Here is a 41,770-nt window from a genome sequence, read left to right on the forward strand (position 1 = left end):
GGCATTTCAGCCCGTCATGGGGGTCCCCCCTGGCCCTTGAGGCCTTGGGGGAGTTTGAGGACGAGCGCCCTTAAGGCGCGAACGGGGGTCTGGGGCGCAGCCCCAGGGAGCTGGACCCTTCGCCCCCCGTCACGGGCGGGTGGGTGGGCAAACCCCCCGGGCTCGGGGCGGAGCCCCAGGGGCTAGCCCACCCGGGCCGGTTCCTTCGGGGTGGCGGGTTCGGGGGTGTCGGGGGTGCCGAACCACGCCACCGCCACCGCGCCGCCCACCGCCAGGACGAACCCGAGCACCGCCATCCACGCGAGGCCCGCCCGCGACGCGTCGCCCAGCCACAGGACGCCGATCGCGCCCGGGAGCACCGTCTCGCCCACCACCAGCGCCGCCGTCGCCCCGTTCACCGAGCCGATCTGCAGGGCCACCGTGTGCAGGTACATGCCGCCGATGCCGGCGACCAGGATCGCGTACAGGGCCGGGTCGGTGAGCAGGGCCCCGGCGTCGAAGGGGTCCACGCCGTTCAGGACCCGTACGCCCACCCCGAGCGCACCGAAGCCGAGCCCGGAGAGCAGCCCCGCCAGGATCGCGGCGCGCGAGCCCAGGAGGCGTACGGCCACCGTGCCGCCGGCCATCAGGAGGAGCGCGATCGCGAGCAGCCACCAGTGCGTGGCCACATCCGTGTGCCCGCTGCCCTCGTGGCCCGCCGCCGAGGCGAGCAGCACCAGGGCCGAACACACCACCCCGATCGACGTCCACTCAGCGCGGCTCAGCCGGATGCCGAGCAGCTTGACGCTTAGTACGGCCGTGATGACGAGGTTCGCGCTGATCACCGTCTGCGACAGGAAGAGCGGAAGCAGCCGGGCCGCCAGCGCGCCGAGCCCGAACCCGACGAAGTCGAGGATCGTGCCGACGATGAACTCCCAGGTCATCGCGGCCTTCGCGGTCGAGGAGAGGCTCGGCCCGCCGTGCTGGGTGCGGTCACCGGCGGCCGCGTCGAGGCGGGCGGCCTTGCGGGACCCGACGGCTTGCAGGACCGAGCCCGTGCCGTAGCAGACCGAGGCGGCGATGGCGGTCAGCAGACCGAGCAGCACAGAAGACTCCGTTCATGGCGGGGGCAACCCGTTCACCCCACTCCGCTTTACCAGACGTTTACCGCCCTTTGGGAGTTGCCTGGGGTCGGTCCTTTTCTGGACCACCCCGAACGGGCCGCGCTAACGCGCCATGCGGGCCAGCGCGTCGGGTGCCTCCGAGACCGAGTCGACCAGGGCGATCCGGGCCGCCATCGGCCGGTCCTCGGCCAGCGCCTGGAGCAGGGGCCAGGTCGGCAGCCGCTCGGTCCAGTGCCGCCGGTCGACCAGGACCATCGGCGTCGGCGTCCCCCGCGACTCGTAGTAGTTCGGCGTCGCGTTGTCGAAGATCTCCTGCACGGTCCCGGCCGCACCCGGCAGGAAGACGACGCCCGCGTTGGAACGGGCGAGCAGCCCGTCCTCGCGGGTGGCGTTCGCGAAGTACTTGGCGATGGCGCCCGCGAAGGCGTTCGGCGGCTCGTGGCCGTAGAACCAGGTGGGGATGCCCACCGACGTGCCGCCGCGCGGCCACTTCGTCCGTACCTCGAAGGCGGCGCGCGCCCAGGCGGACACCGACGGCCTGAACGAGGGCTCCCCGGCCAGGAGTTGGAGGGCCGAGGTCAGCATCGCGTCGTCGAAGGGCGCCGCGTACGCCCCCAGGTTCGCGGCCTCCATCGCGCCCGGCCCGCCCCCGGTGGCGACGGTGAACCCGGCCCGGGCGAGGGTGCGGCCGAGCACGGCCGCACCCTCGTACTCGGCCGTGCCACGGGCCATCGCATGGCCGCCCATCACACCCACCACCCGCGCCCCGACGAGCAGTTCGTCCAGGGCGTCGGAGATCGCGTCGTCGTGGATGGAGCGCAGCATCGAGGAAAATATGTCGCCGTCGGCCCTGGTCCGCTGGAACCAGTCGTACGACAGCGCGTCCGGGGTCCGCTCATAGCCCTCCGCGAGCCCTTCGAAGAGCTCGGCGGGGGAGTAGAGCGCGCCCCGGTAGGGGTCGAACGGAACATCGGGCACGGGCGGGAAGACCAGCGCGCCGTCCGCCCGCACCTTGGCGGCCGCGTCCGGCTCCATCGCGCAGCCGAGGAACACCGCGCCCGCGGTGTCGACGCCGAGCAGGGCGGAGGTACGGCCCGTCAGGTCGACCGACTGGACGCGGTAACCGGCGAGTTCGCCCCGCTCGGTGGCCGCGTCGAACTCGGCCAGTGATTCGATCTCGGTGTCGCTGCCCGCGGGGAACTTCGCTTCGTCTTCCGGCACGCCCACATGCTAGGCGCTGCCCCTTTCGGTCCCCGCTCGCGGGTCCCCGGGGCCGGATCCACACCCGGATCCGGCCGCCGCGACGCCTACCGCAGGGGGAGCGCCGCCACTTCCGCGACGAGCACCGTCAGCGGGGTGAAGACCGCGAGCAGGGCCGCCGCCCGCAGCAGCGCGGCGGTCCGCAGCACGGCCGCGGGCGTGCCGAGGGACACCAGGGCCGCCGTGGTGTGGGCACGCGCATGGCGTGATTCCAGGGCCGCGGTCAGCAGCGTCGCCACCGTGCAGCTCATCACCAGGGCCGCGCCGAGCCCGGTCAGCGGGCCGAAGGGGTGCGGGCCCGCCCGGTCGCCGTACAGGGTGGCCGCCGCGATCGCCCCGGAGGCCACCGCCGACACCACCCCGAGCGGGCGTCCGATGCGCCGGGCCTCCGCCATCAGGACCCGGCCCGCGAGCAGCCGGGCCGCGCCCGGCCGGGCCAGCTGGAGCAGCCGCCCGCTGAAATGGGCGAGGGCCGGACCCGCGAAGGCGAGGCCCAGCACGGTGATCACCCAACCGCCGAGCACCCCCGCCGGAGTGCCCTCGGGGTGGCCCGGCATCGGGAACGCGGCGCCCTGCGCGCCCCGGCTCGCGTACGTCTCGACCGCGAGGCCCGCCGCGACGAGCGCGAAGCCCCACGGCAGTCCGGCCGGCGCGGCCGCCGGCTCCTCGGGGTGCACCGGGTCGCTGGTGCGGCCGGGGCGCGGCGGGTGCGGGCGCAGGGCGAACCCGGCGGCGGCGGAGGCCACCACCGGCAGCACCGCGAGCAGGGTCAGGGCGCCCGCCAGCGGCATCGGCTCGTCGGCGGCGAGCAGACCGGCCGCGGCGCCGTCGAAGGGCAGCCCGTCGATGTCGCCGCGCAGGTGCAGATAGACCAGGAGCGCCACCGCCGAGCCCAGGGTGCAGGTCACCGCCGTGGACGCGGCGGCGATAGCGGCGAGACGGGCCGGGCCGAGCCCCACCGCGGAGAGCCCCGGGCGCGGACGGGTGCTCGGGTCGGTGCGGGCCACCGCGACCGCGAAGTACACCGTGGCCGCCAGCGGGACCGCGCACCACAGCAGCCTCAGCACCGAACTGCCGGGATGGCCGACCGCGTAGCCGAGCGTGCACAGGAGCAGGAAGCCGACCCCGGCGGACGCGGCGGCCACCAGCAGGCGGCGCAGCAGGACCAGGGGATGGGTGCCACGGGCTAGACGGAGAGCGAGCACGCGGCGATACCCTCCGCTTCCGAAGTACCGTTGTCCGTACGGGAGTTGACCCGTCGCCCGTCGATGAGGACCACCGTGCGGTCGGCGAGGGCAGCCACGTCCGTGTCGTGGGTGGCGATGAACGTGGTGATGTGGTGCGAGCGGGCCGCGGTGAGCAGGGTGCGCAGCACCTGGGCGCGGTCGGCGCTGTGCAGGGTCGCGGTGGGCTCGTCCGCGAACAGCACGGCGGGCTCGGTGATCAGGGCGCGGGCGATCGCCACCCGCTGGCGCTGCGCCTGGAGCAGGGCGTGCGGGCGCTTCTTGGCGCAGGTGTCGACGTCGAGCCGCTCCAGCCACTCCAGAGCGGTCTTCTTCGCGGTCCGGTGCGCCACGCCGCGAAGGAGCAGCGGCAGAGCCGCGTTCTCCCACGCGCTCAGCTCGGGAACCAGGGCGGGCTCGGGGTCGATCCAGGCGAACCGGTCGCGCCGCAGCCGCTCGCGGGCCACCGCGCCCAGGGTGTGCACGGCCCCGCTGTTGAACCACACCTCGCCCTCGTCCGGCACGACCGCGCCCGACAGACAGCGCAGCAGGGTCGTCTTGCCGGAGCCGCGCGGGCCGCCGACGGCGAGGATCTCGCCCTCGCGGGCCCCCACGCTGACCTCGGTCAGAGCGGGCGAGCCGCTGTGGGAGTGGTGCAGGGAACGTGCCCACAGCACGTCGTTGTCCGGCGGAGCCACCATGGTGCACACCTCGGTTCAGATCAGATTTCCTGCTCCCCGTACGGGGGAACGAAGGCAGGGCCGATCGGTCACTGGGCACGCTAGGCACTGGGGTGTGGCTGCCTTGACAGCACGCGGCCCGGCCGCCCCCATCTCACTCGGATGGGCGCGGCCGGGCCGTGGCGGGGACGGTCAGAGCTTCGTCCAGGCCTCCGTCAGGACCTGCCGCAGGACGCCCTCGATCTCGTCGAAGGTCCCCTGGTCGGAGATCAGCGGCGGGGCGAGCTGGACGACCGGGTCGCCGCGGTCGTCGGCCCGGCAGTACAGGCCGTTGTCGTAGAGCGCCTTGGAGAGGAAGCCGTACAGGACGCGCTCGGTCTCCTCGTCGTTGAACGTCTCCTTGGTGGCCTTGTCCTTCACCAGCTCGATGCCGTAGAAGAAGCCGTTGCCGCGGACGTCACCGACGATCGGCAGGTCGTGCAGCTTCTTGAGGGTGTCGAAGAAGGCGCCCTCGTTGTCCAGCACGTGCTGGTTGAGGCCCTCCTTCTCGAAGATGTCGAGGTTGGCCAGGCCCACCGCCGCGGAGACCGGGTGGCCGCCGAAGGTGTAGCCGTGCAGGAAGGTGTTGTCACCCTTGTAGAACGGCTCGGCGAGCCTGTCCGAGATGATGCAGGCGCCGATCGGGGAGTAGCCCGAGGTCATGCCCTTGGCGCAGGTGATCATGTCCGGCACGTAGTCGAACTTGTCACAGGCGAACATCGTGCCCAGGCGGCCGAAGGCGCAGATGACCTCGTCGGAGACGAGCAGCACGTCGTACTTGTCGCAGATCTCGCGGACCCGCTGGAAGTAGCCGGGCGGCGGCGGGAAGCAGCCGCCCGCGTTCTGCACCGGCTCCAGGAAGACGGCGGCGACGGTCTCGGGGCCCTCGAAGAGGATCTCCTGCTCGATCTGGTCGGCGGCCCAGCGGCCGAAGGCCACCGGGTCCTCGCCGTGGATCGGGGCGCGGTAGATGTTGGTGTTGGGCACCTTGTGCGCGCCGGGGACCAGCGGCTCGAAGGGGGCCTTCAGGGCGGGCAGACCGGTGATGGACAGGGCGCCCTGCGGGGTGCCGTGGTAGGCGACCGCGCGCGAGATGACCTTGTACTTCGTGTGGTTGCCGGTGAGCTTGTGGTACTGCTTGGCCAGCTTCCACGCGGTCTCGACGGCCTCGCCGCCACCGGTGGTGAAGAAGACCTTGTTGAGGTCGCCCGGCGCGTAGTTCGCGAGGCGCTCGGCGAGCTCGACGGCCTTGGGGTGGGCGTAGGACCACACCGGGAAGAAGGCCAGCTCCTGCGCCTGCTTGTAGGCGGTCTCGGCGAGCTCGTGACGGCCGTGGCCGGCGTTGACGACGAACAGGCCCGACAGGCCGTCCAGGTACTTCTTGCCCTTGTCGTCGTAGATGTAGGTGCCCTCGCCACGGACGATGGTGGGAACGGGGGCGTTCTCGTACGACGACATGCGGGTGAAGTGCATCCACAGGTGGTCGTAGGCGGTCTGGCTGAGGTCCTTGCTCACGGCTATCGGGTTCCCCACATATAGGTCTGCTTCTTCAGCTTGAGATAGACGAAGCTCTCGGTGGAACGCACGCCGGGGAGGGCGCGGATCCTCTTGTTGATCACTTCGAGAAGGTGGTCGTCGTCCTCGCAGACGACCTCCACCATCAGGTCGAAGGAGCCCGCGGTCATCACCACGTACTCGCACTCGGCCATGGCCGTCAAGGCCTCCGCCACGGGGTCGAGGTCGCCCTCGACGCGGATGCCGACCATCGCCTGCCGCCGGAACCCCACGGTGAGCGGGTCCGTGACGGCGACGATCTGCATCACGCCCTGGTCGAGCAGCTTCTGCACGCGCTGGCGCACGGCCGCTTCCGACAGGCCAACGGCCTTGCCGATCGCGGCGTAAGGACGGCGTCCGTCCTCCTGGAGCTGTTCGATGATCGCCAGGGAGACGGCATCGATCGACGTCCCATTGCTGCGACGCGCAGCGTCTCCCTGGGGGGCGGTGGTCGGGAGACGGGAGGGAGATCCGTTCCCGATCCTGGGGTCTGTGCTTCGGCTGGCCACGAAGCCACTGTGCACGCGACTCGTCCGTCCCGCAACCCCAAAGCGATGAAATTCGTTGTTCCGTGACCTCCAGAGCACTGAATCCGAAGTTCACGGGCGGTAGGTCTGTCGAAAGCGTCACCTCAGCGACTAGGGTGGGTCGTCTCACCCATCGGACATCGGACCGGGAGGCCAGCGAAGTGACCACCGAACTGCGTCGTTTGCGCAACTACATCGACGGAGAGTTCCGCGATGCTGCCGACGGGCGGACCATCGAGGTGGTCAACCCGGCCACGGGACTGCCCTACGCGACCTCGCCGCTCTCCGGCCAGGAGGACGTGGATGCCGCCATGGCGGCCGCGGCCAAGGCGTTCCCCGCCTGGCGCGACACGACCCCCGCCGAGCGCCAGCGGGTCCTGCTCAAGATCGCGGACGCCTTCGAGGAGCGGGCCGAGGAGCTGATCGCGGCCGAGTCGGAGAACACCGGCAAGCCCCTTGAGCTCACCCGCACCGAAGAAGTGCCGCCGATGGTGGACCAGATCCGCTTCTTCGCCGGCGCCGCCCGGCTGCTCGAAGGCCGCAGCGCCGGCGAGTACATGGAGGGTCTGACCTCGATCGTCCGCCGCGAGCCGGTCGGCGTCTGCGCGCAGGTCGCGCCGTGGAACTACCCCATGATGATGGCGGTCTGGAAGTTCGCCCCGGCGCTGGCCGCGGGCAACACCGTCGTCCTCAAGCCGTCGGACACCACCCCCGCCTCGACCGTCCTGATCGCCGAGATCATCGGCGCGATCGTCCCCAAGGGCGTCTTCAACGTCATCTGCGGCGACCGCGACACCGGCCGCGCGATGGTCGAGCACAAGACCCCGGCCATGGCCTCCATCACCGGTTCGGTACGCGCCGGCATGCAGGTCGCCGAGTCCGCCGCCAAGGACGTCAAGCGCGTCCACCTGGAGCTCGGCGGCAAGGCCCCGGTCGTCGTCTTCGAGGACTGCGACCTCGCCAAGGCCGTCGAGGACATCGCGGTCGCGGGCTACTTCAACGCGGGCCAGGACTGTACGGCCGCGACCCGCGTCCTGGTCCACGAGTCGATCCACGACGACTTCGTGACCGCGCTCGCCAAGGCGGCCTCCGAGACCAAGACCGGGCAGCCGGACGACGAGGACGTGCTGTACGGCCCGCTCAACAACGCCAACCAGCTGAAGCAGGTCGCCGGCTTCATCGACCGCCTCCCCGCCCACGCCAAGGTCGAGGCGGGCGGCCACCAGGTCGGCGAGCAGGGCTACTTCTACGCCCCGACCGTCGTCTCCGGCCTGAAGCAGGACGACGAGATCATCCAGAACGAGGTGTTCGGGCCGGTCATCACCGTCCAGTCCTTCACCGACGAGGCCCAGGCCCTTCAGTACGCGAACGACGTCGAGTACGCCCTCGCCTCCTCGGTGTGGACCAAGGACCACGCCCGCGCCATGCGGATGTCCAAGAACCTCGACTTCGGCTGCGTGTGGATCAACACCCACATCCCGCTGGTCGCCGAGATGCCGCACGGCGGCTTCAAGAAGTCCGGCTACGGCAAGGACCTCTCCGCTTACGGCTTCGAGGACTACACCCGCATCAAGCACGTGATGACGTCCATCGAGGGCTGAGCGCGCTGAGCGGAGCCTGAACAGGGTCTAGGGGCGGGGGAGTTGTCCCCCGCCCCTTTCCGTTGCCGCCGTGCCCCCGACAGGGTGTCTGGCCTGGGGCGCCGGGCTGTACGCAGCGTCCATTGAACGCGGTGGGCGCGGGGGGCATCCTGCCGGAATGCGACCGACCGCGTTCCCCGCAGCCCGTGCCCTGTCCCGCCGCAGCCTGCTGCGCGCCCTCGGCGGCGGCGCCGCGCTCGGCGCGCTGGCCGGCTGCGGGGTCCCCGCGGCGTACGTCGAACCGGGCGACCGGGCCGGGCGCGACCGCTCGGCGGCCGACAAGTCCCTCACCTTCGCCAACTGGCCGCTGTACATAGACGTCGACGACAACGACGCCTCCCGGCGGCCCACCCTGGACGCGTTCACCAAGAGCACCGGGATCTCCGTCACGTACACCGAGGAGATCAACGACAACGACGAGTTCTTCGGGAAGATCAGCCCGGCCCTGATGAACCACCAGGAGACCGGCCGGGACCTGATGGTCATCAGCGACTGGATGGCGGCCCGGTTCGTCCGGCTCGGCTGGGTGCAGCGGATGGACCGCGCCAAGCAGCCCAACGTCACCCGCTACCTCGACCCCCAGCTGCGCACCCCCGCCTTCGACGACGGGCGGCTGCACAGCGTCCCGTGGCAGTCCGGGATCACCGGCATCGCGTACAACAAGAAGAAGCTCGGCCGCGAGATCCAGCACGTCGGCGACCTGTGGGACGCGCGGCTCGCGGGCAAGGTGACGCTGTTCTCCGGGCTCGACGAGTCGTTCGCGCTCCTGATGCAGGGCAACGGCGTCGACATCACCCGGTGGACGGCCGACGACTTCCACCGGATGTGCGACCAGGTCGAGAAGCAGGTCGCGAAGAAGCAGATCCGCCGCTTCACCGGCAACGACTACACCAGCGACCTCAACAAGGGCGATGTGCTGGCCTGTCAGGCCTACAGCGGTGATGTCTTCCAGCTCCAGGCCGACAACCCCGACATCGAGTTCGTGGTGCCCCAGGAGGGCGGCGAGCTGTGGGCGGAGTCGATGATGATCCCCAACCTGGCCCGCCACAAGGCGAACGCCGAGGCGCTGGTCGACTACTACTACGACCCCCAGGTCGCGGCCGAACTCGCCGCCTCGGTCAACTACGTGTGCCCGGTGCCGGCCGCCCGCGAGGTCCTCGCCTCCTCCAAGGACAAGGACGAGGCCCAACTCGCCGAGGACCCGCTGATCTTCCCCGACGACGCGATGCGCGGGCGCCTCGCCATCGCCCGGGACATCACCTCCGATGAGCGGGTCGAGTTCGCCAAGCGCTGGAACGAGATCGTGGGTCTTTGACCGTGGTTCTTCGGGCGGGCGCCGGGCCGGCCCGACCGAGGGCGACCCAGTTTTTTGAACATGTTCAAGCGGGGCGTACGCTGCGGTCATGAGCGAGCGAAACGCCCTGCTGAGGCGTACCCGCGTGTGGCTGGCCGTGTTTGTCGTGTGCCTGGTGCTGAGCGGGCTCACGGCCTTCCCGCTGGTGCACGAACTGCGCTGGACGCAGTCCCTGCTGCACGGCACCCCGCTCGGCGACGCGCTGCCGGGCCTGACCGGCTGGATCGACCGGGTGCGGGCCGGCCTCGACACCGCCGACGCCGACTACCCCTTCCTGCTCTACGGAACGGACTGGCTCGCCTTCGCCCATCTCGTCATCGCGGTCGCCTTCTACGGGGTCCTGCGCGACCCCGTACGCAACATCTGGGTCGTCGAGTTCGCGATGATCGCCTGCGCGGGGATCATCCCGGTGGCCCTGATCTGCGGGCCCCTGAGGGGAATCCCCTTCTGGTGGTCGCTGATCGACATGTCGTTCGGGGTGTTCGGCGTGATCCCGCTGTACGTGGTGCGCCGCAAGATCAAGGTGCTCGAGGAGATGGGGGAGCGGGTGGCCGTGCCGGCCTGAGGAGGCCGGGGCAGTGCCCCGCGGTCGCCTACCGCCCCGACAGCACGGCCGACAGCGTGTCCACGCGGTTGGTGGTGATCGCGTCCACGCCGTGGCCGATGAGCCGGCGCTGGGTGCGTGCGGTGTCCGCTGTCCAGGCCGAGACGAGCAGCCCTTCGCGGTGGACGCGCGCCACCAGGTCCGAACTCACCAGGCCGAAGCGGTAGTTGAGCCAGCGCGGCCTGACGGCGTCGACCAGGGCCGGGCGCGGCGGGGCGGGCGTGGTCCAGGTCAGGGCGATCTCGGCGTGCGGGTCGGCGCGACGCACCCCCAGCATGGCGACCGGGCCCGCGCAGTAGTAGACCCGCTCGCCCGCCCCGCACTCGCGGACCGTGTTCACCACCTTGCGCACCGACTCCTCGGTGGCGCCCGGCAGGTCGATCATCACCCGGTGCGCCCCGGCCGCCATCAAGGCCTGGCGCAGGGTGGGGACCCCGCCGCCGGTGACCTCGATGACCTCCGCGTGCGGGAGCTCGGCCAGCGGGCGGTCGAAGTCCCACAGCCGCTTCAGCGTCTCGTCGTGCAGCAGCACGGGCACGCCGTCCCGGGTGGTGCGGACGTCGATCTCGACCGCGTCGGCGCCCCGCTCCAGGGCCGAGGCGATGGAGGGGAGCGTGTTCTCGCGGACGTGGTACGGGTCGCCGCGGTGGGCCACGGCTGTCACGGTGCGCATGGGGTCATTGTGCTGAGCGGTGGCGGGGGCGGCCAGCCGGAGCCCCCGCCGGCGGGGGTCAGCGGGCGAGCCACTTCGCGGTGTAGTCGTCGATCTCCCCGGCGAGCTTCGTCTTGCCCGCAGGGTCGAGGAACGACGCCTCGACGGCGTTCTTGGCCAGGTCCGCGAGTCCCCGCTCGTCCAGGCCGAGGAGGCGGGCGGCGACCGCGTACTCGTTGTTGAGGTCGCTGCCGAACATCGGCGGGTCGTCGCTGTTGACGGTGACCAGGACGCCTGCGGCCACCATCTCCTTGATCGGGTGCTGGTCCAGGTCGGGCACCACGCGCGTCGCCAGGTTGGACGTCGGGCAGACCTCCAGGGCGATCCGGTGCTCGGCGAGGTGCTTGAGGAGCGCCGGGTCCTGGGTGGCGCTGGTGCCGTGGCCGATGCGCTCGGCGCGCAGCTCGGTCAGCGCGTCCCAGATGGACTGCGGGCCCGTGGACTCGCCCGAGTGCGGTACGGAGTGCAGCCCGGCGGCGATGGCCCGGTCGAAGTACGGCTTGAACTGCGGGCGGGGCACGCCGATCTCCGGACCGCCCAGGCCGAAGGAGACCAGGCCCTCGGGGCGCAGCCCGTCCTCGGTGGCGAGGCGGGCCGTCTCGGCGGCGGCGTCGAGACCTGCCTCGCCCGGGATGTCGAAGCACCAGCGAAGCACGGTGCCGAACTCGGCCTCGGCGGCCCTTCGGGCGTCCTCGATCGCGTCCATGAAGGCGCGCTCGTCGATGCCCCGGCGGGTGGACGAAAACGGCGTGATGGTCAGCTCGGCGTAGCGGACGTTCTGCCGGGCCATGTCACGGGCCACCTCGTAGGTGAGCAGGCGCACGTCCTCCGGGGTGCGGATCAGGTCGACGACCGAGAGGTAGACCTCGATGAAGTGCGCGAAGTCCGTGAACGTGAAGTAGTCGGCGAGCGCCTCGGGGTCGGTGGGGACCTTCGAGTCCGCGTGCCGGGCGGCGAGTTCGGCCACGATGCGCGGTGAGGCGGAGCCCACGTGGTGCACGTGCAACTCGGCCTTGGGCAGCCCCGCGATGAAGGGGTGCAGGTCGGTCATGGGGTCCTCCATGGGTCTGCCGCGAGGGTCCTCGCGCGATGGGCGTCGTCGGCCTTCGCCGGTCGGGGATCATGGTAGGCCGGGCACGCGCGCCCGGAACCGTTGGCCGTAGCATGACGGAACCACGATGGGGGAGGCCCATGTCAGACAACACCCAGCAGCCGTCGGGAGGCCAGGAGCCCCGCGACCCCTGGGCTCCGCCGGAGCACAAGGTCCCGCTGGACAAGCCGCCGGTGCACGACCAGCAGACGGTCATATCCATGCCCGGCACACCGACCGAGGGCCAGTACCCCGCACCGCCGCAGGGAGCCCCCGGCGCCCCGGCCCAGGGCCCCTTCCCGGGCGCACCCGGCCAGCAGGCTCCCGGCCCCGGCTTCGGCGCCCCGACCCCGCCGCCCGCACCCGGCCAGGCGGCCCCCGGCAGCTACGGCTACCCCGCCTACCCGCAGCAGCCCGGACAGGGCTACCCGGGATACCCGGGCCAGCCCGCGTACGGCTACCCCGGCTTCACCGGGATCACCCCGCCGCAGAACGGCTTCGGCACCGCCGCGATGGTGCTCGGCATCGTCGCCTGTGCGTCCATGATCTGCACCTGGGGCGTGAGCGGCATCGTGCTCGGCACGCTGGCGCTGATCTTCGGCCTGCTCGCGAAGGGCCGGGTCCGCCGAGGTGAGGCCAACAACCGGGGCCAGGCCCTGGCGGGCGTCATCATGGGTATCGTCGGCATCGTGGTCGGCATCGCGATCCTGGTGCTGATGATCGTGGTCGTGGCCAACGCGCCCTCGCACGTCGACGACTACGACAGCGACTACTCGAACTTCCTGTCGCTGGCCGCGCCGGCCCGCTGAGGCACGCTCGCCGGGCTCGCCCCACCAGCTGGGCCGAGCTCCTGGGCTCGGCTCGGCTGCGCTGAGCCGGCCCGGCTGCCCGGGCCTGCTCAGCGCAGCCGCTCCCGCGCCTCCGTCAGGGCGAAGCCCAGCAGGTTCAGGCCACGCCACCGCGCCGGGTCCGCCGCCTCGGGGGCGTCCGCCGCGAGGCCTATGCCCCACACGCGGTCCAGCGGGCTCGCCTCGACCAGGACCCGGCTCCCGGTGCCGAGCAGATACTCCCGCAGCGCCTCGTCCTGACCGAACTTGTGCAGGCTGCCGGCCAGCACGATGCCGTACCGCTCCCGGCGCCACACCGCCTCGTCGAAGCCCCGCACCAGGCGGCCGGCCTTCTTCGCGAGCGCCGGATTCGCGGCCCCGACCGCCGCCCGCTCCGCCGCGAGGTCGCCGAACAGGCGCGCCTTCGACGCCATCATCCAGTGCTCGGCCGTCGCGTACCGCACGCCGTCCACCGTGAAGGGCGAGGGCCACCACTGGCTGAAACAGCTCGGGCCTAGCGACCCGTCCCGCTGCGGGCGGTGGCCCCAGAAGTGCAGAAACTTGATCCGTTCACCCTCATTGACCTGCGCGATCAGCTCGTCGAGCGGCGCGCGGTCCCCCGTGACCTCTTTCATGCACGCGAGTCTGGCACGCGCCACTGACACTCCGTCGGGCCATGACGGCCCCGACGCGACACATGGTCGACAGATTCCGTCGCGTAACCAAAAGGCAACAACGGAATCACTTGTTGGCCAGATGTGCCTCTGTCAGGATCGGCACTCAAATCGAGCTGAAGCTACGAAGAACGTGGGCGACATGGACACCGACACCGGCAGCGGCAACAGCACCCCCGCCAAGGACCGCTTCCCCGCGCAGGACCGCTTCGCGGCCGGCGCCCAGTACATCGGCGGGCGGCTGCGCCCCGGCACCTCCGGGCGCCGGCACGCGGTCGTCGATCCGGCCACGGGGAACACGGTCTACACGTACGAGCTCGCGGGCACCGCCGATGTCGACGCCGCGGTCGCCGCGGCCAAGGAGGCCTTCCCCGGCTGGTCCGGCGCCACCCCCGGCGAGCGCTCCGCCGCCCTGCACCGGTTCGCGGAGGTGCTCGCCGAGCGCGCCGAGGAGTTCGCGCGGGCCGAGTCCCTCCAGTGCGGCAAGCCGATCAAGCTGAGCCGCGAGTTCGACGTGCCCGGCACGATCGACAACACCGCGTTCTTCGCGGGCGCGGCCCGGCACCTGGAGGGCAGGTCGGCCGGGGAGTACGAGGGCGACCACACCTCCTACGTACGCCGCGAGCCCATCGGTGTCGTCGGCTCCATCGCGCCCTGGAACTACCCGCTCCAGATGGCCGCCTGGAAGATCCTTCCGGCGGTCGCGGCCGGCAACACCATCGTGCTCAAGCCCGCCGAGAACACCCCGCTGACCTCGCTCCTGTTCGCCGAGGCCGCCCGGGAGGCCGGCATCCCGGACGGTGTGATCAACATCGTCTCCGGGGCGGGCCAGGACGCGGGCGAGCACCTCGTCGGACACCCGGACGTCGTGATGACCTCCTTCACCGGGTCCACCGGGGTCGGCAAGCGCGTCGCCGAGATCGCCACCCGCACGGTCAAGCGCCTCCACCTGGAGCTCGGCGGCAAGGCCCCCTTCGTGGTCTTCGACGACGCCGACCTGGAGGCCGCCGTACACGGCGCGGTCGCCGCCTCGCTCATCAACTCGGGCCAGGACTGCACCGCCGCCACCCGCGCCTACGTCCAGCGTCCGCTGTACGAGGCCTTCGTCGAGCAGGTCGCCGCACTCATGGAGACCGTCCGGCTCGGCGACCCCTTCCGCGAGGACACCGACCTCGGCCCGCTGATCTCACACGTCCACCGCGACCGTGTCGCCGCCTTCGTCGAGCGGGCCAGGAGCTACGCCCGGATCGTCACCGGCGGCGAGGCCCCCGAGGGCGACGGCGCCTACTACCGGCCCACCCTCATCGTGGACGCGCCCCAGGACAGCGAGGTCGTCCAGGACGAGATCTTCGGCCCGGTCCTGGTGGTGCTGCCCTTCGACACCGACGACGAGGGCATCGAGCTCGCCAACGACACCCCCTACGGCCTCGCAGCCTCCGCCTGGAGCCGCGACGTCTACCGCACCGGGCGGGCCACCCGCGAGATCAAGGCGGGCTGTGTCTGGATCAACGACCACATCCCGATCCTCAGCGAGATGCCGCACGGCGGCTACAAGGCCAGCGGTTACGGAAAGGACATGTCGGCGTATTCCTTCGAGGAGTACACGCAGGTCAAGCACGTGATGTACGACAACACAGCGGTAGCCAGGAAGGACTGGCACCGCACGATCTTCGGGGACCGATAGAAGAGGCGGCCCGACCAGGCCACCGAACCCACCCGAAAGGGCATTCAGCGCATGGAGCAGTACGAGCCCGACCTCCCCCAAGCTCTCAACTCCCCCCGAGCGGGGAGGGACCCCCACCTCCCGGCCCAACTGGCCGCCGTTCGGCGCAGCCTGACCAACGGCCGGGGCGCCCTGACCCGCCGTTCCCTGCTGCGCGCCTCGGGCGTCGGCGCGCTCACCGTCGGAGGCCTCGCCACGCTGAGCGCCTGCGGCATCCCGGCGGCCAAGAAGGAGAACGGCGCCGGACCGTCCAACGCGGACCACTCCGCCCAGGAGAAGGAGGTCAACTTCTCCAACTGGACGCAGTACATGGACATCAGCGACGACAAGAAGCACCACCCGACGCTGGACGAGTTCACCCGGCGCACCGGGATCCAGGTCAAGTACACCGAGGACATCAACGACAACGTCGAGTTCTTCGGGAAGATCAAGCCGCAGCTCGCGGCGGGCCAGGACACCGGCCGGGACCTCGTGGTGCTCACCGACTGGCTCGCCGCCCGGCTCATCCGGCTCGGCTGGGCGCAGCAGCTCGACCCCGCCCACCTGCCCCATGCCTACGCCAACCTGGCCCCCCAGTTCCGGATGCCCGACTGGGACCCCGGCCGCGCCTACTCCTATCCCTGGACCGGCATCCCGACCGTCATCGCCTACAACTCCAAGGCGACCGGCGGCAAGAAGGTCGACTCGATCACCCAGCTGCTCGACGACCCCACCCTCAAGGGCCGCGTCGGCTTCCTGTCCGAGATGCGCGACTCGGTCGGCATGACCCTGCTCGACCTCGGCAAGGACCCCGCGAACTTCACCGACGCCGACTTCGACGCGGCGATCGGGCGGCTCCAGAAGGGGGTCGACTCCAAGCAGATCCGCCGCTTCACCGGCAACGACTACACCGGCGACCTGGTGAAGGGCGACCTCGCGGCGTGTGTCGCCTGGGGCGGCGACGTGACGCAGCTGCGCGCCGACAACCCGGACATCAAGTACGCGATCCCGGCGGCCGGTTACATGACCTCCAGCGACAACCTGCTCGTCCCGGCGAAGGCCCGGCACCAGGGCAACGCGGAGAAGCTCATCGACTACTACTACGAGCTGCCGGTGGCCGCCAAGCTCGCCGCGTTCATCAACTACCAGTGCCCGGTCGACGGGGTCCGCGACGACCTCGCCAAGATCGACCCGGCGCTCGCGGCGAACGAACTGATCCTGCCGGACAAGGCGATGGCCGCGAAGTCCCACTCCTTCCGCTCGCTCAGCGAGGCCGAGGAGACGGCGTACGAGCAGAAGTTCTCCAGGCTCATCGGAGCGTAGGCGCTCCTCGGGGTGCGGTGTTTTTCGGGTGCGGGTTCGCTGTGGCTGGTCGCGCCCACGCGGCGCAGCCGCACGATGTCACAGCCCCGCGCCCCTCAAGTCGCTCGGCTCTGCCCCCCCGTCATCCCCCTCTCTTCTCTCCCCCTCGACAACCCCTGGGACCCCACCCATGACTGACAGCACCGCCGGCGGCGACGTCCGCCTCACCGGGATCAGCAAGACGTACGGCTCCTTCACGGCCGTCCATCCGCTCGAACTGACCGTCCCGCAGGGCTCGTTCTTCGCCCTGCTCGGTGCGTCCGGCTGCGGCAAGACCACAACGCTCCGCATGATCGCCGGACTTGAGGAGCCGACCACCGGCACGGTCTTCCTCGGCGACAAGGACGTCACCGACCTGCCGCCCTACAAGCGGCCGGTGAACACCGTCTTCCAGTCCTACGCCCTCTTCCCGCACCTGAACGTCACCGAGAACATCGCCTTCGGGCTGCGCCGGCGGGGCATCAAGTCGGTGCGCAAGCAGGTCGACGACATGCTGGAACTCGTGCAGCTCGGCGACTTCGCCCAGCGCAAGCCGCACCAGCTCTCCGGTGGCCAGCAGCAGCGCGTGGCCGTCGCCCGCGCGCTCATCAACCACCCCCAGGTGCTGCTCCTGGACGAGCCGCTCGGCGCCCTCGACCTCAAGCTGCGCCGCCAGATGCAGCTGGAGCTCAAGCGCATCCAGACCGAGGTCGGCATCACCTTCGTGCACGTCACCCACGACCAGGAGGAGGCCATGACGATGGCCGACACGGTCGCGGTGATGAACGGCGGCCGGGTCGAACAGCTCGGCGCACCGGCCGAGTTGTACGAGAACCCGAGGACCACGTTCGTGGCGAACTTCCTCGGCACCTCCAACCTCATCGAGGCCGAGGTGGCCGAGAAGAGCGGCGAGGACCTCGTCGTCACCGCGGGCGGCGCCAAGCTGCGGCTGCCCGGCAGACGATGTTCGGCCCCCACGACGAGCGGCGGCAAGCTCCTCGTCGGCGTGCGCCCCGAGAAGATCTCGCTCGCCCACCGCGACGACGAGGGCGCCGTCGCCGACGGCCGCAACCGCGTCACGGGCCGCATCGTCGACTCGTCCTTCATCGGCGTCTCCACCCAGTACCTCATCGACTCCCCGGTGGGCAGCGGCCTTTCGGTGTACGAGCAGAACATCGAGCGGGACACCCGGCTCGTGCCCGGCGCCGAGGTCGTCCTGCACTGGAACCCGGCGCACACCTTCGGCCTGGACGCGGCGCAGGCCATCGACGCGGGCGTCGAGAAGGTCGAGGACGCCGCGTGACCGCGCTGGCCGAGGCGCCCGCGGAACCCACCGTGCGCAAGGCCTCCACCCGCAAGCGGCTCGTCCCGTACTGGCTGCTGCTGCCCGGCATCCTCTGGCTGATCGTGTTCTTCGCGCTGCCGATGGTGTACCAGGCCTCGACCTCCGTACAGACGGGCTCACTCGAGAAGGGCTTCCAGGTCACCTGGCACTTCCAGACGTACTGGGACGCCTTCAAGGAGTACTACCCGCAGTTCGTCCGGTCGCTGCTCTACGCGGGCACGGCGACCCTGCTGTGCCTGCTGCTCGGCTATCCGCTGGCCTATCTGATCGCCTTCAAGGCGGGCCGCTGGCGCAACATCGTCCTGGTCCTGGTCATCGCGCCGTTCTTCACCAGCTTCCTCATCCGCACCCTGGCCTGGAAGACGATCCTGGCCGACGGCGGCCCCGTGGTGCACGCGCTCGCCACCCTGCACGTCCTGGACGTCACCAACTGGCTCGCCTGGACCGAGGGAAGCCGGGTCCTGGCCACGCCGATGGCGGTGGTCTGCGGACTCACCTACAACTTCCTGCCGTTCATGATCCTGCCGCTGTACACCTCCCTGGAACGCATCGACTCCCGGCTGCACGAGGCGGCCGGCGACCTGTACGCGACCCCGGCCACCACCTTCCGCAAGGTGACCTTCCCGCTGTCGATGCCGGGTGTCGTCTCCGGCACGCTGCTCACCTTCATCCCGGCGAGCGGTGACTACGTGAACGCCGAACTCCTCGGCTCCACCGACCAGAAGATGGTCGGCAACGTCATCCAGTCGCAGTTCCTGCGCGTCCTGGACTATCCGACGGCCGCGGCCCTCTCCTTCATCCTGATGGCCATCGTCCTGATCATGGTCACCGTCTACATCCGCCGAGCCGGGACGGAGGACTTGGTCTGATGAGTCACATGCCCATTCTCAAGTGGCTGCGCCGCAACCTCGTGGTCATCGCGGGGCTCGCGACCCTCGCGTACCTGATCCTGCCGAACGTCGTCGTGATGGTGTTCTCGTTCAACAAGCCGAACGGGCGCTTCAACTACTCCTGGACGCGGTTCTCGACGGACGCCTGGAAGGACCCCTGCGGGGTCGCCGACATGTGCGGCTCGCTCTCGCTCTCGCTGCAGATCGCCCTCTGGGCGACGATCGGCGCGACCGTGCTCGGCACGATGATCGCCTTCGCCCTGGTCCGCTACCGGTTCCGGGCGCGCGGCGCGATCAACTCGCTGATCTTCCTGCCGATGGCGATGCCGGAGGTCGTGATGGCCGCCTCGCTGCTCACGCTCTTCCTCAACATGGGCGCGCAGCTGGGCTTCTGGACCATCCTCATCGCGCACATCATGTTCTGCCTCAGCTTCGTCGTCACCGCCGTCAAGGCCCGCGTGATGTCCATGGACCCCCGGCTCGAAGAGGCCGCGCGCGACCTCTACGCGGGCCCGGTCCAGACGTTCCTGCGGGTGACGCTGCCGATCGCCTCGCCCGGCATCGCGGCGGGCGCGCTGCTCGCCTTCGCGCTCTCCTTCGACGACTTCATCATCACCAACTTCAACGCGGGCTCCACCGTGACCTTCCCCATGTTCGTCTGGGGCTCGGCGCAGCGCGGCACACCCGTGCAGATCAACGTCATCGGGACGGCGATGTTCATCGTTGCCGTCGTGGTGGTCACCGCCGGACAATTCATTGCGAACCGGCGCAAGAACAGCGCGAAAGCGTAACCGTACGCAGTTCCTGAGGGAGTTGGAAATCATGGCCGTGACCCGAGCCATGAAGAGCGCAGCACGGCAGTCCCTGGCGGGCGCGAAGCCCGTCCCCTTCTGGCTGGAGGACCCCGGCCGCCCGGCGGCCCTGCCCGCCCTGACCGGCGACGAGAAGTGCGACCTCCTCGTCGTCGGCGGCGGCTACAGCGGCCTGTGGACCGCGCTGATCGCCAAGGAGCGCGAGCCCGGCCGCGACGTCGTCCTCATCGAGGGCAAGGAGATCGGCTGGGCCGCCTCCGGCCGCAACGGCGGCTTCTGCGCCGCCTCGCTCACCCACGGCCTGGGCAACGGGCTGGCCCGCTGGCCCGGTGAACTCGCCAGGCTCGAAGAACTCGGCGCGGCCAACCTCGACGCCATCGAGGCGGCCGTCGCCCGCTACAAGATCGACTGCGACTTCGAGCGGACCGGCGAGATCGACGTGGCCACCGAGCCGCACCAGCTGGAAGAACTGCACGAGATGTACGAGGAGGCGACCGGGCTCGGCTTCGGCGGGCTCGAACTCCTCGACGAGCGGGCGCTGCGCGCCCAGGTCGACTCGCCCACCTTCCTCGGCGGGCTCTGGGACCGCGACGGCGTCGCCATGCTCCACCCCGCCAAGCTCGTCTGGGGCCTGAAGCGGGCCTGCCTGGAGCTCGGCGTACGGATCTACGAGCACACCCCGGGGCTCTCGCTGGCCCGGGTCGGCAGCGGCATGGGCGTGCGCACCCCGTACGGCAAGGTGCGGGCCGAGCACGTCGCGCTCGGCACCAACGTGTTCCCCTCGCTGGTCAAGCGGCTGCGCCCGTACACGGTCCCGGTGTACGACTACGCGCTGATGACCGAGCCGCTCGACGCGGCCCAGCTCGCCTCGATCGGCTGGCAGGGGCGCCAGGGGCTCGGGGACGCGGCCAACCAGTTCCACTACTTCCGGCTCTCCGCCGACAACCGCATCCTGTGGGGCGGTTACGACGCGATCTACAGCTACGGCGGGAAGGTGCGCAGCGAGTACGACGACCGGCCCGAGACGTACGCCAAGCTCGCCGAGCAGTTCTTCCACTGCTTCCCGCAGCTGGAAGGACTCCGCTTCGGCCACGCCTGGGGCGGCGCGATCGACACCTGCTCGCGCTTCTCGGCGTTCTTCGGCACCGCCCACGGCGGACGGGTCGCCTACGCCGCCGGATACACGGGGCTCGGGGTCGGCGCGACCCGCTTCGGCGCCGATGTGATGCTCGACCTGCTCGCGGGGGAGCGCACCGAGCGCACCGAGCTCGAGATGGTGCGCACCAAGCCGCTGCCGTTCCCGCCGGAGCCGGTGGCATGGGCCGGCATCGGCATCACCAAGTGGTCGCTCGCCCGGGCCGACGAGCGCGGCGGGCGGCGCAACCTCTGGCTGAAGGCGATGGACCGGGTCGGCCTGGGCTTCGACAGCTGAGTGCCTGATCATTCTGTACGCCCCCGGTCACGCCGGGGGCGTACCCCTTTCGATCACCATGTGACCCAGCTCACTGCCGATTGGTAGCCGAAAGTCGCGTCATAGCCCGGCCCGGGGCCGCTCTCTCCCGTGGACGCACTGGCTGTGCCCAGTGGAGTGGGTTGATCGGAGGACGGCAATGACTGCCTCGGGGTCGAAGACCGCGGTGGAATGGCTGGCGTCGGTGGCGCCGGATCCCGACGCCTGCCGGTGGGAATGGGAGCGCAACCCCCATGGGGTCGCCCTCCTTCCGGCCGGCCGGCGCTGGGACGTACTGATCCTGCCGGGCGGGCTCGGGCACCACACGCTCGATGTGCTGACCCGGCTCGTGGACCACCCCGGTCCCGTGCTCGCCGACTTCGGCGACGCGCGGATGGGCTTCTTCGTGCCGCCCGGCACCGCGGCGCGCTGGCTCGGCACGGGGGTGCGGGGGGCGGGCCACGGCACCTGGATCGTGGTGCCCTACCCGGGCCGGGCGACCGGCGGGGTGCGGTGGCTGGTGCCGCCCGACGGCTCGGGCACCCTCACCGACCCCACGCTTCTGGAGCTGGCGATGCACGAGGCGGCGGCCAGGATCGCGCGTGACGGGGACAACCGGGACAAGGGGGACTGAGCGGGGCCGGTCGGCTGCCAGAGGTCTTGACAACCCGATTGGTCTGGACCATGTTGTGCGCACTTCGTGTCTCAATACCCCCTTGCCTGGAGGCAGTTGTGGACCGCACCAGACATCCGGCCCTCCGGTCATCCCTCTGTGCCACCCTGACGGCGGCCGCCCTCGCCGCGGCCGGACTCGTCGCGTCGGCGCCCTCCGCGCACGCCGCCGACACCGACCTCATGCGCAACGGCGGCTTCGAGTCCGGGCTCGACGGCTGGAGCTGTACCGCGGGCAGCGGCGCCGTGGTCGCCTCGCCCGTGCACGGCGGCACCCACGCCCTGAAGGCCACCCCGGCCGGCAGCGACAACGCGCAGTGCGCCCAGAGCGTCGCCGTACAGCCCAACTCCACCTACACGCTGAGCAGTTGGGTGCAGGGCAGCTATGTCTACCTCGGCGCGTCCGGCACCGGCACGACCGACGTGTCGACCTGGACCCAGTCCGCGCCGTCCTGGCAGCAGCTGACGACCACCTTCAAGACCGGCGCGAACACCACTTCGGTGACCGTCTACACCCATGGCTGGTACGGCACCGCCGCCTACGGGGCCGACGACGTGAGCCTGATCGGGCCCGGCGGCGCCCCCGTCCAGAAACCGGCCTCCCCCACCGGGCTCACCGCCTCCGGTGCCACCTCCTCCAGCATCGGCCTGAGCTGGTCCCCGGCCACCGGCGCCACCGGATACAACGTCTACCGCGACGGCACCAAAGTGGCCTCGGTGAACGGGACTTCGGCCACCGTCACCGGCCTCGCCCCCAGCACCGCGTACAGCTTCCAGGTCACCGCGACCAACAGCGCGGGCGAGTCGCCCAAGTCGGCCGCCGTCGGCGCGACCACCACCAGCGGCGGCACCACCCCGCCGCCCTCGGGGCACGCCCTGGTCGGCTATCTGCACGCCTCCTTCGCCAACGGCGCCGGCTACACGCGCATGGCGGACGTGCCCGACGACTGGAACATCATCGACCTCGCCTTCGGCGAGCCGACCTCCGCGACCTCGGGCGACATCCGCTTCAACCTCTGCCCGGTCAGCGAGTGCCCGACCGTGGAGTCGCTCACCGACTTCAAGGCGGCCATCAAGGCCAAGCAGGCCGCCGGCAAGAAGGTGCTGATCTCCATCGGCGGGCAGAACGGCCAGGTCCAGCTCACCACGACCGCCGCCCGCGACACCTTCGTCTCCTCCGTCTCGAAGATCATCGACGACTACGGCCTCGACGGCCTCGACATCGACTTCGAGGGCCACTCGCTCTCGCTCAACACCGGCGACACCGACTTCAGGAGCCCCACGACTCCCGTCATCGTCAACCTCATCGACGCCCTGAAGACCCTCAAGGCCAAGTACGGCTCCAAGTTCGTCCTGACCATGGCCCCGGAGACGTTCTTCGTGCAGATGGGCTACCAGTACTACGGCTCGGGACCCTGGGGCGGCCAGGACCCGCGCTGCGGCGCCTACCTGCCGGTGATCTACGCCCTGCGCGACTCGCTCACCCTGCTGCACGTCCAGGACTACAACTCGGGCTCGATCATGGGCCTCGACAACCAGTACCACTCGATGGGCGGCGCCGACTTCCACATCGCCATGACCGACATGCTGCTCACCGGCTTCCCGGTCGCGGGCGACGCCGCCAAGACGTTCCCGGCACTGCGGCCCGACCAGGTCGCCATCGGCCTGCCCGCCTCCACTCAGGCCGGCAACGGCTGGACCAGCCCCGCCGAGGTCACCAAGACCCTGGACTGCCTGACGAAGAAGGCGAACTGCGGCACCTACCAGACCCACGGCAGCTGGCCGGGCCTGCGCGGACTGATGACGTGGTCCATCAACTGGGACCGGTTCAACGGCGGCGAGTTCTCGAAGAACTTCGACGCATACCCGTGGAGCTGAGCACCAGGAGCGCCCCGCACAGACAGCAGCTGGCCAGCACGTCCAGGGGCCAGTGGTAGCCGTGCAGCACCAGACCGGTGCCCGTCGCCGCCGTCAGTATCCCGGCGGCGACGGGCAGCGGCCGGCGTCGGCGTACGACGGGGGAGAGCAGCAGCGCGACCGAGCCGTACGCCACCATCGCGGTCGCGGTGTGGCCCGAGGGGTAGTAGCCGGTGGCGGGGTCGAACGGACCCGGCCGGGCGATCCACTCCTTCACCGGCACCACGAGCAGCGGTACCAGCGCCATCGTGGCGGCGGCGATCAGGGCCCGTCGGCGCAGACCGCGCCACAGGGCGTAGCCGATCGCGAGGGCGAGCACGGGCAGGGCGACCGGCATGCTGCCGAGGTCGGAGAGTCCCTCGGCGAGCCAGGAGGGGCCGTGGCCGGTGAGCGGGGGATCCAGGCGCTCGTCGAGACGGCGCAGCGGGCCGCCCGAGGCGACCTGCCAGGTGATGACCGCGAACGCGCAGAGCAGCGCGGCGAAGAGGAAAGCCGGCCGCCCCGGAACAGGGGGGGAGGTTCCGGGGCGGCCGCCTTGACCGGCCTTCCGCTCGCCCCGGGGGGTGTGGGGCGGTCGGTCGTCCGATCGGTGAGGAGTTCCGGAGCCGGGGGCTCCAGTGGTGTGCGCGAGGGCACGACCAGGGCAGGGCTGGGGAAGCTCCGCTCTGGAATCGCCCGCAGTCCCCTGCGGGCGGGGTGTTTCTCTCATCTGCGGAAACCGTACGACAGACAGCGGGGGACCGACAGCGGGAACTCCATCCCGCCATTGGCCCCCCACACCTTCTTCACAGGCGGTACCGGTCGCCCCTCAGACGCCGGCGAAGGCCTGCTCGATGATGTCGAGGCCCTCGTTGAGCAGGTCCTCGCCGATGACCAGCGGCGGCAGGAAGCGCAGCACGTTGCCGTAGGTGCCGCAGGTCAGGACCAGGAGGCCCTCCGCGTGGCAGGCCTTGGCGAGCGCGCCGGCGGCCTCCGGGTTCGGGGTCTTCGAGGCGCGGTCCTTGACCAGCTCGATCGCGATCATGGCGCCGCGGCCGCGGATGTCGCCGATGATGTCGTACTTCTCGGCGATGGTGGCCAGGCGGGCCTTCATGACCTCCTCGATGCGCTTGGCCTTGCCGTTGAGGTCGAGCTCCTTCATCGTCTCGATCGCGCCGAGCGCGGCGGCGCAGGCCACCGGGTTGCCGCCGTAGGTGCCGCCGAGGCCGCCGGCGTGGGCGGAGTCCATGATCTCGGCGCGGCCCGTCACGGCGGCGAGCGGCATGCCGCCCGCGATGCCCTTGGCGGTGGTGATCAGGTCGGGGACGATGCCCTCGTCCTCACAGGCGAACCACTGGCCGGTGCGGCAGAAGCCGGACTGGATCTCGTCCGCGACGAAGACGATGCCGTTGTCCTTGGCGAACTGGCTGATGGCCGGCAGGAAGCCCTTGGCCGGCTCGATGAAGCCGCCCTCGCCGAGCACCGGCTCGATGATGATCGCGGCGACGTTGTCCGCGCCGATCTGCTTGTTGATCATGTCGATGGCCTGCGCGGACGCCTCGGCGCCGGCGTTCTCCGGGCCGGTGAGCCAGCGGTAGCCGTAGGCCACCGGCACCCGGTAGACCTCGGGCGCGAACGGGCCGAAGCCGTTCTTGTACGGCATGTTCTTGGACGTCAGGGCCATCGTCAGGTTGGTGCGGCCGTGGTAGCCGTGGTCGAAGACGACGACGGCCTGGCGCTTGGTGTACGCACGGGCGATCTTGACGGCGTTCTCGACGGCCTCGGCGCCCGAGTTGAACAGGGCGGACTTCTTCGCGTGGTCGCCCGGGGTGAGCTCGGCGAGCTGCTCGGCGACGGCGACGTAGCCCTCGTACGGCGTCACCATGAAGCAGGTGTGCGTGAAGTCCTGCAGCTGGGCGCTCGCGCGGCGCACCACGGCCTCGGCGGAGGCGCCGACCGAGGTCACCGCGATACCGGAACCGAAGTCGATCAGGCGGTTGCCGTCGACGTCCTCGATGATGCCGCCGCCCGCGCGCGCGGTGAAGACGGGCAGCGTGGAGCCCACACCGGCGGCGACCGCCGCGAGACGGCGGGCCTGAAGCTCCTGCGACTTCGGGCCGGGGATGGCGGTGACGACGCGGCGCTCCTGCGGGATCGCGCTCATGAGGGGCTCCTGGAGATTTTCTGGGGGATTCGGACGCTTCCTTGGCTTTCTTGGCAGGCTAGGGCGCGGGGACGGCCCGTGGCATGCGCCGTTCGGTAGTGGTGGGGGTGTGTCCCTTGTCCTCGGCGGACAGTTCCCCCGGGCGGGCGCGCGGTGCGCGGCAGCGGTGAACCGTCGTGCGCTGCCACTAGATTGAGCGTTCGCACCGCTCGGAACGGACCTGGCTGGTCAGGGGGCAAGGGGTCGATGGACACCGAAGGCACGTACGACGCACGCGGCACCCGTTCGGGATCGGTCCCGCGCCCCGCCGGACCGCCGCCGCGCCCGGCGCTCCCGCCCCGGCCCGTCGAGGCGCCCACGGCCGGAACCTCGCTCGGCGACTGGCTGCGCACCCCGCGCGCCCCCGCCGAGCCGGGCCTGTGGCGCTTCGGCCACAAGCCGCGGCCCGACGCCGACCCGGACCGGGTACCGGACCGGGCACTGCTCGTCGGAGCCCTGGTGGCGCTGCTCGCCGCCACCCTCGTCTGGTCGCTGTGGAGCAACGGCTACATCCCGCACAGCCGGGTGCTGCTCGAACTGTTCACGCCGGCCGAGTGGTGGAGCTACCCCAGGCCGCCCCAGTCGGTCACCGCGATCCAGGTCTACAACAGCCTGTTCGCGGCCCTGCTGATCTTCGTGTTCGGGCGGATGGGCAACTGGCTAGAGGTCTTCCGGCGCTATGCCGTCGACTGCCCGCAGCCCGAGCGGACCCTGCGCACCGCCCTGGCCGGCGGCGTCGCGGTGTGGCTGGTGATCGGGACGAGCCTGTTCCCGTTCTTCTTCGCGATCTGGAGCCTGTTCCCGCTCTCGTGGACCACCGGCAACGGCGACCGGACGGTCGCGACCCTCGTCAACTACGCCCTGTACGTCCTGGTCGGCGGCGCGGTGCTCTGGCCGTTCGCCAAGGAGGGCGACTGGCTGAGCCACTTCCGCGCGCGCAAACCCGCCGCGAAGGCACCGGCCGCGCCCCCCGCCGCACCCGTGACCTCCCCCGCCGACTGGCCCCAGCTGCGGGCCGCCGGGCTTGCCGCGGCCGCCGACCGGCTGGTGGCCGAGGAGCGCTCCGGGCGCATGAACGACGTCGACTGCGTACGGATCCGGCGGGCCTGGACGACGGTCAAGGCCGACCCGGCCCGCCTCGGCGCGTTCACCGAGGCCGTCGCGGGCCAGGGCGCGCGGGCCTGTCTGCACCCCTCCGGCGACCGCGATCTGCCCGCCCGCGCGGCCACCCACGACCTCCTCACCTCCCAGGTGCGGCTCGGGCGCTACCCCGACACCGAGCGCACCCCCCGCGCGCGCAGGGGCGCGGGCGCCGCGATCGACCCGGGCTCGCTCGGCTCCTCGCTGCTCGCGATCGGCCCGTTCGGCTCGGGCAAGACCCGGCACCTGGTGCGGCCCGTCGTGGAATTGCTCGCACTCCAGGCGCTGGCCGGCAAGGCCGCCGTCGTCGCGGTGTGCGCGGCGGGCACGCCGCTGGGCCCCGACGACGGCTACGACGTGGTGATCAAGCCGGGCGACGCCTCCTCGGCCTACGACCTCGACCTGTACGGCGGCACCGCCGACCCCGACGAGGCCGCGGCCCTGCTCGCCGAGGCCTTCGCGGGCGACCTCGCCGAGGTCGACTCACGCCGGGCCGCGACGGTCCTCGCCCAGCTGCTCGGCCCCTACCGCGCCGCCCACCGGCGCTTCCCCTCCGTGCCCGTCCTGCGCGAGCTGCTCGACGGCTCGCCCGGCGCCCTCGCCGATCTGCGCGGCCGCCTCGACGACGAGGACCACCGCGCCTACCACCGTGAACTCGACGCCAGGGAAAGGCAGTTGGGCACTCCCGGCGACCCGGGACTCGCCCTCGCCGCGCGCGTCGCGGTGCTCGACCGCCCCGCCTTCGAGGGCTTCTTCGACACCACCGGCGAGAGCCGGCCGTTCTCGCTGCGCTCCCTGGAACACCCGCTGCGAGTCCGCGTGGACGTGCCCGAACGCGCCCACCCGGAGGCCGCCCACCTGCTGACCCGGCTGATCCTGGCCCAGTTCAGCACCGGCGCGGCCGCCCGCAGGGACCGGTCCCTCTTCGCCTTCCTGGCCCTCGACGACGCCACGCACGCCGTCACCGCCGAGTCCGTACGGGCCCTGCAACGGCTGCGGAACTGCAACGCCGGAGTGCTGCTCACGCTGCGCGCGCTCGGCGACGTACCGGAGCAGCTGCACACCTCGCTGCTCGGCTCGGTCGGCTGCCACATGGCGTTCGCCGGGGTCAGCACCTGGGACGGGCGGCTGTTCGCGCAGGCGTGGGGCACCGAATGGGTGGAGACCACCGAGGTCGCCAAGCACACCGTCTTCGCCGACCAGCCGCTCACCCGGGCCGTCCACGCGCTGCGCAAACTCGTCACCGGCAAGGCGGTCACCACCGACGCGGTCACCGTGCGCAAGGTCGAGCGCGAACGCTGGTCGGCCTCCGAGCTCGCCCACCAGGTGCCCGCCGGGCACGCGGTGCTCTCGCTGACCACCGTGAAGGGGGAGCACGCACCGCCCCTGCTGGTCGACCTCCGGGGATGAGGCCGGTACCGGGCGCCCGAACGGCTCCCGGAGCACTCCCGGGGACCTGGCCGAGCTGGCAAAATGGGAGTGTGCGTTCATACGGGACGTAGCAATCGCCTGTCCCACGTCCCGCTCGCCCGCCCGCAGTACTTCTCGTATTTCCCGTCGAAGGTAGCCGGTCCCATGCCGCCCACGCTCGCCTCGCTCGTCCAGCACTCGGCGCTCAAGCTCACCGTGCGCGCCGGTGAGGAACACCTGGACCGCCCGGTGCGCTGGGCCCACGTCAGCGAACTCGCCGACCCAGTCCCGTACATGGAGGGCGGCGAGCTGCTGCTCATCACCGCGATGACCCTGGACGCCGAGGACCCCCAGGCGATGCGCCGCTATGTGCGCAGGCTGTCCCGGGCCGGAGTGGTCGGGCTGGGCTTCGCGATCGGCGTCAACTACGACACCGTGCCGGACGCGCTCCTGGACGCGGCCCGCGAGGAGGGCCTGCCCCTCCTGGAAGTGCCCCGGCGCACCCCGTTCCTCGCCATCTCCAAGGCGGTCTCGGCGGCCATCTCGGCCGACCAGTACCGCGCGGTCACCGCCGGGTTCGAGGCACAGCGCGAACTCACGAAGGCGGCGCTCTCCGACGGCCCGGCCGTGCTCATCGCCAAGCTCGCCGCCCACGTCGACGGCTGGGCCGCCCTGTACGACACCTCCGGCGCGGTCGTGGCCGCCGCCCCCGACTGGGCCGCGCGCCGCGCCGCCCGGCTCACCGCGGACGTCGCCCGGCTGCGCGAACGGGCGGCCCCGGCCAGCGCGGTGGTGGGCGGCGCCGACGAGGCCTCCGGGGACCGCGTCGAGCTCCAGTCGCTCGGCACCGGGCGCCGGGTGCGGGGCGCGCTGGCCGTCGGCACCGGGGCGCCGCTCGGCACCGCCGAGCGGTACGCGGTCCACTCGGCGGTCGCCCTGCTCACCCTCACCACCGAACGCTCCCGCTCGCTGCAGGCGGCCGAGCAGCGCCTGGGCGCGGCGATCCTGCGCATGCTGCTCTCCGGGCAGCAGGACCACGCCCGCGCGGTCGCGGGGGACCTGTACGGCGGGCTCCTGGACGCGCCGTTCCGCCTGGTCATCGCCGAACCGGCGGGCGAGGGCGACCCGGCGGGGCTCGGCGCGCTCGCCGAGACCATGGAGTCGGCCGCCGCGCGCTGCGGCGAGGCGGTCCTGGTGGTGCCGGAGGCCGCGCGGATCGTCGTGCTCGCCGCGGACGGGGGCGAGGCGGTCGCGGCCTGCCTCGCCCACGAGGCCGCCGAGGGCGAGGAACTCGTCGTCGGGCTCTCCGCACCGGCCGGGCCGATCGCGGCGGCCTCCGCGTACAAACAGGCCGAGCAGTCGCTGTCGGTCGCCCGGCGCCGGGGCAAGCCCCTCGTCGAGCACGAGGAGCTGGTGGCGGGATCGGTGCTGCCGCTCCTCGCGGACGACGCGGTGCGGGCGTTCGCGGACGGGATGCTGCGGGCCCTGTACGAGCACGACGCGACGGGGCGGGGTGATCTGGTGGCCTCGTTGCGGGCGTGGCTCTCGCGGCACGGGCAGTGGGACGCGGCGGCGGCGGATCTCGGGGTGCACCGGCACACCCTGCGGTACCGGATGCGCCGCGTGGAGGAGATCCTGGGCCGCTCCCTGGACGACCCCGACGTCCGCATGGAGCTCTGGCTCGCCCTGAAGGCGACGTCCGCCCCCGACCCGGGGTGACCCCTTCTTCCCGTGGCTCCGCCCCCGGCCCCCTCTCCCTGGGGCTCCGCCCCAGACCCCGGGTTTCGCCCCTCCCCGCCCCTTCCCGCAACCCTCCGGGGGTGGAGTGGGGGGGCGGGTGGGCTTCCGGGGGCTGCGCCCCCGGGCTCCCTGGTTTGGTTCGGCTGCGGACCGCGCGTGGCTGGTCGCGCAGTTCCCCGCGCCCCTGTAGGGGGCCCCGAATGTCTCGGTGCGGGCCCGCATCGGGGCATTTCAGCCCGTCCGGCGATTGAGGACGAGCGCCGTTCAGGCGCGAACGGGGTCTGGGGCGAAGCCCCAGGGGCGCCGCGCTCGCGGGGCGACAAAGCGGCGTACGGAGTGGGCGGACCACTCCATGCCGGACAAACACACACCCCCGCCCCGCGCCCTACCGTGAGGGCATGACTTCTACCCACGCCTTCTGGCTCGCCGGCCGCGAGGCCACCGGCGACGACAGCTTCGATGTCACTTCGCCCTGGGACGGCCGTCACGTCGCCTCGGTCAGCGTCCCCACCGACGCCCAGGTCGAGGAGGCCGTGGCCGCAGCGCACGCCGTCGTGGAGGAGTTCGCGGCGACCCCGGCGCACGTCCGCGCCGCCGCCCTGGACCACGTCTCCAAGCGCCTGGCCGAGCGCACCGAGGAGATCGCCCAGCTGATCTCCGCCGAGAACGGCAAGCCGGTCAAGTGGGCCCGCGGCGAGGTCGGCCGCGCGGTGTCCGTGTTCCGCTTCGCCGCTGAGGAGGCCCGCCGCTTCAACGGCGGCGAGGCCCAGCGCCTGGACACCGACGGCGGCGGCGTGGGCCGCCTCGCCCTGACCCGCCGCTTCCCCAAGGGCGTCGTCCTCGGCATCGCCCCGTTCAACTTCCCGCTGAACCTGTGCGCCCACAAGGTCGCCCCGGCCATCGCGGTCGGCGCCCCGATCGTCCTGAAGCCGGCCCCCGCGACCCCGCTCTCGGGGCTCATCCTCGGCGAGCTCCTCGCCGAGACCGAGCTGCCCGCCGGCTCGTGGAGCATCCTGCCGGTCGCCAACGACAAGATGCCGGCCCTGGTGCAGGACGACCGCCTCCCGGTCATCTCCTTCACCGGCTCCGACAAGGTCGGCTACGCGATCATGGACTCTGTGCCGCGCAAGCACTGCACCCTGGAGCTCGGCGGCAACGGCGCGGCCGTCGTGCTCGCCGACTGGGCCTCCGAGGAGGACCTGGACTGGGCGGCGACCCGCATCGCCACCTTCTCCAACTACCAGGGCGGCCAGTCCTGCATCTCCGTGCAGCGCGTGATCGCGGACGCCGCCGTGTACGACCGGCTGCTGCCGAAGGTCGTGGCCGCCGTCGAGGCGCAGGTCACCGGTGACCCGTCCGACTCCGCCACCGACGTCGGCCCGCTGGTCAGCGAGGACGCCGCCAAGCGCGTCGAGTCCTGGGTCGACGAGGCCGTCGCGGCCGGCGCCAAGCTGCTCGCCGGCGGCAAGCGCGACGGCGCCTCCTACGCGCCGACCGTGCTCACCGAGGTCCCCGCCGACACCACCCTCGCCTGCGAGGAGGTCTTCGGACCGGTCCTCACCGTGCAGAAGGTGGACGGCGAGGCCGAGGCGTTCGCCGCGGTCAACTCCTCCAAGTACGGCCTCCAGGCAGGGGTGTTCACGCACGACGTGCAGACCGCCTTCCGCGCCCACCGCGCCCTGGAGGTCGGCGGCGTGATCATCGGCGACGTGCCGTCCTACCGCGCCGACCAGATGCCGTACGGCGGCGCCAAGGCCTCCGGCGTCGGCCGCGAGGGCGTCCGCTACGCGATGGACGACTACACCTACGAGCGCGTCCTCGTCCTGACGGGCCTCGCCCTGTAGTCGCCGACCAGCACCTGACGGGCCTCGCCCCGCAGGACGCGGGCGATGTGAGACCGGCGGCCGGAACCCACTGTGCGGGGGTTCCGGCCGCCGCCGTGCGTCCGGGCGGCCGCGAGGGGTGGTCCAAGTGCCGGGAATGGGGTACATACGGTCGAGTAGCACCACCCGGTAACGGGCAGCCGCCCGCACCCGTCAGCCCGCGGCGAGGAGAACCCCTCAATGACCGCACCACAGCACACGCCCAAGGTCTCCGAGCGCGAGGCGCGCCAGGTCGCCGAGGCCGCCCGCGAACAGGACTGGCGCAAGCCCAGCTTCGCGAAGGAACTCTTCCTGGGCCGGCTGCGCCTCGACCTGATCCACCCCCACCCCCAGCCCGCCCCCGAGGACGTGGAGCGCGGCGAAGCCTTCCTCGCCAAGATGCGCGACTTCTGCGAGACCCGGGTCGACGGCCGCCTCATCGAGCGCCAGTCGCAGATCCCGGACGAGGTCGTGAACGGGCTCAAGGAGCTCGGCGCCTTCGGGATGAAGATCGACACGAAGTACGGGGGCCAGGGGCTGACCCAGGTCTACTACAACAAGGCGCTCACGCTTGCCGGTTCGGCCAGCCCCGCGATCGGCGCGCTGCTCTCCGCGCACCAGTCGATCGGCGTGCCCCAGCCGCTGAAGCTGTTCGGCACCCAGGAGCAGAAGGACACCTTCCTGCCCCGCTGCGCCCGTACCGACATCTCCGCGTTCCTGCTCACCGAGCCCGACGTGGGCTCCGACCCGGCCCGCCTGGCGACCGCCGCCGTGCCGGACGGCGAGGACACGTACGTCCTGGACGGCGTGAAGCTGTGGACCACCAACGGGGTCGTCGCCGACCTCCTGGTCGTCATGGCCCGGGTGCCGAAGTCCGAGGGCCACAAGGGCGGCATCACCGCCTTCGTGGTGGAGGCGGACTCGCCGGGCGTCACCGTCGAGAACCGCAACGCGTTCATGGGACTGCGCGGGATCGAGAACGGCGTCACCCGCTTCCACCAGGTCCGCGTCCCGGCCGCCAACCGGATCGGGCCCGAGGGCTCCGGCCTCAAGATCGCCCTGACCACGCTCAACACGGGCCGGCTCTCGCTGCCCGCGATGTGCGTCGGCGGCGGCAAATGGTGTCTGAAAATCGCCCGTGAATGGGCCGGCGTACGCGAGCAGTGGGGCCGTCCGGTCGCCCGGCACGAGGCGGTCGGCGCCAAGATCTCCTTCATCGCCGCGACCACGTTCGCCCTCGAAGCCATGACGGACCTCTCGGCGCAGATGGCCGACGAGAACCGCAACGACATCCGCATCGAGGCCGCCCTCGCCAAGCTGTACGGGTCCGAGATGGGCTGGCTGATGACGGACGAGCTGGTCCAGATCCGCGGCGGCCGCGGCTTCGAGACCGCGGACTCGCTCGCGGCCCGCGGCGAGCGGGCCGTGCCCGCCGAGCAGATGCTCCGGGACATGCGGATCAACCGCATCTTCGAGGGCTCGACGGAGATCATGCACCTTTTGATCGCCCGCGAGGCGGTGGATGCCCACCTGTCCGTGGCGGGCGACCTCATCGACCCGGACAAGAACCTCCAGGACAAGGCGAAGGCGGGCGTGGGCGCGGCCGGGTTCTACGCCAAGTGGCTGCCCAAGCTGGTCGCGGGTCCGGGTCAACTACCCAATGCCTACAGCGAGTTCGGGCCACTGGCCCAGCATCTGCGGTACGCCGAGCGGTCCGCCCGCAAGCTCGCCCGCTCGACGTTCTACGCGATGTCGCGCTGGCAGGGCCGGATGGAGACCAAGCAGGGCTTCCTCGGCCGGATCGTCGACATCGGGGCCGAACTGTTCGCCATGAGCGCGGCCTGCGTACGGGCCGAGCACCTGCGCGCGGCCGGTGAGAACGGCCGCGAGGCGGTCCAGCTGGCCGACACCTTCTGCCGCCAGTCGCGCATCCGCGTGGAGGAGCTCTTCACCCGGCTGTGGAGCAACACCGACGACCTCGACCGCAAGGTCGTCGACGAGGTGCTCGCCGGTGCGTACACCTGGCTGGAGGAGGGCGTCATCGACCCGTCCGACGACGGTGCCTGGATCGCGGACGCGACCCCGGGCCCGGCCAAGCGCGACAACGTCCACCGCCCCATCCGCTGACCCGGCTCCGGCAGGCCGCGGCGGGAGGTTCCGCTCCGGCGCCGGGACCCTGGGCGCCGTCCCGCGAGCGGGGTACGGGACGGCGCCCGCGCCCGCCTTCCGGCCCCGGCCGCGCCCGGCTCCCGGCCCCGCCCGCGCACTCATCCCGGTCTTATTGTCAGGAGCGCTGTTCGGGCACACAGCCGATGCGGCAACAATGGGGGCATGAGCGACAGCCCAGCCCCCCTCGCCGACCCCCACATCACCTTCGACCCGGCCGAAGGCCGACGCGATGTGGTGGTCCTCGGATCCACCGGGTCCATCGGTACCCAGGCCATCGACCTGGTCCTGCGCAACCCCGACCGCTTCCGCGTCACCGCGCTCTCCGCGGCCGGCGGCCGGGTCGAGCTGCTCGCCGAGCAGGCCCGACGGCTGCGGGTGCGCACCGTCGCGGTGGCCCGCGGGGACACCGTGCCCGCGCTGCGCGCGGCGCTCGCGGCGCAGTACGCGGGCGAGCCGCTCCCCGAGATCCTGGCCGGCCCCGACGCGGCCACCGAGCTCGCGGCGTCGCCCTGCCACACCGTCCTGAACGGGATCACCGGCTCGATCGGCCTCGCCCCGACGCTGGCCGCGCTCACGGCCGGCCGCACGCTCGCGCTCGCCAACAAGGAGTCGCTGATCGTCGGCGGGCCGCTGGTGAAGGCGATCGCCGAGCCCGGCCAGATCATCCCGGTCGACTCCGAGCACGCCGCCCTCTTCCAGGCGCTCGCCGCCGGAAAGCGCGCCGATGTGCGCAAGCTCGTCGTCACCGCCTCGGGCGGTCCCTTCCGGGGGCGTACCAAGAGCGAACTCGCCGACGTCACCCCCGCCGACGCGCTCGCCCACCCCACCTGGGCGATGGGCCCCGTGATCACCGTCAACTCGGCGACCCTGGTCAACAAGGGCCTGGAGGTGATCGAGGCCCACCTGCTCTACGACATCCCCTTCGAGCGCATCGAGGTCGTCGTGCACCCCCAGTCCTATGTGCACTCCATGGTCGAGTTCACCGACGGCTCCACGCTGGCCCAGGCCACCCCGCCCGACATGCGCGGGCCGATCGCCATCGGGCTCGGCTGGCCCGAGCGGGTGCCGGACGCGGCCCCCGCCTTCGACTGGACCAAGGCCTCGACCTGGGAGTTCTACCCGCTCGACAACGAGGCCTTCCCCTCGGTGGGACTCGCCCGGCACGTCGGGGAGCTGGGCGGAACGGCTCCGGCGGTGTTCAATGCCGCGAACGAGGAATGCGTGGACGCGTTCCTGGCCGGGCGGCTCCCCTTCAGCGGGATCATGGAGACAGTGACGGACGTCGTCACCGAACACGGCACGCCGTCCACGGGAACTTCCCTCACGGTCTCGGACGTCCTGGAAGCGGAGACCTGGGCGCGCGCCCGGGCCCGGGAACTCGCGGTGAAGGCAACAGCGGAGGCACACGCATGACGATCCTGTTGACGGTCCTCGGCATAGTGCTCTTCGCCGTGGGGCTGCTCATCTCCATCGCGTGGCACGAGCTCGGCCACCTCTCCACGGCCAAGCTCTTCGGCATCCGCGTGCCCCAGTACATGGTCGGCTTCGGCCCGACCATCTGGTCGCGCAAGAAGGGCGACACCGAGTACGGCATCAAGGCGGTGCCGGCCGGCGGCTACATCCGCATGATCGGCATGTTCCCGCCCGGCGCGGACGGCCGCATCGAGGCCCGCTCGACCTCGCCGTTCCGCGGGATGATCGAGGACGCGAGGGCGGCCGCGTTCGAGGAACTCCAGCCCGGCGACGAGGACCGGCTCTTCTACACGCGCAAGCCGTGGAAGCGCGTCATCGTCATGTTCGCCGGCCCGTTCATGAATCTGATCCTCGCGGTCGCGATCTTCCTCAGCGTGCTCATGGGCTTCGGCATGGCGGCCCAGACCACCCAGGTCGCCGGCGTGCAGAAATGCGTGATCGCGCAGAGCGAGAAGCGCCAGACCTGCGAGCCGGGCGACGCGGTGTCGCCCGCCGAGGCCGCGGGTCTGAGGAACGGCGACAACATCGTCGCCTTCAACGGCAAGCCCGTGAAGGACTGGTCCGACCTCTCCGACCGCATCCGCGAGACCATCGGCCCGGCCACGATCACCGTGGAGCGCGCGGGCCAGCAGGTCACCCTGCACCCCACGCTCGCCAAGAACATGGTGGCGAAGAAGGACGGGAACGGCGACGTCGTACCGGACCAGTACGTGCCGGCCGGCTACCTCGGCTTCGCGCCCAAGTCCGAGATCAAGCCGCTCACCTTCGGCCAGTCCGTGGACCGCATGGGCGAGATGGTGCAGAACGGCGTCCACTCGATCGTCGCCCTGCCCGGCAAGATCCCGGACCTGTGGAACGCGGCCTTCGACGGCGGCGAGCGCAAGGCCGACTCCCCGGTCGGCGTGGTCGGCGCGGCCCGCCTCAGCGGAGAGGTGCTCAACCTGGACGCCCCGACGCCGAACATCATCGCGACGTTCCTGTTCCTGCTCGCGGGCTTCAACCTCTCGCTGTTCCTGTTCAACATGCTGCCGCTGCTCCCGCTGGACGGCGGCCACATCGCGGGCGCCCTGTGGGAGTCGCTGCGCCGCAACGTCGCCCGCGTCTTCAAGCGCGCCGACCCGGGCCCGTTCGACGTGGCGAAGCTGATGCCGGTCGCGTACGTGGTGGCCGGGATCTTCATCTGCTTCACGCTGCTCGTCCTCGTGGCGGACGTGGTGAACCCGGTGAAGATCACCTGACGGCGGCGGGGGAGACCCCTGTCGTACGCGGCCGCCGTATACGGCCGGTGTACGACCCGTGTACGGACGCGGTACGCGAACAGGGGCGGCTCGGGCGCATGGCGCGCCCGGAGCCGCCCCTTCGCGTGAACTCCGGGGCAGGGTGTGCTCGGGGCCCCGTGGGTGACGTAACCTCGAAGGCTGGAGCCCGCCGATCTCGGGACCTTGATCCACACCTTGGGGTTGCACAGCAGATGACTGCGATTTCACTGGGAATGCCGTCCGTACCGACCAAGCTGGCCGAGCGTCGCAAGAGCCGTCAGATCCAGGTCGGTTCCGTGGCGGTCGGCGGGGACGCACCCGTCTCGGTGCAGTCCATGACCACGACGAGGACGTCGGACATCGGTGCGACGTTGCAGCAGATCGCCGAGTTGACGGCGTCGGGCTGCCAGATCGTCCGCGTCGCCTGTCCGACGCAGGACGACGCGGACGCGCTCGCCACGATCGCGCGGAAGTCGCAGATCCCGGTGATCGCGGACATCCACTTCCAGCCGAAGTACGTGTTCGCCGCGATCGACGCGGGGTGCGCGGCGGTCCGCGTGAACCCGGGCAACATCAAGCAGTTCGACGACAAGGTCAAGGAGATCGCGCTGGCGGCGAAGGACGCCGGTACGCCGATCCGGATCGGCGTGAACGCGGGCTCCCTGGACGCGCGGCTGCTGAAGAAGTACGGCAAGGCGACGCCGGAGGCGCTCGTCGAGTCCGCGCTGTGGGAGGCCTCCCTCTTCGAGGAGCACGGCTTCCGCGACATCAAGATCTCGGTCAAGCACAACGACCCCGTCGTGATGGTGAACGCCTACCGGCTGCTGGCCGCGCAGAGCGACTACCCGCTGCACCTGGGTGTGACCGAGGCGGGTCCCGCCTTCCAGGGCACGATCAAGTCCGCCGTCGCGTTCGGCGCGCTGCTCGCGGAGGGCATCGGCGACACGATCCGCGTCTCCCTCTCGGCTCCGCCGGCCGAGGAGATCAAGGTCGGCATCCAGATCCTGGAGTCGCTGAACCTGCGTCAGCGCCGCCTGGAGATCGTGTCCTGCCCGTCGTGCGGGCGGGCCCAGGTCGACGTCTACAAGCTGGCCGAGGAGGTCACGGCGGGCCTTGAGGGCATGGAGGTTCCGCTGCGGGTCGCGGTCATGGGCTGTGTGGTGAACGGTCCGGGCGAGGCGCGTGAGGCGGACCTGGGTGTCGCCTCCGGCAACGGCAAGGGCCAGATCTTCGTCAAGGGCGAGGTCATCAAGACGGTGCCGGAGTCGAAGATCGTGGAGACGCTGATCGACGAGGCGATGAAGATCGCGGAGCAGATGGAGCGGGACGGGGTCGCCTCCGGCGAGCCCCAGATCTCGGTGGCCGGCTGACCCGCCCCGGCCGGGGGTGCGCCGGGCTTTGGCCCGAGCCCGGGGGGCGTGCCGGGGCTCTGCCCCGGGCCCCGGTTTTTGGCCCCTCCCCGCCCCTTCCCCAAACCCTCCGGGGGTGGGTGGGGATGGGACGGGCTTCCGGGGGCTGCGCCCCGGGCCCCATGGGTTCGGCTGCGGACCGTGCGTGGCTGGTCGCGCAGTTCCCCGCGCCCCTAAAGACTTCGGCGCTGGCCCGCACCGGGCATTTCAGCTCGTCCAGCTGATCGGTGCGGGCCCGCACGGGCATCTTCAGCCCGTCATGGGGGTTCCCCCTGGCCCTTAAGGCCTTGGGGGAGTTTGAGGACGAGCGCCGTTCAGACGCGATACGGGGTCTGGGGCGGAGCCCCAGGAAAGCGGGGGGCCCGGGGCGGCGGGTACAGTGCGGAGATCAGCAGCCCGTCCCGTGAGGCCCCCTCGTGTTGATGCAGACCACCACCCGGGTCCTCGAACCCGGCGACCTCGGCGCGGCGCTCGCCATCCTGGAGAGCGACCCGGTCGCCAACGCGTTCGTGACCTCCCGCGTACAGATCGCCGGCCTCGACCCCTGGCGCCTCGGCGGCGAGATGTGGGGCTGGTACGCGGACGGCCGGCTCCGCTCCCTGTGCTACTCCGGCGCCAACCTCGTACCGATCTGCGCCACCCCCGAGGCGGTACGTTCCTTCGCCGACCGCGCCCGCCGCACCGGCCGCCGCTGCTCCTCGATCGTCGGCCCCGCCGAACCGACCGCCCGGCTGTGGGGGCTGCTCGAACCGCACTGGGGCCCCGCCCGCGACGTACGCCCGCACCAGCCCCTGATGGTCACCGAGCGGATGCCGGACGACATCGCTCCCGACCCGTACGTCCGCCGCATCCGCAAGGACGAGATGGACGTGATCATGCCGGCCTGCGTCGCCATGTTCACCGAGGAGGTCGGGGTCTCCCCGATGGCCGGTGACGGCGGTCTGCTCTACCAGGCCCGGGTCGCCGAACTCGTCGGCTCCGGCCGCTCGTTCGCCCGCGTCGAGGACGGCAAGGTCGTCTTCAAGGCCGAGATCGGCGCCGCCACCAACCAGGCCTGCCAGATCCAGGGCGTCTGGGTCGCGCCGGAACAGCGCGGCAAGGGCCTGTCGGCCACCGGCATGGCGGCCGTGCTGCGGTACGCCCTCGCGGACGTCGCCCCGGTCGTGAGCCTGTACGTGAACGACTTCAACGCCCCCGCCCGCGCCTGTTACCGCCGGGTCGGTTTCCGTGAGACCGGAGCATTCATGAGCGTGCTGTTCTGAGGTTAGGGTGCGCCCATGGCTCCTGACTCTGAGGTACTGGTCGGACCGCTCGACCTCGCGGCCCGCGTGGACGAGGCGCTCGCCGTGCAGGCGGTCGCCTTCGGACTCGGCGCCGAAGAGGTCGGGGTCCGCCGCCACATCGTGCTCCGCCACCTCACCTACCCCGGCGCCAGGGCGCTCGGAGCCACCACCGCCGACGGGCGCCTGGTGGGTTTCGTGTACGGGATGCCCAACGACCGGGCCCACTGGTGGTCCACCGTCGTCGAGCCGTACCTGCGCAACAAGGGCAGCGACCACTGGCTCGACGACTCCTTCGTGATCACCGAGCTGCACGTCCACCCCGCCTTCCAGGGCCGGGGCGTGGGCCGGGCGCTCATCACCACCATCACCGACACCGCCGCCGAACCCCGCTCGATCCTCTCCGCGATCGACACCGAGAGCCCCGCCCGCGCCCTGTACCGCACGCTCGGTTACGCCGACCTCGCCGGCCAGGTGCAGTTCCCGAGCGCGGCACGGCCGTACGCCGTGATGGGCGCCCCCCTCCCGCTGCTGCGGAAGGAGCCCCCGCGGTAAACGGATTTCCGCGCACTCGGGCCGCCCGGCTAACCTCCAGGCATCACCCCGTGCACGTACAGGAGAGAAATCCATGGCAGCCGCCCAGGTTCAGCGCATGTCCCGTCTGATGGCCAAGACATTGCGCGACGACCCGGCGGACGCCGAGACGCTCAGCCACAAGCTCCTGGTCCGTGCCGGTTACGTGCGCCGCAACGCCGCCGGCATCTGGACCTGGCTGCCGCTCGGCAAGAAGGTCCTGGACAACATCTCCACCGTCGTGCGCGAGGAGATGGACGCCATCGGCGCGCAGGAGGTCCTGCTGCCCGCCCTGCTGCCCAAGGACGCGTACGAGGCCAGCGGCCGCTGGGAGGAGTACGGCGACCTGCTCTTCCGCCTCAAGGACCGCAAGGGCGGCGAGTACCTGCTCGGCCCGACCCACGAAGAGATCTTCACGCAGACGGTCAAGGACCAGTGCACGTCCTACAAGGACCTGCCGGTGATGCTCTACCAGATCCAGACCAAGTACCGCGACGAGGCCCGTCCGCGCTCCGGCGTGCTGCGCGGCCGCGAGTTCCAGATGAAGGACTCGTACTCCTTCGACACCACCGACGAGGGCCTCGCCGAGTCGTACGCGCTGCACCGCGCCGCCTACCAGAAGATCTTCGCGCGCCTGGGCCTCGACCACCGCATCGTGTCCGCCGTCTCCGGCGCCATGGGCGGCTCCGCCTCCGAGGAGTTCCTGGCCCCGGCCGCCGCCGGCGAGGACACCTTCGTGGACTGCCCGGCCTGCGACTACGCGGCGAACACGGAGGCCGTCACGTTCGTGGCCGCCCCCGTCGACGGCTCCGCGCACGGGCCCGTCGAGGAGATCGACACCCCCGACACCCCCACCATCGAGACCCTGGCCGCCCACCTCGGCGTCCCGGCCTCGGCCACCCTCAAGAACCTCCTCGTCAAGGTCGACGGCGAGATCGTCGCCGTCGGCGTGCCCGGCGACCGCGAGGTGGACCTCGGCAAGCTCGGCGAGCACCTGGCCCCGGCGGTCGTGGAGCTCGTGACGGCCGAGGACTTCGCCGACCGCCCCGACCTGGTGCGCGGCTATGTCGGCCCGCAGGGCCTGGAGAAGGTCCGCTACATCGCCGACCCGCGCGTCGCACCCGGCACCGCCTGGGTCACCGGCGCCAACAAGCCCGACACCCACGCGCGCAACGTGGTCTGCGGCCGTGACTTCGAGGTGGACGACCACCTCGACGTCGTCGTGGTCCAGGAGGGCGACCCCTGCCCGTCCTGCGGCGCCGGCCTCAAGCTGGACCGGGCGATCGAAATCGGCCACATCTTCCAGCTCGGCCGCAAGTACGCCGACACCTTCCAGCTCGACGTCCTCGGCAAGGAGGGCAAGCCGGTCCGGGTCACGATGGGCTCGTACGGCATCGGCGTCTCCCGCGCGGTCGCGGCCCTGGCCGAGCAGACCGCGGACGACAAGGGCCTGTGCTGGCCCGCCGAGATCGCCCCGGCCGACGTGCACGTCGTCGCCGCGGGCAAGGCCGTCCAGACCGAGGCCGCGCTCGACGCCGCCGAGCAACTGCGCGCCGCCGGGCTCCGGGTCCTGGTCGACGACCGGGCGGGCGTCTCGCCCGGCGTGAAGTTCACCGACGCCGAGCTGATCGGCGTGCCGCAGATCCTGGTCGCCGGGCGCCGGGTCGCCGAGGGCGTCTTCGAGCTGAAGGACCGGCGCAGTGGTGAGCGCGAGGAGCTGCCGCTGGCCGAGGCGATCGCCCGCCTGACGGCCTGACGGCCTGGTGTGCCGTCCTCCCGGGGTGGGGGGGGGGGGCCCCCCCCCCCCCGGGGGGGGCGCCCCCCCCGCCCCCCCCCCCCCCCCGCCGGCGCCCCCCC

General features: G+C 71.5%; 32 protein-coding genes and 1 pseudogene. 21 read left to right on the forward strand and 12 right to left on the reverse strand.

Features of this window, described 5'->3' with window-relative positions:
- Window positions 1–182 precede the first annotated feature (182 nt).
- The 6 genes from ACFYZA_RS38025 to ACFYZA_RS38050 form a co-directional block, all read right to left on the reverse strand.
- Window positions 183–1,085: a hypothetical protein gene (locus ACFYZA_RS38025; RefSeq protein WP_382600365.1), complete on the reverse strand. Its 903-nt coding sequence runs from the start codon at window positions 1,083–1,085 to the stop codon at window positions 183–185.
- A 120-nt stretch (window positions 1,086–1,205) separates the two neighbouring features.
- Window positions 1,206–2,324 (reverse strand): LOG family protein, encoded by a 1,119-nt coding sequence (locus ACFYZA_RS38030; protein WP_382600368.1) that lies wholly within the window; start codon window positions 2,322–2,324, stop codon window positions 1,206–1,208.
- A gap of 86 nt (window positions 2,325–2,410) precedes the next feature.
- Window positions 2,411–3,568 (reverse strand): hypothetical protein, encoded by a 1,158-nt coding sequence (locus ACFYZA_RS38035; RefSeq protein ID WP_388494874.1) that lies wholly within the window; start codon window positions 3,566–3,568, stop codon window positions 2,411–2,413.
- Window positions 3,550–4,287, reverse strand: a complete 738-nt coding sequence (locus ACFYZA_RS38040) for an ABC transporter ATP-binding protein (RefSeq protein ID WP_382600372.1) — start codon at window positions 4,285–4,287, stop codon at window positions 3,550–3,552. The genes ACFYZA_RS38035 and ACFYZA_RS38040 overlap by 19 nt, the downstream gene beginning before the upstream one ends.
- Window positions 4,288–4,458: 171 nt before the next feature.
- Window positions 4,459–5,838, reverse strand: coding sequence for an aspartate aminotransferase family protein (locus tag ACFYZA_RS38045; RefSeq protein ID WP_382600374.1), 1,380 nt, complete (start codon window positions 5,836–5,838; stop codon window positions 4,459–4,461).
- Complete coding sequence (locus tag ACFYZA_RS38050) at window positions 5,823–6,368, reverse strand: Lrp/AsnC family transcriptional regulator (RefSeq protein ID WP_382600376.1); 546 nt, start codon at window positions 6,366–6,368, stop codon at window positions 5,823–5,825. Before ACFYZA_RS38050 ends, ACFYZA_RS38045 begins: the two co-directional genes overlap by 16 nt.
- Before the next feature lie 179 nt (window positions 6,369–6,547).
- Here ACFYZA_RS38050 and ACFYZA_RS38055 point away from each other — a divergent pair, with 179 nt between their 5' ends.
- From ACFYZA_RS38055 to ACFYZA_RS38065, 3 genes are all read left to right on the forward strand, one after another.
- Window positions 6,548–7,987 carry a gamma-aminobutyraldehyde dehydrogenase gene (locus ACFYZA_RS38055; RefSeq protein WP_382600378.1) on the forward strand — a complete coding sequence of 480 codons (1,440 nt, stop codon included), beginning with the start codon at window positions 6,548–6,550 and terminating at the stop codon, window positions 7,985–7,987.
- A 190-nt stretch (window positions 7,988–8,177) separates the two neighbouring features.
- Complete coding sequence (locus ACFYZA_RS38060) at window positions 8,178–9,341, forward strand: spermidine/putrescine ABC transporter substrate-binding protein (protein ID WP_382600386.1); 1,164 nt, start codon at window positions 8,178–8,180, stop codon at window positions 9,339–9,341.
- 88 nt (window positions 9,342–9,429) lie between these two features.
- Window positions 9,430–9,945, forward strand: coding sequence for a hypothetical protein (locus tag ACFYZA_RS38065; protein ID WP_388494875.1), 516 nt, complete (start codon window positions 9,430–9,432; stop codon window positions 9,943–9,945).
- Between the two features lie 28 nt (window positions 9,946–9,973).
- Here ACFYZA_RS38065 and ACFYZA_RS38070 read toward each other — a convergent pair whose 3' ends face one another.
- The 4 genes and pseudogenes from ACFYZA_RS38070 to ACFYZA_RS38085 form a co-directional block, all read right to left on the reverse strand.
- Entirely contained in the window at window positions 9,974–10,657 is a 684-nt protein-coding gene (locus ACFYZA_RS38070) for a glycerophosphodiester phosphodiesterase (RefSeq protein ID WP_388494876.1), read from the reverse strand.
- Between the two features lie 58 nt (window positions 10,658–10,715).
- Entirely contained in the window at window positions 10,716–11,747 is a 1,032-nt protein-coding gene (locus ACFYZA_RS38075) for an adenosine deaminase (protein ID WP_388494877.1), read from the reverse strand.
- A gap of 516 nt (window positions 11,748–12,263) precedes the next feature.
- Window positions 12,264–12,347 (reverse strand): annotated as a pseudogene (locus ACFYZA_RS38080) (hypothetical protein); the annotation flags it as partial.
- Window positions 12,348–12,684: 337 nt separating this feature from the next.
- Window positions 12,685–13,278 carry an NADAR family protein gene (locus ACFYZA_RS38085; protein WP_382598358.1) on the reverse strand — a complete coding sequence of 198 codons (594 nt, stop codon included), beginning with the start codon at window positions 13,276–13,278 and terminating at the stop codon, window positions 12,685–12,687.
- Window positions 13,279–13,429: 151 nt separating this feature from the next.
- On the opposite strand from ACFYZA_RS38085, the gene ACFYZA_RS38090 reads away from it, so the two are divergent.
- From ACFYZA_RS38090 to ACFYZA_RS38125, 8 genes are all read left to right on the forward strand, one after another.
- Window positions 13,430–14,971, forward strand: coding sequence for a gamma-aminobutyraldehyde dehydrogenase (locus tag ACFYZA_RS38090; RefSeq protein ID WP_382598360.1), 1,542 nt, complete (start codon window positions 13,430–13,432; stop codon window positions 14,969–14,971).
- Between the two features lie 51 nt (window positions 14,972–15,022).
- Window positions 15,023–16,312, forward strand: coding sequence for a spermidine/putrescine ABC transporter substrate-binding protein (locus ACFYZA_RS38095; RefSeq protein ID WP_382598362.1), 1,290 nt, complete (start codon window positions 15,023–15,025; stop codon window positions 16,310–16,312).
- Between the two features lie 169 nt (window positions 16,313–16,481).
- On the forward strand, window positions 16,482–17,633 hold the full coding sequence (locus ACFYZA_RS38100) for an ABC transporter ATP-binding protein (protein WP_388494878.1): 1,152 nt from the start codon (window positions 16,482–16,484) through the stop codon (window positions 17,631–17,633).
- A complete protein-coding gene (locus tag ACFYZA_RS38105) occupies window positions 17,630–18,544 on the forward strand; it encodes an ABC transporter permease (RefSeq protein ID WP_388494879.1) in 915 nt (304 codons plus the stop codon). Before ACFYZA_RS38100 ends, ACFYZA_RS38105 begins: the two co-directional genes overlap by 4 nt.
- Window positions 18,545–18,552: 8 nt before the next feature.
- Window positions 18,553–19,356, forward strand: a complete 804-nt coding sequence (locus tag ACFYZA_RS38110) for an ABC transporter permease (protein ID WP_382598367.1) — start codon at window positions 18,553–18,555, stop codon at window positions 19,354–19,356.
- Between the two features lie 31 nt (window positions 19,357–19,387).
- The gene (locus ACFYZA_RS38115) at window positions 19,388–20,809 is read left to right on the forward strand and encodes an NAD(P)/FAD-dependent oxidoreductase (protein WP_382598369.1); all 1,422 of its coding nucleotides are present in this window, start codon (window positions 19,388–19,390) and stop codon (window positions 20,807–20,809) included.
- Between the two features lie 178 nt (window positions 20,810–20,987).
- A complete protein-coding gene (locus ACFYZA_RS38120; RefSeq protein ID WP_382598371.1) occupies window positions 20,988–21,461 on the forward strand; it encodes a hypothetical protein in 474 nt (157 codons plus the stop codon).
- A gap of 98 nt (window positions 21,462–21,559) precedes the next feature.
- Window positions 21,560–23,377, forward strand: a complete 1,818-nt coding sequence (locus tag ACFYZA_RS38125) for a chitinase (protein ID WP_388494880.1) — start codon at window positions 21,560–21,562, stop codon at window positions 23,375–23,377.
- On the opposite strand, the gene ACFYZA_RS38130 is transcribed toward ACFYZA_RS38125, so the two are convergent.
- A complete protein-coding gene (locus ACFYZA_RS38130) occupies window positions 23,328–24,125 on the reverse strand; it encodes a phosphatase PAP2 family protein (protein WP_388494881.1) in 798 nt (265 codons plus the stop codon). The genes ACFYZA_RS38125 and ACFYZA_RS38130 overlap by 50 nt on opposite strands.
- 99 nt (window positions 24,126–24,224) lie before the next feature.
- Window positions 24,225–25,559, reverse strand: a complete 1,335-nt coding sequence (gene gabT, locus ACFYZA_RS38135; RefSeq protein ID WP_161246215.1) for a 4-aminobutyrate--2-oxoglutarate transaminase — start codon at window positions 25,557–25,559, stop codon at window positions 24,225–24,227.
- Between the two features lie 246 nt (window positions 25,560–25,805).
- Here gabT and ACFYZA_RS38140 point away from each other — a divergent pair, with 246 nt between their 5' ends.
- From ACFYZA_RS38140 to ACFYZA_RS38185, 10 genes are all read left to right on the forward strand, one after another.
- Window positions 25,806–28,148: an ATP/GTP-binding protein gene (locus ACFYZA_RS38140; protein WP_388494882.1), complete on the forward strand. Its 2,343-nt coding sequence runs from the start codon at window positions 25,806–25,808 to the stop codon at window positions 28,146–28,148.
- A gap of 165 nt (window positions 28,149–28,313) precedes the next feature.
- The gene (locus ACFYZA_RS38145) at window positions 28,314–29,867 is read left to right on the forward strand and encodes a PucR family transcriptional regulator (RefSeq protein WP_388494883.1); all 1,554 of its coding nucleotides are present in this window, start codon (window positions 28,314–28,316) and stop codon (window positions 29,865–29,867) included.
- A gap of 419 nt (window positions 29,868–30,286) precedes the next feature.
- Window positions 30,287–31,732, forward strand: a complete 1,446-nt coding sequence (locus tag ACFYZA_RS38150) for an aldehyde dehydrogenase family protein (protein ID WP_382598381.1) — start codon at window positions 30,287–30,289, stop codon at window positions 31,730–31,732.
- A 219-nt stretch (window positions 31,733–31,951) separates the two neighbouring features.
- Window positions 31,952–33,877: an acyl-CoA dehydrogenase family protein gene (locus ACFYZA_RS38155; protein ID WP_382598383.1), complete on the forward strand. Its 1,926-nt coding sequence runs from the start codon at window positions 31,952–31,954 to the stop codon at window positions 33,875–33,877.
- Between the two features lie 204 nt (window positions 33,878–34,081).
- The gene (gene dxr / locus ACFYZA_RS38160; RefSeq protein WP_388494884.1) at window positions 34,082–35,332 is read left to right on the forward strand and encodes a 1-deoxy-D-xylulose-5-phosphate reductoisomerase; all 1,251 of its coding nucleotides are present in this window, start codon (window positions 34,082–34,084) and stop codon (window positions 35,330–35,332) included.
- Complete coding sequence (locus ACFYZA_RS38165) at window positions 35,329–36,630, forward strand: M50 family metallopeptidase (RefSeq protein ID WP_382598387.1); 1,302 nt, start codon at window positions 35,329–35,331, stop codon at window positions 36,628–36,630. Before dxr ends, ACFYZA_RS38165 begins: the two co-directional genes overlap by 4 nt.
- A 233-nt stretch (window positions 36,631–36,863) precedes the next feature.
- Complete coding sequence (gene ispG, locus ACFYZA_RS38170; RefSeq protein ID WP_382598389.1) at window positions 36,864–38,021, forward strand: flavodoxin-dependent (E)-4-hydroxy-3-methylbut-2-enyl-diphosphate synthase; 1,158 nt, start codon at window positions 36,864–36,866, stop codon at window positions 38,019–38,021.
- Between the two features lie 458 nt (window positions 38,022–38,479).
- Window positions 38,480–39,322, forward strand: a complete 843-nt coding sequence (locus ACFYZA_RS38175; protein WP_382598419.1) for a GNAT family N-acetyltransferase — start codon at window positions 38,480–38,482, stop codon at window positions 39,320–39,322.
- Between the two features lie 15 nt (window positions 39,323–39,337).
- Window positions 39,338–39,895: a GNAT family N-acetyltransferase gene (locus tag ACFYZA_RS38180; RefSeq protein ID WP_382598391.1), complete on the forward strand. Its 558-nt coding sequence runs from the start codon at window positions 39,338–39,340 to the stop codon at window positions 39,893–39,895.
- Between the two features lie 73 nt (window positions 39,896–39,968).
- Window positions 39,969–41,669 carry a proline--tRNA ligase gene (locus ACFYZA_RS38185; protein ID WP_382598393.1) on the forward strand — a complete coding sequence of 567 codons (1,701 nt, stop codon included), beginning with the start codon at window positions 39,969–39,971 and terminating at the stop codon, window positions 41,667–41,669.
- Window positions 41,670–41,770 lie beyond the last annotated feature (101 nt).

This window comes from Streptomyces sp. NPDC001828, assembly GCF_042892175.1.
Lineage (GTDB): Bacteria > Actinomycetota > Actinomycetes > Streptomycetales > Streptomycetaceae > Streptomyces.

Excerpts from the sequence above, each read along its gene's own strand:
- gabT (WP_161246215.1), bottom strand. The coding sequence starts at position 25,559 with ATGAGCGCGATCCCGCAGGAGCGCCGCGTCGTCACCGCCATCCCCGGC.
- ACFYZA_RS38150 (WP_382598381.1), top strand. The coding sequence starts at position 30,287 with ATGACTTCTACCCACGCCTTCTGGCTCGCCGGCCGCGAGGCCACCGGC.
- ACFYZA_RS38075 (WP_388494877.1), bottom strand. The coding sequence starts at position 11,747 with ATGACCGACCTGCACCCCTTCATCGCGGGGCTGCCCAAGGCCGAGTTG.
- ACFYZA_RS38115 (WP_382598369.1), top strand. The coding sequence starts at position 19,388 with ATGGCCGTGACCCGAGCCATGAAGAGCGCAGCACGGCAGTCCCTGGCG.
- ACFYZA_RS38095 (WP_382598362.1), top strand. The coding sequence starts at position 15,023 with ATGGAGCAGTACGAGCCCGACCTCCCCCAAGCTCTCAACTCCCCCCGA.
- ACFYZA_RS38145 (WP_388494883.1), top strand. The coding sequence starts at position 28,314 with ATGCCGCCCACGCTCGCCTCGCTCGTCCAGCACTCGGCGCTCAAGCTC.
- ACFYZA_RS38165 (WP_382598387.1), top strand. The coding sequence starts at position 35,329 with ATGACGATCCTGTTGACGGTCCTCGGCATAGTGCTCTTCGCCGTGGGG.
- ACFYZA_RS38180 (WP_382598391.1), top strand. The coding sequence starts at position 39,338 with ATGGCTCCTGACTCTGAGGTACTGGTCGGACCGCTCGACCTCGCGGCC.
- ACFYZA_RS38130 (WP_388494881.1), bottom strand. The coding sequence starts at position 24,125 with ATGAGAGAAACACCCCGCCCGCAGGGGACTGCGGGCGATTCCAGAGCG.
- ACFYZA_RS38185 (WP_382598393.1), top strand. The coding sequence starts at position 39,969 with ATGGCAGCCGCCCAGGTTCAGCGCATGTCCCGTCTGATGGCCAAGACA.
- ispG (WP_382598389.1), top strand. The coding sequence starts at position 36,864 with ATGACTGCGATTTCACTGGGAATGCCGTCCGTACCGACCAAGCTGGCC.
- ACFYZA_RS38120 (WP_382598371.1), top strand. The coding sequence starts at position 20,988 with ATGACTGCCTCGGGGTCGAAGACCGCGGTGGAATGGCTGGCGTCGGTG.
- ACFYZA_RS38090 (WP_382598360.1), top strand. The coding sequence starts at position 13,430 with ATGGACACCGACACCGGCAGCGGCAACAGCACCCCCGCCAAGGACCGC.
- ACFYZA_RS38155 (WP_382598383.1), top strand. The coding sequence starts at position 31,952 with ATGACCGCACCACAGCACACGCCCAAGGTCTCCGAGCGCGAGGCGCGC.
- ACFYZA_RS38140 (WP_388494882.1), top strand. The coding sequence starts at position 25,806 with ATGGACACCGAAGGCACGTACGACGCACGCGGCACCCGTTCGGGATCG.
- ACFYZA_RS38100 (WP_388494878.1), top strand. The coding sequence starts at position 16,482 with ATGACTGACAGCACCGCCGGCGGCGACGTCCGCCTCACCGGGATCAGC.
- ACFYZA_RS38070 (WP_388494876.1), bottom strand. The coding sequence starts at position 10,657 with ATGCGCACCGTGACAGCCGTGGCCCACCGCGGCGACCCGTACCACGTC.
- ACFYZA_RS38065 (WP_388494875.1), top strand. The coding sequence starts at position 9,430 with ATGAGCGAGCGAAACGCCCTGCTGAGGCGTACCCGCGTGTGGCTGGCC.
- dxr (WP_388494884.1), top strand. The coding sequence starts at position 34,082 with ATGAGCGACAGCCCAGCCCCCCTCGCCGACCCCCACATCACCTTCGAC.
- ACFYZA_RS38110 (WP_382598367.1), top strand. The coding sequence starts at position 18,553 with ATGCCCATTCTCAAGTGGCTGCGCCGCAACCTCGTGGTCATCGCGGGG.
- ACFYZA_RS38040 (WP_382600372.1), bottom strand. The coding sequence starts at position 4,287 with ATGGTGGCTCCGCCGGACAACGACGTGCTGTGGGCACGTTCCCTGCAC.